Below are 57,671 nucleotides of genomic sequence, written 5' to 3' on the forward strand. Positions count from 1 at the left end.
ACAGCCTGATCGATCTCGGTGTCACTTCAGCCAACCGCGCGGCCGGCCTGACCCACCGTTTGCTGGCGTTTTCCCGCCGGCAATCGCTGGACTCCAAAGCCGTGCAGATGAACACACTGGTACTGTCGATGGGCGAGCTGCTGCAGCGCAGCCTCAACGAAAGTATCCAGCTGGAGATGCGCCTCAACGACCAGTTGTGGATCGCCGAAGCGGATCCCAATCAACTGGAAAGCGCCCTGCTCAACCTGGTACTCAACGCCCGCGATGCAATGCCCGAGGGCGGCAAACTGGTGGTCGAAACCAGCAATCAGGTGCTTAAGCCGGAATTCACCGAGGCCTACCCGAACCTGGAACCCGGCGACTATGTGATGCTCAGCGTCACCGATAACGGCAGTGGCATGGCGCAGAGCGTGGTCAGCCGCGCGTTCGATCCGTTCTTCACCACCAAGCCGATCGGCCAGGGCACCGGGCTGGGTCTGTCGATGATTTACGGCTTCAGCAAGCAGTCCCGTGGTCACGTCTCGATCGACAGCGAAATCGATCAGGGCACCACGGTCAAACTGTACCTGCCGCGTTTTCGCGGTGAAGAGCTGGAGCATCCGGTGTCCGATATTCAGCAGGCCCCGGAAGCAATGGATGGTGAAACCGTGTTGATCGTCGAGGACGACCCCGCCGTGCGCGTACTGGTCAGCGCGGTGCTCAGTGAGCTGGGTTATGCGTTCGTCGAAGCCGGCGATGCCGACGGCGCCGTGCCGATCCTCAACTCGACGCAGCGCATCGACCTGCTGATCAGTGACGTCGGCCTGCCAGGCATGAACGGCCGGCAACTGGCGGAAATCGGCCGGCAGTATCGGCCGGGGCTGAAGGTGTTATTCATCACTGGGTATGCCGAGCACGCGGCAGTGCGCGGTGGTTTCCTCGACCCGGGCATGCAGATGATCACCAAGCCGTTCACCTTCGATCTGCTGACCGCCAAGGTCCGCGAGATGATCCAGAACTGATCCCCCAAAACGACTGTAGGAGCTGCCGCAGGCTGCGATCTTTTGATCTTGTTTTTCAAGATCAAAAGATCGCAGCCTGCGGCAGCTCCTACATGGGAAATATCAGCCGCTATGGATCAGGCCAGCAATTCCTGAATCTTTTCCTGCAATACGTCCAGATCGAACGGTTTTTCCAGGATCGGCGCCTTGCGCGTGATCGGGCTGCCGGTCTCGCGGATTTCCTGCGGGTATCCGCTGATGAAGATCACCTTCAGATCCGGGCGCAGTTTTACTGCAGGCTCCGCGATCTGCACGCCGGAGATCCCGCCCGGCAGGCGGAAGTCAGTGATCAGCATGTCCAGATGCGGCTTGCTCGCGAGGATCTCGAACGCCTGCTCGCCGTTTTCGGCCTGCAACACGCGGTACCCCTGCCCCGACAGGTAATCTGTCAGCACCATCAAGATAACCGGTTCGTCCTCGACGACGAGTACTACATCTTGTGCATCTACGCTCATGGGAAGCCTTTGTTCGGTCAATAGCTGCTGATACGACCGTGCGGTCACTCAGAGGTTGCGTCGGATATGCCGTTTTCCTGGATTGGCAGACAAACGCGAAACAGGGCGCCTTCGTTGATTTGACTCTCGACGACGATGGAACCGCCATGGGCGGCGACGATCTGCTCGGAAATGAACAGACCCAGCCCGAGACCAGCCACTACCGTCTTGGCGGAAACCCGTTCGAACTGTTGGAAAATGCGCTTCTGGTTCTCTTCGCTGATGCCGATGCCACGGTCCTGAACCTCAACCCGCGCCTCGTCGCCTTCACGGTACACGCGCACCTGAATCGGGCTGCGGCCACCGTAGCGCAAGGCATTGGTCAGCAGGTTGGAGACCACCTGCTCGATGCGGAATTCGTCCCAGTAACCTTCCACCGGCTGCGGCGCGGTGAACGACACTTCGGTCTCCGCCGCCTCTATCTGCTGGGCGAAATTCTGCAGCAGGTTGCTCACCAGTTGCGTCAGGTCGAAACGATTCGGCCGGATCGACAGCTTGCCGGTGCGGATGCGCGAAACGTCGAGCATGTCTTCGATCAGCCGGATCAGACTTTTGATCTGGCGCTCGTCGCGATCGACCATCGCGTGCATCTTGTCGAGGGTGAACGCCGCGGCGTTGTCCCGCGCCAGGTGCATCTTGCGCAACTGGGTTTCGAGTATCAGGCCATTGAGCGGCGTGCGCACTTCGTGAGCGACGATTGACATGAAGTCATCGCGCATACGCACCGCCTGCTCCAGCTCCAGTTGCGTGCTTTGCAGTTGTTGCAGCAGCGCTTCCTGCTCGCGACGCGCCTGCTCCAGGGCTTCGACCTGTTGTTTCATGGCCTTGCTCTGGCGGTACAGGTCGACGAATACGTTGACCTTGCTCTTCACCGCGTGGATATCCAGCGGCTTGTGCAGGAAGTCCACCGCCCCGCTCTCGTAGCCCTTGAACGCGTAGTTCAGTTCACGGCCGGCGGCGCTGACGAAAATGATCGGAATGTTCTTGGTTTTCTCGGTGCCGCGCATCAACTCGGCGAGCTCGAAGCCGTTCATCCCCGGCATCTGCACGTCGAGGATGGCCATGGCGAACTCGTGTTGCAGCAGCAGCGAAAGTGCCTCGTCCGCCGACAGCGCCTTGTACACCGTGCGATCCTCGCGCTTGATCAGCGCTTCGAGGGCCAGCAGGTTCTCCGGCAGATCGTCAACGATCAGCAATTTGGCCTGGATATTACTCAGCATGCGATTCGTTCCAGCTCGACAAGCAGACGGCCGATGCCGTGAATGGGTAGGACATGGTCAGGCTGCTGAATTTTCAGCGCAGCCAGAGGCATGGTGGCGACCTGTGCGTCCTGCGGGTCTTGAACGATGGTCAGTCCGCCGCGCTGCTTGACTTGTGCCAGGCCGCGAGCGCCATCGTGATTGGCGCCGGTCAGCAACACGGCAGCCAGGGTTTCGCCGTAAACATCAGCGGCGGACTCAAACAAGTAGTCGATGGCAGGTCGGGAATGGTGTACGCGGTCCTCAAGACTCAGCGACAGACTGCGATCCTGCTCCACCGACAGGTGATACCCGGGCGTGGCGAAATAAACCGTGCCGGGGGCGATGTCCCGCTTGTCGGTCGCCTCTTCCACCGGCAGCATCAGCCGCCGGGCGAACACTTCGGCCAACTGACTGCGCCGCTCCTCCGGCAGGTGCAACACCACAATGATCGGCAACACGTAACCCTGGCGCAACGGCGCGAGCAAAGTCAGCAGGGCCTCAACCCCACCGGCTGAAGCACCGACCACGATGGCCTCGACACGAGGCAAATCCACGGCATCGTTCATAATTTGCGGTAGATCCGTTCTTGTTTGACCAGCGGCTCGAACTGGTTCGAGTAGCCGGAGAAATCCAGCGTTTCCTTGCTGCCCAGCACCAGAAAGCCGCGGTGGCACAGCGATTCGTGAAACAGACCGAAGGCACGGTCCTGAAGTTTCTTGTTGAAGTAAATCAGTACGTTGCGACAGGAAATCAACTGCGTTTCGGAGAACACGCTGTCCGTCGCCAGGCTGTGATCAGCGAAGGTCACGTTCTCACACAGGCTCTTGTCGAAGATCGCGTAGCCATAGGCTGCGGTGTAGTAATCGGCAAAGGAACGCTGACCGCCGGCCTGCTGGTAATTGGCAGTGTAGGCCCGGACATTCTCCATCGAGAAAATGCCCTGTTTGGCCTTGTCCAGCGAGCGCGGATTGATATCGGTAGCGTAGATGATCGTACGGTCGAGCAGGCCTTCTTCGCGCAGCAGAATCGCCATCGAGTAAACCTCCTCGCCAGTGCTGCACCCGGCGATCCAGATCTTCAGCGACGGATAGGTGCGCAGCAGCGGCACCACTTCCTTGCGGATTGCCAGGAAGTGCGACGGGTCGCGGAACATCTCGCTGACCGGGATCGTCAGCAACTGCAGCAACTGCATGAACGCCGTGGGATCGTGCAGGACTTTCTCCTGCAACGCCGAGATCGTTGCGCATTCGAACTGACTCAAGGCGTGCTGCACCCGGCGCTTGATCGAAGCGCCCGAGTAATCGCGAAAATCGTAGCTGTACTTGAGGTAGATCGCCTCGATCAGCAAGCGTAATTCGATTTCGCTGTTGCGCTCCGCGGAGTGACTGCTATCCACTAAATGCGTTCCATCTTCGGTAACCACACGCGAATCAACGAGAACAGGCGATCCAGATCGATCGGCTTGGCCAGATAATCGTTGGCGCCCGCCTGCAGGCAGCGCTCCTGATCGTCTTTCATGGCCTTGGCCGTCACTGCGATGATCGGCAGTTTGCGCCAGCGCGGATCCTTGCGGATTTCAATGGTGGCTTCAAAACCATCCATCTCCGGCATCATCACGTCCATCAGCACCAGGTCGATGTCCTCGATTTCATTCAACTTATCAATCGCTTCGCGACCGTTACGGCCGATCACCACGACTGCGCCTTTGTGCTCCAACGCACTGGTCAGGGCGAAGATGTTGCGCACATCGTCGTCCACCAGCAGCACCTTGCGGCCTTCGAAGACCTTGTCGCGGCTGCGGGCGGTCTTGAGCATCTTCTGCCGTTCATGGGACAACTGCGATTCGACTTTGTGCAGAAAGAGTGTCACCTCATCCAACAGGCGCTCCGGCGAGCGCGCGCCCTTGATGATGATCGAGCGCGAATACTTGCGCAGCTCGGCCTCTTCATCGCGGGTCAGGTTGCGTCCGGTGTAGACGATCACCGGCGGGAACGAGCAGATGTCCTCGGTCGACATGCGCTTGAGCAGATCGTTGCCGAGCATGTCCGGCAATTTCAGGTCGATCACCATGCAGTCGTAAATCGTCGTGCGCAGTTTCTCCAGCGCGTCTTGCGCCAGACCGACCGCGGTGATCTCGATGTCCTCGTCACCGATCAGGCGGGCAATGCTTTCGCGTTGCAGATCGTCATCTTCGACCAGCAACACGCGCTTGACCTTCTGGGTCAGCTTGGCTTCGAGACGGGCGAACACGTCCTTGAGCTCTTCGCGGGTGGTCGGTTTGACTGCGTAACCGATCGCCCCCATGTGCATCGCCGCTTCAACGCGGTCTTCGACCGAGATCACGTGCACCGGGATGTGCCGGGTTTCGGCGTGTTCTTTCAGGCGTTGCAGCACGGTCAGACCGGAGTGATCCGGCAGACGCATGTCGAGCAGAATCGCGTCCGGCACGAACTCGCGGGCCAGGTCATAACCTTCATCCGCTCCGTGCGCCACCAGACACTGATAACCCAGTTCGTGGGCCAGGTCGTAAAGGATGTGGGCGAAATTCGGCTCGTCTTCCACCACCAGAATGCAGCGCGTGGCGAACGGCGCCTTGCCACGGTCGTCGGCAAAGCGCGGGATGTGCACCGGCGCCAGCGGCGACACCGCGATCGATGGCGGCTGCACCACCGGGGCCGGGGCCGATACCGGCGGCGTGAAGGTCAGCGGGATCGCAGGGCTGTCACCCGGCTCGCTGTATTGCTGCGGCAGCACCAGGGTAAACACACTGCCCTGCCCCGGCGCGCTGCTGACACTGATCGAGCCGCCGAGCAAGGCTGCCAGATCACGCGAGATCGACAAGCCCAGACCGGTGCCACCGTACTTGCGGTTGGTGGTGCCATCGGCCTGGCGGAACGCTTCGAAGATGCTTTCCTGCTGATCTGCGGCGATACCGATCCCCGAATCGCGCACGATGAACGCAATGCGCTCGTTCGGCTGGCCGGCGATGGTCAGGCTGACCGCGCCGTGTTCGGTGAACTTCACGGCGTTGGACAGCAGGTTCTTGATCACCTGCTCCAGACGCTGGCGATCGGTGTACAGCATGATCGGCGCATCCGGCTGCAACTCGACGCTGAACGTCAGTTGCTTGTCCGCCGCCAGCGGTTCGAACACGCTGCGCAGGCCGTCGGCCAGCCGCGCGACACTGGTGTTTTCCGGGATCACTTCCAGCTTGCCGGCCTCGACCTTGGAAATGTCGAGAATGTCGTTGATCAGGTTCAGCAGATCGTTGCCCGCCGAATAGATCGACTCGGCGAACTTGACCTGTTCGGCCGTCAGATTGTCCTGCGGGTTCTCGGCCAGCAACTTGGCGAGGATCAGCGAACTGTTCAGCGGCGTGCGCAGTTCGTGGGACATGTTGGCGAGGAATTCGGACTTGTACTTGCTCGAACGCTGCAGTTCTTCGGCGCGTTCTTCGAGCTGCACCTGAGCCTGATTGAGTTCGGTGTTCTTCTGGTCCATGGCGTCGCGCTGCTCGGCCAGGGTTTGCGCCTGTTCGGCCAACTGCTCGTTGGTCTGCTCCAGCTCGACTTGCTGGGTTTCCAGATGCGCCTGGGATTCCTTGAGAATCCGCGACTGTTCTTCCAACTCCTCGTTGGCGGTTTTCAGCTCTTCCTGCTGCACCTGCAACTCTTCGTTGAGCTGCTGGGTTTCGGCCAGCACTTCCTGCAGACGCTGGCGATAACGCGCCGCTTCGATCGAGGTGCCGATGTTGCCGGCAATCAGTTCCAGCAAATCGATATCGCGGTCGGTGAGCGGGCGCAGGAAGCCCAGTTCGATCACCCCGTTGACCCGGTCATCATCACTGGTCGGCACCACCAGCACACTGTGCGGCAGACCTGCGCCCAGGCCGGAGCTGACTTTGAAGTAGTCGGCCGGAACCGAATCCAGGCGAATCAGTTGCCCCTGCTGGGCAACCTGGCCGACGATGCCTTCGCCGCTGTAGATCTGCTGATCTTTTTCTTCCTGTTCGCGGGAGAACCCATAGGACGCCACGCGCTTGAGGCGGCCGTGTTCTTCGCGTACGTACAGCGCCGCCACCGCAGTGCCCAGATATTGTGCGCAGAACTGCAGGATGTTGCGCCCCAGCAGGTTAAGCGTCAGTTGCCCCAGCACCTGTTCCGCCAGTTCGGTCTGGCCGCTGCGCATCCACGCCTGACGCTCCAGACGCTCGGCGCTGGCTTGCTGCGCCGCAAGGTTGGCGCTGTAGCTGTCCGACAGACTGACCAGATCGCGGCGACCGACATACGCGAGCAAACCGCTGATCCCGGCGATGAACAGCAGATAAAGAGTGATGCTCCAGATCGTCGTGCGGCGCACCTCTTCGTTGCGCGTGGTGCGCAACTGCTGCTCCATGTCGATCACGTCTTCGAATTGCTTGCGAATTTCGTCGGTCAGGCGCTTGCCACGCCCGGCCTTGACCGCGCCCCGGTAGTCGCCGCTGGAGCGCTGCAGGTCGATCATGGATTGCGCGTAATTGCTCCACTCAGTCTGCAAGGCCTGCAGACGCCGCAACCGGTCGGTCTGGATTGGGTTGTCGGCAGTGAGTTCGAGCAAGGTATTGAGAGCCACGTTGATCCGCGGCTTGGCGGTCTCGTACGGGTCGAGGAAGTGCTCGTCGCCACTGAGCAGGAAGCCGCGCATGCCGGTTTCCAGATCAACGGTGAGTTTCACCGCTTCGTTGGCGTTATTGATCACCCGGTCGGTGTGTTCCACCCACTGGATCACCGAGAGCAAATAGGTGATCAGCGAAATGAAAAACACTGCACTGATCGCGCCGACGCCCAAAGGCAGACTGATGTTGCGCGTCAGGAGTTTACGGAACCGTGTTTCGTCAACTGTAGACCGAGTGGACATGGGGCAGCCTTGTCGAACTGTCGAAACCCGGGAGTTTGCCCCAAAACGGTACTATGGATCCATTTTTCTCACCGCCATGATGGCAATTTCCTACATTTGCTGCACTTCCCGATCAGGCAACGGGTATCCTTGCCGCCCCGATTTGCAGCTAATCTTTTTCGTATCCGCTCGGGAACTTGTGGCCATGCGCCACTTACTCATGCAAGAGCCCGGCATTTTCGACCGGTCGCCGTTCCGATTTCATTTCTTGAGAGCACCAATATGTCCACCCCAGCGTCCACCATCCTTGTAGTAGAAGACGACAACATCGTGCGCATGCTCATCGTCGATGTGCTGGAGGAGCTGGATTTCAAGGTGTTGGAGGCGGCAGACGGCGAATCTGCGCTGAACACTCTCGGGGATCAGAGCAAGCATATCGACTTGATGATGACCGACCACGGTCTGCCGGACATGACAGGTAGTGAACTGGCCGAAAAGGCACGTCAACAGCGCCCCACCCTGCCTGTGCTGTTCGCCAGCGGATACGCCGAAAACATCGACGTGCCTGCTGATATGCACGTTATCGGCAAACCATTCTCGATCGATCAACTGCGTGACAAGGTCAAGGGCATTCTGAACCAGTGATTCACCTTGATCCGGCAGCGGCTGCAGATGTGCTCTAATTGCGCGCCATTTTCAGCCGCCTGCCTGCAAGGAACACCCGTCAATGACTGCATCACCCGCCACCAAAGTTCTGGTCATCGGTTACGTCTGGCCCGAACCGCGCTCTTCGGCAGCCAGCGGGCATGTGATGCAGATCCTCGATACGTTCCTGCAGCAAGGCTGGGACATCACCTTCAGCAGCCCGGCCGGCCCGGGCGAGCACAAGGCTGACCTGACGGCACTGGGCATCCGCGAAGTGCCGATCGAACTCAACAACAGCAGCTTCGATAGTTTCATCCGTGAACTGGCTCCGGATATCGTCCTGTTCGATCAGTTCATGATGGAAGAGCAGTTCGGCTGGCGCGTCGAAAAGCAATGCCCGGACGCCTTGCGCGTACTGGAGACATCCGACCTGCAGAGCCTGCGCCACGCCCGTCACCAACGGCTCAAGGAACGCTTGAAGGACGACCCGGACAATCAGGACTTCAGTGCCCTGTTCGCGCCGGCGCTGCGTGAAGAGTTCGAGTTGATGGCCGACACTGACCTGGCCAAACGGGAAATCGCCGCGTTGTATCGCTGCGATCTGAATCTGATGATTTCCGAAGTGGAAATCCAGTTGCTGGTCGAACAGTTTCAAGTCCCGGGCGACCTGCTGCACTGGTGCCCGCTGATGCTCGAACCACCGCGCGATTCGTTCGTCCCCTTTGAAGAGCGCGCGCACTTTCTCAGTATTGGCAACTTCCGTCACGCGCCCAACTGGGACGCCGTCCTGTGGATGAAGACCGCCGTCTGGCCGCTGATCCGCCAGCAATTGCCCGGCGCCCAACTGCATGTCTACGGTGCCTATACGCCGCCCAAGGCCACAGCCCTGCACAACGCGGCGCAGGGGTTTCATGTGATGAACTGGGCAGAAGATGCGCTGCAAGTGATGTCACAAGCCCGGGTTTGCCTGGCGCCTTTGCGTTTCGGCGCTGGGATCAAGGGCAAGATCGTCGATGCGATGCTCTGCGGCACGCCCAATGTCACGACGCCCATCGGCGCCGAAGGCATGGGCGGCGCATTGCCCTGGCCCGGTGCGGTGGCTCAGTCGGCCCAGGCCCTGGCCAACGCCGCTGTGGCACTGCACGAAGACAGACTGAGCTGGACTGATGCACAACAGGCCGGCACTGCGTTGTTGAACGCGCGTTATCGGCAGGCTGATCACGGCCCGGCGCTGATCAATCGCCTGCAACATTGCCGCGACAACTTGTCGGCGATACGTCGCGCCAACTTTACTGGCAGCATGTTGCGCCACCACTTGCATAAAAGCACCCAATACATGGCGCAGTGGATCGAAGCAAAGAACCAGAAAAGTTGATAAATAAAGTGCAAAATCACATTGCCAATACTTTGCAAAGAGTGCTGGCTTGTACTTTTTCCGTTTGCACCAAAGAATAACTTCCGAACTGACCAAATAAGTTGACTGGTCGGAAATTAAACTTTATCTGCAACGGAATGCACCATGAGTAATTACCCTTTCAAAAACTGGATGGCAGCTACACCGGATATGGACCGACTGACCCTTGGTGAAGTGGCCTGGCCCGGCGCGCATAATTCCGGGCTGGATTTCGATTTTCCGTACCCGGCTTATCTCCAACCCGCCCAGAACTGGTTTGTCTGTCAGGACGGCCCGTTCATTCAGCAACTTAATGAAGGCGTGCGTGCCTTCGACTTGCGTCTGCACGCCGATGAACACTGGCTGGGCATCAGGAAGTTTCATACCTTTCATGGCGTGAAACTGCTCCAGGGACGCTCCTTGAGCGAGCTGGTAAAAAGTCTAAACTTTTTCCTCAATGAAAATCCGAACGAGTTCATCGTATTGGACTTACATGAACTCAAGGGCACCAACGATCAGCCATTCGATTACAAGGGTTTCCATGAAGTCATCACAACGGAACTGGCTTCGCGGCTTATTCCCCGAAACAACAGTCATCTGACCCTTGAACAACTTAAAAGGGCCAGTTCGCTACAACGCGTGGTGTTGGCAAGCGACTCGCACCCGGATTTCAATTCGCCCCTGTACTGGCCGAAAATCCGCCATGAATGGAGCGGGTCGGACATCACCTCGCCAGAGCAACTCAAGCAACACATCACCCGAACCCTCGCCAACCCGCCGGTACCCGGCAGCCTCTGGTCATTGTCGGCCACCAGCTACGGCGAACTGGCCGGCGTCAAGCGGATCACCGACGAACTCGATCAATGGTTTGGCCCAGACTCGGGATGGGCGCCGAAGTGCAGCATTATCAATGCCGACTTCATCGGTGGCACTCCACTGATCAGCCATTGCCAGCAGGTCAACCAGTCCAAAGGTCTACGCAAGGCCCGGGGCTGAGGCGCTGGAACTGTCCGTGACGCGCGTGCATGATGGGCGCCTGAACACCACAACAAGACGCATCGGACATGACTCGGGCAACCAGAATCACTGATCCCTCCTACGAACTGATGGACGACCATAACGGGTTGTCCATCATCTACCGTCAGCATGGTTTTCCGTGCCCGTTAGTGCGCTGGCATTTTCACAAGGAATACGAACTGCACCTGATCGTCGCCAGTTCCGGCAAGGTCTTCATCGGCGACTACATCGGCAACTTTTATCCGCAAACATTGTTCCTCACCGGGCCCAATCTGCCGCACAACTGGATCAGCCAGGTGGCCGACGACGAGGTGGTGGAAAAGCGCGACATGCTGGTGAACTTCACCGATGAGTTGTTCGACAGCGGGCACCAGGTGTTCGCCGAACTCAAGACTTTGGCGCCGCTACTGGAGCGTGCGCAATATGGCATCGAATTTCGCGACAAGGATACGATCCGTCAGGCCATGACGTTGATGCAGCGAATTGCCGACACGCGCGGCGTTACCCGTCTCGGACACTTTTTCATTTTGATGGAGCTGCTGGCGGCGACTGACGATTATCAATTGCTGTCCGGCGCCACTAACACGCAACTGGCCGACGAGCACAACATCGACCGCACCAACCGAGCGGTCGACTTCATCTTCGACCATTACGCCCGCGAATTGACTCTGGAAGAAGTCGCCGATCATCTGGGGATGAAGCCGACCTATTTCAGCCGCGTGTTCAAACAGGCCACCGGGCGCAACTTCATCGAGTTCGTCAATCGCCTGCGCATCAGTAAATCCTGCGAACTGCTCGCTGACGGCGACAAACCGGTGACCGAGGTGTGTTTCGAGTCGGGGTTCAACAACATTTCCAACTTCAACCGGCGCTTCCAGCAACTCAAGGGCATGACGCCGTCGCACTATCGACGCCTCGCTGTACAGCGTCTGACCGAACAAAACCTCGGCTGATATTACCGCCCCTTGTAGGAGTGAGCCTGCTCGCGAAAGCGGGGTATCAGTCAACTGATCTGCAAATTGACACAGCGCTTTCGCGAGCAAGCCCGCTCCCACAAAGAGCATCTGATGCGATGAAACCTGTACTGATTCGATAGCCCCTTCCCACTGAAAAGCCCTTCCCTGCGTCTACCGCAACAAACACCAGTGCAAAAAAGTATTGATTTGAGTGCGACGGATGATTTGTCAGCCCGTCGATTGAGGGCTGTAATCAGCGCACATTCTTCCTGCATTCGGAAGACACAAAAACAATAACTGTCCTTCTGCCGCCCGCCGGGTGCAGAAAAGGAGTGCACGATGCAACCCACTGCAAAAGCTCTGCTAGCCCTCACCTGCATGACCCTCAGCAGCGTCAGCCTTGGCGCCCAGACCCTGACCATCGCCACCGTCAACAACAGCGACATGATCCGCATGCAAAAGCTCTCGAAAACCTTCGAGTCCGAGCATCCGGAGATCAAACTCAACTGGGTGGTGCTGGAAGAAAACGTCCTGCGCCAGCGCCTGACTACCGACATCGCCACCCAGGGCGGGCAGTTCGATGTGTTGACCATCGGCATGTACGAAGCGGCACTCTGGGGCGCCAAGGGCTGGCTCGAACCGATGAAGGATCTGCCGGCTTCTTACGCCCTCGACGACGTATTCCCGTCGGTGCGCGAAGGCCTGTCGGTCAAGGGTTCGCTGTACGCCCTGCCGTTTTACGCCGAAAGCTCGATCACCTATTACCGCACAGACCTGTTCAAGGATGCCGGGCTGAGCATGCCTGAGCGCCCGACCTGGGAACAGATCGCCGGCTTCGCCGAAAAACTCACCAACAAGGACAAAGAGCAGTACGGCATCTGTCTGCGCGGCAAGGCCGGTTGGGGCGAGAACATGGCGCTGATCACCACCGTCGCCAACGCCTATGGCGCGCGCTGGTTCAATGAAAAATGGCAGCCGGAATTCACCGGGCCGGAATGGAAAAACGCGCTGAATTTCTACGTCGACACCATGAAGAAATCCGGCCCGCCGGGCGCCTCCAGCAACGGCTTCAACGAGAACCTCGCGCTGTTCAACAGTGGCAAGTGCGCGATCTGGGTGGACGCTTCCGTCGCCGGCTCGTTCGTCACCGACAAGACCCAAAGCAAGGTCGCCGATCACGTCGGCTTCACCTTCGCCCCGCATCAGGTTACCGATAAAGGCTCGGCATGGCTGTATTCATGGGCACTGGCGATTCCGACCAGTTCCAAGGCCAAGGACGCCGCCAAAGCGTTCAGCGCCTGGGCCACCTCCAAGGAATACGGCGAGCTGGTGGCCAAGACCGACGGCATCGCCAACGTGCCGCCGGGCACCCGCGCATCGACCTACAGCGATGCTTACATGAGCGCCGCGCCGTTCGCCAAGGTCACGCTGGAATCGCTCAAGGCCGCAGACCCGAGCAAACCGACGCTGAAACCGGTGCCTTACATCGGCATTCAGCTGGTGACCATTCCTGAATTCCAGGGCGTGGGCACCCAGGTCGGCAAGCTGTTCTCGGCAGCGCTGATCGGCCAGACCACGGTGGATCAGGCCCTGACCGCCGCGCAGCAGACCACCGAACGCGAGATGAAGCGCGCCGGTTATCCCAAGTAACCACACTGCTCGCTCCTGCCTTTTGTAGGAGTGAGCCTGCTCGCGATGGCGGTTTTCCATCAAACCCCATTGGTGGCTGACACACCGCTATCGCGAGCAGGCTCACTCCTACATTAGATCTCCATAGGTCTGTATGACTCGGTTGTGATCACCATGAATACTTCAACTGCCAAAGCCCACCTCGACTTGTCGCAACCCCAGCGCAAAGTCCGCGTACGCAATCCCGGCTGGTTTCTGGTCAGCCCTTCGGTGGCCCTGTTGCTGCTGTGGATGATCGTGCCGTTGGGCATGACCATCTACTTCTCGATGATTCGCTACAACCTGCTCGATCCGGGGGTGAACGAATTCGTCGGGCTGGAGAACTTCAGCTATTTCCTTACCGATTCCGGGTTCCTGCCCGGTGCCACCAACACCCTGTTGCTGGTGGGTAGCGTGCTGCTGATCAGCGTGGTGTTCGGGGTGTTGATCAGCGCGTTGCTTGAGGCCAGCGAATTTCTCGGCCGCGGCATCGTGCGGGTGATGCTGATCTCGCCGTTCTTCATCATGCCCACCGTCGGCGCGCTGATCTGGAAGAACCTGATTTTCCATCCGGTGTCGGGGATTCTCGCCTACGTATGGCGGCTGTTCGGTGCCGAGCCGGTGGACTGGCTGGCGCATTACCCGCTGCTGTCGATCATCATCATTGTCTCGTGGCAATGGCTGCCCTTCGCGATCCTGATCCTGATGACCGCCATGCAGTCCCTCGACCAGGAACAGAAAGAAGCAGCGCGTCTCGATGGTGCCGGCCCCGTCGCGATCTTCTGGCATCTGACCCTGCCGCACCTCGCACGCCCGATTGCCGTGGTGGTGATGATCGAAACGATCTTTCTGCTGTCGGTGTTCGCCGAGATTTTCACCACCACCAACGGCGGCCCCGGCTACGCCTCGACCAACCTCGCCTACCTGATCTACAACCAGGCGCTGGTGCAGTTCGACGTCGGCATGGCCTCGGCGGGCGGCTTGATTGCCGTGGTCATCGCCAACATCGCCGCGATCATTCTGGTGCGGATGATCGGCAAAAACCTGACTGACAAAGCCTGAGGCCCGCCATGACTCTTCAACAATCCCGCCGGCTGCAAAGCCTGCTGCTCGGCACCCTGGCCTGGGCCATCGCGATCGTGATTTTCTTCCCGATCTTCTGGATGGTGATGACCAGTTTCAAGACTGAAATCGACGCCTTCGCCACGCCGCCGCAGTTCATCTTCACGCCAACGCTGGAGAACTACCTGCACATCAACGAGCGCAGCGACTACTTCAGTTTTGCCTGGAACTCGGTGGTGATTTCCTTCAGTGCCACGGCGCTGTGCCTGCTGATCGCGGTGCCCGCCGCCTACTCGATGGCGTTCTACGAAACCCAGCGCACCAAGGGCACGCTGCTGTGGATGCTCTCGACCAAGATGCTGCCGCCGGTGGGCGTGCTGATGCCGATCTACCTGCTGGCCAAGAGTTTCGGTCTGCTCGACACGCGCATCGCGTTGATCGTGATCTACACGCTGATCAACCTGCCGATCGTGGTGTGGATGATTTACACCTACTTCAAGGACATCCCCAAAGACATCCTCGAAGCCGCCCGCCTGGATGGCGCCACCTTGTGGCAGGAAATGGTCCGCGTGCTGCTGCCGATCGCCAAGGGCGGTCTCGCTTCGACCGTGCTGCTGTCGCTGATTCTGTGCTGGAACGAAGCGTTCTGGTCGCTGAACCTGACCTCGTCGAAAGCCGCACCACTGACGGCTCTGATCGCCTCCTACTCAAGCCCCGAAGGCTTGTTCTGGGCCAAGTTGTCAGCGGTCTCGACCTTGGCCTGCGCGCCGATCCTGATCTTCGGCTGGATCAGCCAGAAGCAACTGGTGCGCGGCCTGTCGTTCGGTGCCGTGAAATGAATATTCCAGAACCAACACCTTCCCCTGTGGGAGCGGGCTTGCTCGCGAAAGCGGTGGGTCATCCAACAATGATCGTGACTGACACGGCCCCTTCGCGAGCAAGCCCGCTCCCACCAAAAGCATGCCCGGCGCCATTGAATTAACTTAAGTGGAGGCCCATCAAAATGGCCAACCTGAAAATCAAGAATCTGCAAAAAGGCTTCGAAGGTTTCTCCATCATCAAGGGCATCGACCTTGAGGTGAACGACAAGGAGTTCGTGGTCTTCGTCGGCCCGTCCGGCTGCGGCAAATCCACCCTGCTGCGGCTGATCGCCGGGCTGGAAGAAGTCAGCGGCGGTACCATCGAACTCGATGGCCGCGACATCACCGAAGTCAGCCCGGCCAAGCGCGATCTGGCGATGGTATTTCAGACCTACGCGCTGTACCCGCACATGACCGTGAAGAAAAACATGTCGTTCGCCCTCGACCTGGCCGGTGTACCGAAAGCCGAAGTCGAGAAAAAGGTCGGCGAAGCGGCGCGCATTCTCGAACTCGGGCCGATGCTCGAGCGCAAGCCGAAACAGCTGTCCGGCGGCCAACGGCAACGGGTCGCCATCGGCCGCGCCATCGTGCGCAATCCGAAAATTTTCCTGTTCGACGAACCGCTGTCCAACCTCGACGCCGCGCTGCGCGTGCAGATGCGTCTGGAGCTGCTGCGTCTGCACAAGGACCTGCAAGCCACGATGATCTACGTGACCCACGATCAGGTCGAAGCCATGACCATGGCCGACAAAGTGGTGGTGCTCAACGGCGGCAAAATCGAGCAGGTCGGCTCGCCGCTGGACCTCTATCACAACCCGGCCAACCTGTTCGTCGCCGGTTTTCTCGGCACGCCGAAAATGGGTTTCCTCAAAGGCAAGATCGCCCGCATCGACGGCCAGAGCTGCGAAGTCTCGCTGGACGCCGGCACGCGCATCACCCTGCCGTTCAACGCCGCCAACCTGAGCGTCGGAAGCGCGGTGACCCTGGGCATTCGCCCGGAACATCTGGAGCTGGCACAACCGGGCGACTGCACCCTGCAAGTCACCGCCGACGTCAGCGAACGCCTGGGCAGCGACACCTTCTGCCACGTCACCACCAACGCCGGCGAAGCCCTGACCATGCGCGTGCGCGGTGACCTGGCGAGCCGCTACGGCGAGCAACTGAACCTGCACCTGGACGCCAGCCATTGCCACCTGTTCGACGCCGATGGCGTGGCGCTGACCCGCCCGCTTCGCGCCGCGGCCTGAATTTCGAGACCTGCCCGATGAAACTGAATGAACAAAACCTGCATCGCCTCGCCCCCGAGGTGCAACTGCCGGCCTACAACCTCAGCGACACCCGTCAGGGCATCGCGCACATTGGCGTCGGCGGCTTCCACCGCGCGCATCAGGCGTATTACACCGATGCGCTGATGAACACCGGCGAAGCCCTCGACTGGGCGATTTGCGGCGTCGGCCTGCGCGCGGAAGACCGCCGCGCCCGTGACGACCTCAAGGAGCAGGATTACCTGTTTACCCTGTTTGAACTCGGTGATAGCAATGACACCGAAGTCCGGGTGATCGGTGCGATCCGCGACATGCTCCTGGCCGAGGATGGCGCGCAGGCGCTGATCGACAAACTTGCCGATCCGCAGATCCGCATTGTCTCGCTGACCATCACCGAAGGCGGCTACTGCATCGACGACAGCAACGGCGAATTCATGGCGCACCTGCCGCAGATTCAACACGACCTGGCACATCCGCAGGCGCCGAAAACCGTGTTCGGTTTCCTCTGCGCGGCGCTGGAAAAACGCCGTGGCGCGGGCATACCGGCGTTCACGATCATTTCCTGCGATAACCTGCCGCATAACGGCGCGGTGACCCGCAAGGCGCTGCTCGCCTTCGCCACCCTGCGTGACCCGGGGCTGCGCGACTGGATCGAGCAGAACGTCAGTTTTCCCAACGCCATGGTCGATCGCATCACACCGATGACCAGCACCGCGCATCGTCTGCAACTGGCCGACAAACACGCGGTCGACGATGCCTGGCCGGTGGTCTGTGAGCCTTTTGTGCAGTGGGTACTGGAAGACAAGTTCGTCAATGGGCGCCCGGCCTGGGAACAGGTTGGCGTGCAGTTCACCGATGACGTTTCGCCCTACGAAGAGATGAAGATCAAACTGCTCAACGGCAGCCATCTGGCGCTGACGTATCTGGGCTTTTTGAAGGGCTATCGCTTCGTTCACGAAACCATGAACGACCCGCTGTTCGTGCGTTACATGCGCGCCTACATGGACCTCGACGTCACCCCGCAACTGGCGCCGGTGCCGGGCATCGACCTGACCGACTACAAGAACACGCTGGTGGCGCGCTTTTCCAATCAGGCGATTGCCGATCAGCTGGAACGGGTGTGCTCGGATGGCTCGTCGAAGTTTCCCAAGTTCACCATTCCGACGATCAATCGCTTGATTGCCGATGGTCAGGAAACCAGGCGTGCGGCGTTGGTGGTGGCGGCCTGGGCGTTGTATTTGAAGGGCGTGGATGAGAATGGCGACACTTATACGATTCCCGATCCACGGGCAGAGTTTTGTCAGGGACTGGTGGCCGATGATGCGTTGATTACTCAGCGGTTGTTGGCGGTTGAGGAGATCTTCGGCACGGCGATACCGCGTTCGGCGGCGTTTGTGGCGGCGTTCGAGTGGTGCTGCAACAGCTTGCGCGAGGTGGGCGTGACGCGCACTTTGGAGCGGGTGCTGGCTGAGTGATGCGGTGAAACCACCGATGCCATCGCTGGCAAGCCAGCTCCCACAGGGTTTTCAATCGTTCATGGATTTTGCGTACAACCGAGAACCTGTGGGAGCTGGCTTGCCAGCGATTGGCTTCACCTTGACTCACCTGACACCCTGAGGACCTCACTGTGACCACCCGACAACTCTTCCTCGGCATCGACTGCGGCACCCAAGGCACCAAGGCGATCATCCTCGATGCCGCCAGCGGTCAGGTGCTCGGCGAAGGCGCGGCCACGCACACGATGATCAGCGGCGCCAATGGCCGGCGCGAGCAGGACACCCAACAGTGGCTGGACGCCTTCGCCCTCGCCACCCGCCGCGCTTTGCTCGCGGCCAATGTCGACGGTCAGGCGATCCTCGGCGTCGGCGTCTCCGGCCAGCAACACGGCCTGGTGCTGCTCGACGATCAGGGCCAGGTGCTGCGCCCGGCCAAGCTGTGGTGCGACACCGAAACCACTGACGAAAACGACCGTCTGCTCCAACACCTCGGCGGTGAAAAAGGCTCGCTGGAACGCCTCGGCGTGGTCATCGCGCCGGGCTACACCGTGTCGAAACTGCTGTGGACCAAAGAACAGCACCCGGAGGTTTTCTCGCGCATCGCACGCATCCTGTTGCCCCACGACTACCTGAACTTCTGGCTCACCGGCCGCGCCTGCAGCGAGTATGGCGACGCTTCCGGCACCGGTTATTTCAATGTGCGCAGCCGTCAGTGGGACTTGCAACTGCTGCGCGATATCGACGCCACCGGTCGCCTGCAAGCTGCATTGCCGGAGCTGATCGACGCGCATCAGGCGGTCGGCACGCTGCTGCCGGCGATTGCCGAACAGCTCGGCCTCAACCCGAATGCGCTGGTTTCCAGCGGTGGTGGCGACAACATGATGGGCGCCATCGGCACCGGCAACATTCAGCCGGGAGCGATCACCATGAGCCTCGGTTCCTCCGGCACGGTGTACGCCTATGCCGAAGCGCCGAAAGTCAGCGCGGACGCTTCGGTCGCGACCTTCTGCTCGTCCAGCGGCGGCTGGCTGCCGCTGATCTGCACCATGAACCTGACCAACGCCACCGGTGCGATCCGCGAACTGTTCAACCTGGATCTCGAACAATTCAACGACCTCGTGGCCCAGGCGCCGATCGGCGCCGAAGGCGTGAGCATGTTGCCATTCCTCAACGGAGAGCGCGTCCCCGCCCTGCCCCATGCCACCGGCAGCCTGCACGGCCTGACCCTGAGCAACCTGACCCAGGCCAACCTGTGTCGCGCCGTGGTCGAAGGCACCACCTTCGGTTTGCGTTATGGACTGGATCTGTTGCGCCACAATGGTTTACAAAGCCGCAGCATTTGCCTGATCGGCGGCGGTTCGAAAAGTGCGGTGTGGCGGCAGATCGTCGCCGACATCATGAACACCCCGGTGATCTGCACCGAACACAGCGAAGCCGCAGCCCTTGGCGCGGCGATTCAGGCAGCGTGGTGCAAGTCATGGTCGAACGGCCACGAGGACACTTTGGCCGATCTGTGCCAGCGCTGCGTGAAGCTCGATCTGCACAGTGAAACCCTGCCGGTCGCCGCCCATGTCGCGGCGTTCCAGCAGGCCTATGAACGCTATCAACAGCATGTCGCAACCCTATAAAGAGCAAACAATTATGTATTTGGTGTGTGGCGAAGCCCTGTTCGATTTCTTCAGCGAAGATGATGCCAGCGGTCTGGCCTCGAAAGTCAATTTCAAGGCGATTGCCGGTGGCTCGCCGTTCAACGTCGCGGTCGGCTTGCGCCGTTTGGGTGTGGATTCGGCGCTGTTTGCCGGGTTGTCCACCGACTATCTGGGCCGACGTCTGCAGCAGGTGCTGCAGGATGAAGGTGTGCGTGCGGACTACCTGATCGACTTCGCCGCGCCAACCACGCTGGCGATGGTCGCGGTCGGCGCCAACGGTTCGCCGCATTACAGTTTTCGCGGCGAGGGCTGTGCTGATCGCCAATTAAGCCTCGCCCATCTGCCGCAACTGGGCGCTGAAGTCCGTGGTCTGCACATCGGCTCGTTCTCGCTGGTGGTGCAACCGATCGCCGACACCCTGCTGACCCTGGTGCAGCGCGAAAGCGGCAAGCGCCTGATCACCCTCGACCCCAACGTGCGCCTCAACCCGGAACCGAACATCGACCTGTGGCGCGAGCGCGTGGCGACCCTGGTGCAACTGGCCGACATGATCAAGGTCAGCGACGAAGACCTCAGCCTGTTGTATCCCGAGCAGGACCCAAAACGCGTGATCGAAGGCTGGCTGCAGCATCGCTGCCAGTTGGTGTTCCTCACCCGTGGCGGCGAAGGCGCCACCGTATTCAGCCGCGCCCACGGTTCGTGGTCGGTGCCAGCGTGCTCGGTGAAGATCGCGGATACCGTCGGCGCCGGCGATACCTTTCAAGCGGCGCTGATTACCTGGTTGACCGAGCAGGAACTGGATTCGGTCGAAGGGGTTCAACAACTCAGCCGCGAGCAGATCGACGCGATGCTCAGGTTTGCCGTACAGGCGGCCGCCCTTACGTGCAGCAAGACCGGTCCGGATTTGCCCTATCGTCACCAGTTGAGCTGAGCGCGTAGACTGTCGGCCTTTTTGCGCGCATGGGGATGACGGTTTGATGTCGGGGCGGACGGCGGGACTTTTGATACTGGCGGGACTACTCAGCGGCTGCGGCACCTCGCCGCCGCGTTCGCCGGAAGACATCTGCGAGATCTTCCGCGAGAAGAGCGACTGGTACGACGCGGCGCAAGTCACGCAAAAGCGCTGGGGCGTACCGATCCAGGTGCCCTTCGCGATCATGTATCAGGAGTCCGGCTACCGCTACGACGCCAAGACGCCGCGTAAATACCTGTTGTGGGTGATTCCGTGGGGCCGGGTATCGACAGCCGCCGGCTATGCCCAGGCCAAAGATGAAGTCTGGGCCGACTACCAGAAGAGTACCGGGCGCAACTGGGCCGACCGCGAAGACTTCGATGACGCCATCGATTTCGTCGGCTGGTACATGGACAAGACCACTTCGATCAACGGCGTGTACAAGTACGACGCCTACAACCAGTACCTGAACTACCACGAAGGCTGGGGCGGTTTCCGCAACAAGACCTACGCCAGCAAGGCCTGGCTGATGCCGACTGCGCGCAAGGTGCAGGCGCGCTCCGACGTGTATGCGCGGCAGTATGCCGGGTGCAAAGAGGATCTGAATCGCGGCTTCTGGAGCCGGTTCTGGCATTGGTTGTAGGGATGACTATCAGGCCCAATCGCGAGCAGGCTCACTCCTACAAGGGATCGATGGCGAACACGCTATCCGCGGCGACCAAAATTCCTTTGTAGGAGTGAGCCTGCTCGCGATAGCGGTCATCCAGGCGCCATAGTTCTCAGGGTTACAACACCGAAAAGTTGTAACTCACAATCAACCGGGTCTCATCCACATCCCGCGCAAACTTTTCATAGTTGGTGCGGTAAGTCGCATTGCGCAGGCGCAGGCTGACATCCTTGAACGTGCCCGTCTGGATCACGTATTTCAACTCGCTGTCGCGTTCCCACTCTTTGCCCTCCTGATCACTGCCCGGGACCTTGATGTGATCACCGTTGACATAGCGGGTCAGGAAGCTCAAACCGTTGATGCCGATGGCCTTGAAGTCATAGTCGTAACGCAACTGCCAGGAACGCTCCTGCGCCGCGGCGAAGTCGTTGACCTGCACGTAGTTGACCAGATACGGATTGCTGCCATCGAGGTACGGCATCGAGTTGTCGCCGTTCATGCGCTGCCAGCCGGCGCTGAAGGTGTGGCCGCTGATGCCGTACGAGAGCATGCCGCTCAAGGCGCGGTTGTCGATGGAGCCGGCTTTGGCATCTCCGCTGTCGGCGCTTTTCAGCAAACGCAGATCGGCCTTCAGCACACCGTCACCCAGCGGTTGGTTGCCGAGCAAACCAATGAAGTGCTGGCGATAGATGTCTTCCAGCTCGGCGTAGTGATACTGCGCGGTCAGGCGATCGTTGATCTTGTAGTCGAAGCCGTACATGTCGAAATGATCGGCGGTGGTGTTGCAGGCGTAGCGCTTGTTCTTGCAGTGCACGCGGATGTCTTGCGAATCGGTGGAGTCGCGCGCGGTGTACTTGTCCAGACGCGCAGCCATGAAGGTCAGATCCTTCACTTCTTTAGAGGTCAGCATCGCACCGTTGAACATGGTCGGCAGCAAGCGGCCGTCGTTGTACTTGAGCAGCGGCAGATCCGGCAGCAGTGCGCCGTACTTCAACACCGTGTCCGAGACCTTGACCTTGGCGGTCAGGCCCATTTTTGCGTACTGACCCTTCGAGCCGCGCGGGTTCTCGCCGCTGGACGGCAACAAGCCGCTGTTGCTGCGATCGGGGCTGGAATCGAGCTGAAACCCGAGCATGCCCAGCGCATCGATACCGAAGCCGACCGTACCCTCGGTGTAACCCGATTGCAGATTGAGAATAAAGCCTTGCGCCGACTCTTCACGCTTGGAAGCGCCCTGGTCACTGGAGGTATGCCCATCACGGAAATCGCGGTTGAAATACACCGTGCGCGATTCGATTTTCGCCGTGGTGTCTTCGAGAAAACCGCTGGCCTGAACCTGCGCGGCAAAACCGGCGCACAGCACAACGGCTCCGAAGCCAAACGACTGGCGCGGGGTGATGAGAGGGAATGGGGGACGCATGAAAAACTCCAACAGTACAGCGTTTGCGCCGGGGCGCAGTCAGCCAGAAAAATAGCTCCCGTCCCGGGTCAAAAACAGCCGGGAAGAAGTGGACACGCAGGGGTGAGTTACAATGATGGCAGATGGCTTTGACGGGCTGAAGGCGACTTTAGTCTGAAACTGACTGGCGATTCTTCGGCCTGCGATTGGCTCAAATCATGCGCTGACCAAGGGCTCACGACTGCGAAGCCCCCGGTTTCATTGGGTTTAAACGCCGTCATAGGGGTTTTCCCTATACAGCGCGGGACCCCTCTCTACGGCATTTGCGCCTTGAACGAGGCGGTTTAATCCTCCATCATCCGTCACCTGCTTATTCAATGGACGGAATTCAAGGCATGCTGGACGCCAACGCTACCCACATTACCCTTACCCTCGAAGGCGCCTCCGCCGACCTGCAAGTGCTCAGCTTCACCGGTCGCGAAGCCCTCAACGAGCCTTTCCGTTTCGACCTCGAACTGGTCAGCGCCCGCCCCGACCTGAAACTCGAAGAGCTGCTGCACAAGCCCGGCGTCCTGACCTTCGGCGCCACCGGCGAAGGCCAGATCCACGGTCTGGTGTACCGCATCGAGCAAGGCGATTCCGGCAAGACCATGACCCGCTACAGCATCAGCCTGGTGCCGCAACTGGCCTATCTGCGGCACAACCATGACCAGCAGATTTTCCAGAACCTCACGGTGCCGAAGATCATCGCCCAGGTGCTGGAAGATCGCGGCATTCTGGCCGACGCCTACAGCTTCCAGCTCAACGCCGAGTATCCGCAGCGCGATTACTGCGTGCAGTACGACGAGTCCGACCTGCATTTCATCCAGCGCCTGTGCGAAGAGGAAGGCATTCACTTCCACTTCCAGCACAGCAGCAGCGGGCACAAACTGGTGTTCGGCGACGATCAGACGGTGTTCCGCAAACTCAAGGCCGTGAGCTACCAGCAAGACTCCGGCATGAGCGCCGACAAACCGGTGATCAAGCGCTTCAACCTGCGCCTGGAAACCCGCACCACCCGCGTCAGCCGCCGCGATTACGACTTCGAAAAACCGAAGATCCTGCCCGAAGGTGCAGTCAAATCCGAGTTCGCCCCGGACCTTGAGGACTACGATTACCCCGGTCGTTTCACCACTCGCGAGCGCGGCAAATTCCTCTCGACCCGCGCCCTCGAACGTCATCGCAGCGACTACAAACTCGCCGAAGGCAAAGGTGACGAACCGACCCTGACCAGCGGCCACTTCCTGACCCTGGCCGAACACCCGCGCGCTGAATGGAACGACTTGTGGCTGCTGCTGGAAGTCTTCCACGAAGGCAAACAACCGCAAGTGCTCGGTGAAAACGTCACCAGCGACGTCACCGACAACAAAAGCGATTTCCACCAGGGCTACCGCAACAGCTTCCTCGCCACCCCGTGGGATGCGCACTACCGCCCTGCCCTCGAACACCCGAAACCCAAAGTCCTCGGCAGCCAGACCGCCATCGTCACCGGCCCGGCCGGCGAAGAGATCCACTGCGACCAGTACGGCCGCATCAAAGTCCAGTTCCACTGGGACCGCGACGGCCAGTCCGACGACAAAACCACCTGCTGGCTGCGCGTCGCCAGCGGCTGGGCCGGCGCCGCCTACGGCGGCATCGCCATCCCGCGCATCGGCATGGAAGTCCTCGTCACCTTCCTCGAAGGCGACCCCGACCAGCCACTCGTCACCGGCTGCCTGTACCACAAGGAAAACGTCGTCCCCTACGACCTGCCGGCAAACAAGACCCGCAGCACCTTCAAAACCCTCAGCTCCCCGGGCGGCAAGGGCTACAACGAGTTTCGGATTGAAGACAAAAAGGGTGTGGAGCAGATCTACATCCATGCGCAGCGGGATTGGGACGAGAACATCGAGCACGACCAGAAGATCCGCGTGGGCAATGAGCGGCATGACACGGTTGAGGCCAACACCTACAGCGAATTCAAAGTCGAAGAGCACCGCATCACCCATTTGAATCGTGTCAGTGAAATGCGCGCAGATGATCACCTGACCGTCGCAGTCACCCAGCACCTCAAAGTAGGCACAGCGCAATTCGTCGAAGCCGGCAGCGAAATCCATTACTACGCCGGCCAGAAAGTCGTCGTCGAAGGCGTAATGGAACTGACCGCCAAAGCGGGCGGCAGCTTCGTCAAGGTCGACGCCGGTGGCGTGACCATCAGCGGCGCCGAGGTGAAGGTCAATACCGGCGGTGCACCGGGTGTAGGTACGCCGGCCGCGCCGTTGCTGCCAGGGCCGATGAAGGTGGCGGATGCGGATAAGGCGGGCAAAGTCCTCATCCCGCTGCCCAAACGCCTCAACGAGTCCGGTATCACGCCGTTGTGCGGCAAACAAAGCAACGGCGCTTGCAGCCGTAAGGATTGCACATGCATGTAAAAGCACTGAGCGCCCTCCTCGAAGCGCCGCGCTACGCCTTCGAGGGTTTGCCGAAAGAAAGCTCCGACCTGAGCCTGTGTTTCATCATTGATCGCGTCCGTCAGCCAGAAGCCATGAGCCGCCTCTACCGGGTCGGCGAACCCGTCGACACTCAAGGCCTGTTCCTCAACACCGACTTCGCCGAAATCGCCGCTGACGGCCCTCTCTGGCTAGTCGCACCGTGGGGCAGTCGCCTCGCTGCAGAAGCGGCAGGTCTCTGCGAAGAGAACTTTGCCGGCATCGCCCTCACCACAGCAGATCCAGTCAAAGCACTTGCACACGCCCGCTGGCTCCTGCGTGCCAACGATGGCTCCGGCGGTCAAAGCCTGTTGAGTTATCACAAGCCAAGCCTGTGGGCCGCACTGGCCTACACCACCGCTGAACATTCACATCAGCTCTTCGGCCCTTGGCAACACGTATACAGCCCCGCACCGCTCCACTTCGGGCGCAATCGCGGTCGCTGGCTCAGTTGGCGTGCCCTTTCGGAACTTGAATGGCTGGGCGACGTTTCAGCGTTCAACCTGCCACCCTCAGCGCCAAAGGTTCAGGAGCATTTGGGATGGGTTTATTGGGCAGACGAGCAATACGCTGCCTACGGTGAACCTACCGACGAACAACTGCCCAACCTCGTGGAAAACCTCAGCGTGCTGGTTGCCCACAACATTTACGAAGGTCGTCATTTACTGAAACTGGGCCACGTCACTAACGGCCCGCTGCTCGAAACGCAGCCACAGGCAATGGCCATCCTGCAATCCAAGGAAGAGTCGTTCATCAAAGTGCAACAGTTGCAGCAACTCACTAACAGCGTTGCTTGATGACCCCGTCCGTAAAGAATGAATGGAAGCGAAATGGAAACTGAAATTTCAGAAGCACCCGAGGTAGATCTCAACGGACCACGTGCGAACGCGTCGACTTCAGCGGTACCGGTCGAAAGCAAGCCTGCTTTGGAACTTGATCCCCAGCCTGAGGCGCCTGACAGTTGCTCTAACGCGTTCGACGAAGTGAAGGCGGCCTGCTCGACGGAATATGGCGAAGTGATTTACGCCACCAAGGAAAAAATGTTCTACCTGTTGCCTAAGCGAGCGGCCAGCTCGATCAAAGAGGCGATGAATGAACTCGAGCAACACATCAGCGCCAGCAAGTCTCCGGAAGAACGACTCAAGGGAATGAACACCGCAGGGCTTCTAGAGTACTTTCTGGAGCCCAAACTGAGTAATTTCCTGCAAGGCGAGCAAAAAAGCCGAATGCTCGAAATCGAGGCTCAGGAACCCGATATCGCGCAGCCCACCATGGCTATGCGATTGAAGGCTGTCAGCCGAGAGGCCCGGAACTCCGCTGCTTTGGACAAACTGCCAGACCAAAGCGAATACGCTCGCAATCGGGAGCTTGCCAATCAACAGCAAGCGAGCCTGCTTGAAGCCAACTCTGACGGCCAGAAACTGCAGCGCCTCTACAACGAATGGAAGAAGCTGAAAGCGATTGCAGTTGCACAGGCAAAAATTGCTGGCTACACCTACGAGAGCGGCAACCTGTTTTCCCCGGGGGCGATCGAAGCAAGAAATCGCGTGCAGACTTACTTGAAAGCCCGCGCTGCGCTCACGAAGAGTGGCAAGTTGACGACTCTGAAGGAGGCAGACTTTCAGAAAGACAAAAAGGCTTATCTGGACGCCACAAACTGCGTAATCGATGGCAAAGCCCGGATGTGTGGTTATTTAAAGGAAGTCGCTAACGAGCGCAAAAAAGTCGAAAAAGACTTCTCTGCTTATATCGATGCGATTTTGAAAGTTGCCGACTACGGATTGGCCCTACCGGAGTTTGCGCTCATTCCTGAGACGGGTGACATCAGCGCAGGTGTCGAGAAGTTCAAAGCATATCTCGAGATGGAGCAGCAACAGATCAAGCTCACCGAGCAGATCCGCACGAAATATAAAGCCTGGATTGACGCCAGCGGCCAAAACGTCGCGCCCCCCACAGGAATCGTGGAAGCGGAGCAAGCAGAGTGGCAGCGCATCCAACAAGATCGCCTTAAACTCCGCGAAGACGCTGAAGCGGCGGTTGCTGCAGCCCTGCCATTACGACATCTCCTGTGGGAACCAGAGCAGTTTCAACCAAAACCGGAAGAGCGCTTGGTCAAAGCAGAATTTCCTTTGCGCGAAGTTGCACTTTTCAATAGTCCCAACAGTCCCGTTAAACACCTGAGTCTGCTCAATCTGGAGGGCATCACAAAGGTACTGAAAAAGGACGCGAGTGAAATCGGCGCCAAAGCAAGCAAGGACTTGAAGAAACTTCCGGGAAACAGCAACGGAAAAGCAACATCGGACACTGACGACAATCCTTTCCATGAGTGGCTGCGAGCGGAAGGTGCACTAGCCATCAAAGATCAGCAGAGTGACTGGTTTGATGAGAAAGGCTGGTTTGATGTAGAGCTGTTCCATTCTTACCTGAAGTCGAAAAACTACAAGGTCGAAACCTTTGAGGATGCAGGAGCCCGCAAGGACTGGGGACTTCGTCTTCGTCAGTTGCTCTTCAAAGAAGAAGTCAGAAGCTCGTTGCGCCTGTTCGACAATAGCCCCCAAGCGCAACTCGTGCGTTGCCTCACACCGCCGCAGTCATCAATCCACACTGGCGCTAAAATAAACGGCCCGACATTCAGTGTCGCGGATAACTTCAAAGCTTCCGCCAAGGCTGAAGCAAGCCTGGCCATTGACCTCGCACGTGGCGAAGTCGAACTGATGAAAATGGATCTTCCGGGCAGAGATCAGGCCAAAGACATCCTGATTCCTTACCTCGACTACGACAAAAATCGCAAAAACCTGAATCTCGGTCGGTTCTCCATCCACCTGGGCGCCAGAGCGTGGGGATACACGGGTGCCACTCTCCTTCTTTCCTCCAGCGTTCAGTTGGGACGTGCAAACGTACAAGGCGGCCTTAACCTTCCGGAAATCACCGACGCAGAACGTCCAGAAGCGACAAATTCAACCGCTGGAACTGCGAGAAGCGAACCGGTGCTGGAAGGCAATGCCGCCAAAATTCGAGTAGAGGACGGCGCCAAAGCTAAATTTAACCTCTTCGCGGGAGTGCAAGCAGGGATCCTGCTGACCGGCGCTTTGAACTGGGCACCACCGAAAGAAATAGCAGCCCTGCGCACCGCGCCAACACCCGGAATGGGTAACAGTGTCAACAGCACAAAGGCCAGCCAATGGTCCAGTCTTGCCAAACTTACTGCTGGTTTTACCGCCGCATACGGGCTAGGCACGAATGCAGACATCGGCATTTCTTTGCACGAAGGCCGCTTCATTATGCGGTTCAAGGCATCACTAATTGTCGGTGCGGGAGCGGGAGGCGAATTCCAGTTCGAAGTCGGTTATGACGGGGTTACTGACCTGATTAATCTCGTGCGTCGAGAAATCCACAAAAACCAGGATAAAACGCTAATTTTTGTAACCGATGATGCAGCTGATTACATAGACAAGCTTAACTTCCTTGGCGCTGCAGGCATGGAAGTTGCGATGTTTTATATGCAAGGCGTGGACATGGTGATGTCCTTATACGAGGCGTTAACTGGCGGTGGCAGAGGGGCGACGATTGCACATACGATCATGAACTATCGCAATCAAACTGAGCTTGAACAATGGATATTAGCAGCAACCCCTGGTGCGCTTGGCCCAATGCTCATGACACTAACCTCTGAGGCCAGCTCATTTAAGATTAGAGAGTATGGGATGCAGGAGACTGATATTAAACCTGCGGAAAAGGAATACTCAAAAGCCCAATGCCACTTAATCCAACAGCAAGCTATTGAGCGCATACTTGGACTGATTGTTCGCCAAGCTGAAACACAGGGAACAATCCCCCTTGCACAAGCACAATTTGAAGAGGCGTGCATGAGCATGAATCGCTTTGGGACAAAAGACGCCAGCGACCCTGAGCAAACTTATTGTGAAAATAGACTAGGAATTGATAACTTCATGTCTGAAGCCGTCCTAAGACTAGTTAGAGTAGATAATGACAGAATGCGCAGTCGATACAAAAAGCACGTTGAGGTGCTTGGCGCACGCCTGGATGGATATTGCAAGCGAATAAAATATTATGGCAATACATTCCTGCCGAGCGGTCAAGCTACTTATGTTGGCCCAAAGAATTAAAGAGAAGATTACTTATGTCAATCAAATCCATATTGTGCGCAGGATTATTTACCCTGACATTATGCAGCCAAGTGCATGCCGATCTTTCTTCATCACAAAAAGAGGCAAAAGAGAGAGGATTGGTACTTTATAACCAATACAAACCCGCAGCCGCAGAATTAAAAATTGCTGCAGAAGCAGGAGACGCCGAGGCGCAATATTATTTAGCGGAAGAACTTCGACAGCAAAAACAATACATTACTTCCGAGGCTCAAAAATGGTATGAATCTGCTGCTTTGCAAGGCGATTTGTACGCAATGTTAAGACTTGCGACATCAAACAATGACTTATGCGAGGTCATGAATAATTGTCCTCAAGGCTCGAAAAAACGCGCCGACTGGTTAGAATTATTAAATAAAGAGACCGTACGAAAGTCAGACGATGGTGACGGTGAGGCGATGTATATTAAATATCTGTCTTCTGGGAAATTAGAGTGGCTGGAAAAATCCGCAACAGCTAACTTCGCCAGAGGGCAGTGGCTTTTGGCAAATCGCTACAAAGAAGGTGAAAAATTTTTTCTGCCTTGGAAACGAACGGAAGAAGTCGGACGTTGGTTAAAAGCATCAGCTGAAAATGGTTTTCCCGCAGGAATGCTTGAATACTCCGCATTTCTTTATGAAAACGGCGGCGATATCGGGGTAGCCCGACATTGGATAGAAGAGGCGGCAAAAACGGGGTATGAGTCTGGCGTTAGTAGCTACGGAGCTTATCTTGCTCATGCCCCTTCTTTATATGACTTCCCGCTTGACCTAGTAAAAGGCTACGCACTGACATCGTTACTGAAGGAACTCGATGGCGGTGGAAACATACAGCCTTACGTAGATGAAGTTCTGCCGGAAATTGCTGAAAAAATGAGTGCTGAGCAGCTAATAGAAGCCAAGGTATTCGCTCAGCAGTGGAAAAGCACACATCCACCTCTATCCTTTTATCCCGGAAAATATGGATTTTGACAAAAAAGTCTTTATTGCGCCAAAGGAACGCATTTTAGAAAAATACTGTGTAAGCACGAAAACAGCTACATACCAAAATCGTCAGCAAGATACTCAGCTCCAGCGAGCAAACCAAATTGAAATTTATAAAATTATTCAACACCTCTCTTTGTATTTTCTTCATATTGCTCTGCAACACTGCGAATGCCGCTCTCACCCAGCAGCAAGAAGAAGCCAAAAAAAAAGGTATTGAACTTTACAATCAATACAAGGCTATTTCTGCAATCGAACCACTCAAAATAGCGGCCGAAGGCGGTGATGATGAAGCACTTTATTATCTGGGTGAGGCATTAAGAAAAAACAACCGCTTCATGACTCCGGAAGCTAAAAAAGCATATGAAAGTTCCGCAAGAAAGGGGAATATCTACTCTATGATTCGCCTCGGGAGAATTGGAGACGACTTGTGTTCAACCATGAAAAACTGTCCACCGGGTGAAGAATCTCCTAGCAGTTGGGTAATCAAAGCTAAAAGCCTTGCAACTCAACGATCAACGCAGGGAGATAGCGAATCAATGTACCTGTTATATGAAATGACAGGGAACGATGACTGGTTGGAGAAATCAGCAGAGAACGGATTCGCATTTGCACAGTTCCGTCTGGCGACTAAATACCAGGAAGGAAGTGGTTCATTTTTACTACCCTCTAGGCGCAACCAAGCTATCGAACGATGGATGAAGGCCTCTGCGGAAAATGGTTACCCACCTGCGATGATGGGGTTAGCCGCGATCATGATCGAAAAAAAAGATTTAGCCTCGTTCAGAAGCTGGAACGAAAAAGCAGCTGAGTCGAGCTTCGTAGAAGGTGTATTTGGATATGCATCCTACATAGGCGAAGAGAACTCAAAATACGGCTTCGTATTCGACCCGATAAAATCACATGCTTTACTGTCAAACCTGCTGGAACTTAATGGCGGAGGCAATGTAATACGAGACGTCAATGACACCTTCCCCGATATAGAAAAAAACATGTCAAAAGCACAAATAGAAATAGCGAAAGACCTCGCAAAAACGTGGAAGGCCAACCACCCGCCTCTCTCGTTCTACCCTGACAAGCTAGGATATTAATTTTAGTGAGCGTATATTTTCGGATCTTAGCGATAGTTATTTCTGCGCTCACCGAAACGTGCGCAGTCGCAGCACAAGAAAACGGATTTAGCAAGGGAATAACTTTATACAACCAGCTAAAAATAGACTCTGCTATAGCTGAACTAAAAAAAGAAGCACAGTCGGGAATCTCGGAATCACAATACTATTTAGGAGAGGCTCTTCGAAAGCGCAATCGCTACATGACTTCAGAAGCTAAAGAATGGTATGAGGCCGCTGCTGCGCAAGAAAATTTATATGCCATGATTCAGTTGGGGCGGAGTGGCAACGATCTTTGCAAAGTAATGAGTAATTGCCCTGATTCCGGTAAACCTCCTGTCGACTGGCTGAAAAATGCTCGTGCGCTTGCGGAACCTTTGGCAGAAAAAGGTGACGCGGAGGCCATGTACGTAATGTATGAAATTACATTGAATCGTGATTGGTTAGAAAAGTCTGCAAATGCCGGCAATCCAGATGCACAATTCTGGATGGCAATTGGTGACAAGCAAGGTGAGGGCTTCTTACTTCCCTGGAAACGTAAGGAGGCAGTGGGAAATTGGTTTAAAGCATCCGCAGAAGGAGGAAATCCTCGAGCCATGATGGAGTATGCCGCTTACCTTTATGAGAATGAAGGTGATCTTAAAGTTGCTCGGCATTGGATAAAAGTAGCGGCTGAGAAAGGATACAAAAGCGGCGTGAGCAGTTACGGTGCTTATTTAGCGCATGCTCCCGAACGATTTGGCTTCGAACTAGACTTGGTTAAAGGTTACGCTATCACTTCGCTTTTAAAAGATCTTGATGGCGGGGGCAACGTGCAGGTCTACGTCGAGGAAGTTCTTCCGGAAATCGCAGAAAAAATGACCTCTCAGCAAATAAAAGAAGCGGAAGACTTTGCCATTCAATGGAAGAAATCCCATCCGCCACTTTCGTTTTTTCCAGACAAACTAAGTCGCTGATTTTGATGAAAGCGTTAACATTTCTATTAGCTGCTTCACTTTTCACCATCTGTAAAGCCACCCCATTAAAACAGCAAGAACAAGTAGTCTCGCCGGGCGTAGTTCTATATAACCAACTAAAAATCGACGCAGCTTTTCCCGCATTAGAAAAAGAAGCAAAATCTGGAAATACAACCTCGCAATATTACTTGGGTGAGGCTATTCGAAAACGTAATGGCTACATGACTCCAGAGGCACTTCACTGGTATGAGTCCGCAGCAGAAAATAACAATGTATATGCAATAATCCAACTGGGACGATTCAAAAGTGAACCCTGCCAAGAAATACGCGACTGCTCACCATCAAAAAAAACACAAGCAGAATGGTTTGAACTAGCTAATGAGCTAGTTTTGCCAAAAGCACAAAAAGGTGATCCTGAATCCCTGTATCTGATGTATGAGATCACTCTTAATCGTGAGTGGCTAGAGAAATCCGCAAATGCGGGATATCCGACTGCACAATATTGGATGGCTGTAAGCGAACGCCAAGGTGAAGGTTTTTTCTTGATTCCTGGAAAACGCGAGGCCTCTATCAAAAAATGGCTACTACTTTCTTCTGAGGGCGGACACCCAAAAGCAATGATGGATTATCTACAAATTTTATTCGAAGAAGGAGATGTCGTAGGCATGCGCCACTGGCTTGAAACTGCAGCAGCGACTGGCGATCAAGCCGCCATAAGCAATTACGGCGCCTACATAGCGCATACACCAGACAAAATAGGCTACCCACTAGACTTGGTCAAAGGTTATGCGCTATTCACGCTTCTTAAGGAGCTTGAGGACAGTGGCGGAATCGGAAGATATGTTGAGAGAAAAAGTGAGGAAATACGCGAAAAAATGACATCAGAACAAACTGAAAAGTCACTAGAAGTGGCAAAAGACTGGAAAGCCACTCATCCACCACTTTCTTTTTTTCCAGACAAGCTTGGCAATTAACTTAGATTATTTATAGACTTGTCGAAATATTTATGGATTGTAGGCTACCCGCATTTTCTGCCAACTTACAATCCTTTTTTATTACCTCCTTTTAGCAACCCATACAGTTCCGACCCGGGAATCTGAAGGAGCAAAATAAAATGTCACGCAAAATACTCATGACAACCAGAATAATTTTCACTTTATTATTACTGCTGCCACTTGGCTGTCACGCAAACACCCAGATAACGCCAAACCAAAACTCCGCAAAACAACAAGGCATAAATCTATACAATCAATACAAAGCTACCTCAGCAATCCCATTCTTAACAACCGCTGCAGAAGCGGGCGACCACGAAGCTCAATATTATTTAGGCGAGGCTCTTCGTAAGAAAAATCATTACATGAATAAGGAAGCAAAGAAATGGTATGAAGCGTCAGCAGGTCAGAACGACCTTTATGCCATGATCCAATTGGGCCGTATTGAGCATGACATGTGCGAAATCTCTAACGACTGCTCTCCTTCGCAGAAGCCGGCAATAGAATGGTTAAACCAAGCAAAACAATTAGCCCAACAAAAAGCAAATTCTGGCGACGCAGAAGCGATGTACATAATGTATGAAATCACTCTAGATGATATTTGGCTAGAACAATCTGCAACTTCAGGAAATGCTCTTGCACAATACTGGCTTGCCACTTCACTTAAGCAAGGTGAGGGATTTTTGCTACCATGGAAGCGAAGTGAGGCAGTTGAAAAATGGTACAAACTTTCAGCTGAAGGCGGCAACCCTAGATCAATGATGGAGTTGGCTGCTCTTCTTTTTGAGAAAGGAGATATTGAAGGCTTCCGACATTGGAATGAGCAAGCCGCAGTATCAGGCTACGCAGAGTCCGTATATGGATACGGTTCATACTTGGCTCACGAGCCCGACACCTATGGATTTCCGTATGATCCTGTAAAGGGATACTCGCTTATTTTTTCTCTAAGTAGCTTGGATGGCGGGGGCGGAATGCAGGAAAATGTTAAATACAAGCTTCCCCTCATTGCTTCCAAGTTGACCCCTTCGCAAATATTAGAAGCTAAAGAGCAATCAAAAAAATGGATATCCATCCACCCTCCCCTGTCCTTCTTCCCTGACAAGCTAAGCCGTTAGCTTGTTTTATACGAATACAAGGGCACGAGAATCATACAAACGGGAGGAGTAGATAGCGTGAGATTCGTCCAACGCGATCCTACTCCCGTTCTCATTCAAGGCATCAAACCGGCGCCTTCCAATCCAGCATCTGCTGCTGTGCCACCTGCAGCAAATCATTGCCGTCCTGCGCCAGCAGGTACAGCGCATGGGTAATGTGTGGAATGTCCTGAACATCGCCATGGCGGAAGCACATGCAGTGCAGGGTTTCGAGCAGGTCGCTGCAGGCGCGGATGCGCTGGACGGCGGACTCGAGGATGTCTTGGGGGTTGGCCTGGGTGTCGATGACCATTGGCGCGCTGTCGGTGACGCCGCTGTTTAGAGGGTGATAACGATTGGGTAACGGATTTAATATCGGCATCAGAGTTATCTCTTGCTGGGTAAGGTAACCCGCCGACACCGTGACCAAACGATGGGAGGCGGACTGTATGCAAGTTTGGTCAACTGAATACCCAATCAGCTCGCCCGAAGGCGTCCTGCACACAGCCGCCACAGCAATGCACTACGAAGACATAGATGTCCGCGGTGCGAATGATGGCACACATGTGTGAGTATTTTCAGGTGACCAAACCCGAGCCGCTGATTTTGCAGCGACGCCAAACCATAACCGCCCCGCTCCAAGCGCCGAAAGCAGACAAGGCATCACCCCTTGTAGGAATCGGCACCGCATCCCCGAGAAATCATCCCTCTGCCAGACAGCCGGCGTTCAGCCAGGTTAACCATCGCTTAACGCCGCAGTCCAAGACTGTACTGAACCGCACACCTCAGCTCCTGGCTGACGCCGAGTGCGGCAGGTTCGGCCGTATGGCGCCGAACGCTCATTCCGTCGTACGGGAGTCCGATTCATGAACATTCGCACGCTATTGCTCACCTCCGCCCTCGCCTGCAGCGCATTCGCCGGGCTGGCTCAGGCCAATGATACCAACGCTGCTACCCAGCCCGTTCCTTACCAGTACGGCATGCCGTTGCATGTGAACAAAGTGATCTCGCTGACAGAGCCACAGACGCAGCAGTGCAAGGTCATCACCGCTGACATGAAGTACATCGACAATGCAGGCAAGCCGGCGGAAATCACCTATCGGAAAATGTCTGACGCCTGTAACTTCCAGAACTGACAGAAGGCTCTGATTTGCGGCTTTGCGGTAGGCGGTGAAAGGCTCGCGGGTTATGCTCGGGGTCACTTCTCACTGCCGCAAGGACTCGCCATGCAGTTGTCGTTTCGCACGTTGTCGATCATCACATCTTTGTTGTGTTTAGTGCTGGCGCTGGCCTGGGGCTTTTTCCCGCAGCTGTTGCTGGCGATCTGGAGCATTGAGTATTCGAGCGCTGCCGGTTTTGTTGCACGGCGCAGTGCGGTGCTGTTTGCGGCGTTGGGGGTGATGTTTTATCTGGTGCGCAGCGCGCCGCCGTCGCTGGGGCGCAATGCCCTGAGTAACGGGTTTATCGTCGGTTGTTTTGGTCTGGCGGTACTGGGTTTTGGCGAATGGCTGAACGGCCACGCCGGCCCCGGGATTCTGCTCGCGGTGCTGGTCGAGTTCGCGCTGGGCCTAGGCTTTGTGCAGGCCCGGCGCGTGACGGTCGAACTGGGTGAAACGGTGAGTTAAAGCGCTCTGGAGCGAGGACTGTAATGCTGTGGTGTGGTTTGTTGCGCCAGATCCGAGCGCAGGCCGGCAATCAGATCGTTGATCTCGCGACAGCCATTGAGATGGCTGGCATCGATACCGCTGACGTGCAAATCAACCTGGTCAGTCTGGTGATCGCCGAATACCTTGACGGTCATCGACAGGTCTGGCGACAGCGTGCACTGGCAGCGTTTAGGCAGAAAACTGCTTTCAATGATATTGCGTAGTTCCAAGGCAGACAGAAACATGATGAACCTCTCCTTATTGATGAAACTGCCAATCAACTCTTCACGTTGACCACTTTTGCTGCCCCTGCACGGGTGTGTCCCCGCTGATTCCCTGGTGCGGCAAACGGTTGTACTGCGAAATGCCCATTGGAGTGTAGGCGCCCGAAGCCGGTGCACTGCACCAAAGCGACGCATAAAACGTGCCTTTCATCGGGTCATTTCGACCCTCATGAAATCAAGCACTTGGCGCGGTGGCCAGCAGTTGGCCAGTTGCAAAATGCAAGATCGACCCTCCTGAGCACTGCAATTTGCAAGTCGACGCCGGTTTGCATTCATCGCTGATGACAGTGAGAATGCCCGACATCCACCCTACACCCGCCAGGAGGCTTTCATGGGTTCTTTACGCGCTCGCGCGACAATCGGTCTGCTCGTTGCCGGCCTGTCTACCCTCGCCCACGCGGCCAAACTCGAAGACGTCGCGCCGTATCCCAAGGCGGAAAACGGCTTCACCCGCCAAGTCATCTACCTGCCCAAACAGGATCAGGAGGAGAACTTCCAGGTTGAAGTGCTCGCCGGCAAAACCCTGGAAGTCGACTGCAATCGCCAGCGCCTGGGCGGCGCTCTGGACGAGAAAAACCTCGAAGGCTGGGGCTACCCGTTCTACCGACTGGAAAAAGTCATCGGCCCGATGAGCACCCTGATGGCCTGCCCACCCGGCACCGCGAAGAAACGCGCCTTTGTCCCGGTTGTCGGTGACGGCTTCATGCTGCGCTACAACAGCAAGCTGCCACTGGTGATCTACGCCCCGAAAGATGTAGAGGTGCGCTATCGCATCTGGTCGGCTTCGGACAAGGTCGGCACTGCTATTGCGGAATGACCTGAACAGGGAGCGCCAAACGTGATTACCTGCCATGTGCGATACGTGATCGATCCGTACCAACTGACCGAATTCGAGGCCTACGCCAAGGCCTGGCTGGGCATCGTCGAGCGCTTGGGCGGCACGCATCACGGCTATTTCCTGCCCTCCGAGGGCGCGAGCAACATCGCTTATTGCCTGTTCAGCTTTCCCTCGCTGGCCGATTACGAAAGCTACCGGCACATCGCGCTGACCGACCCGGAAAGCACGGCGCTGGTGGAATCACTGGTGCAGAAGAAATTCATCGTCAGCTACGAGCGCAGTTTCCTGCGCCCATTGCTGCCCTGAGCGGTATCACGCCGGGACGCCGCACATCGCGGCGCGCTCGGCGACATGGCGCAGGCTGTCGAAGTTGATATTCGCGCCGGAGTCGATCGCGACGAAGGTTTGCCCGCGAACACCGCTGCGCGCCACGTATTGCTTGATGCCGGCCACCGCCAATGCCCCGGAAGGCTCGGTGATCGAGCGGGTATCGTCGTAGATATTCTTGATCGCCGCGCACAGCTCGTCATTGCTGGCGGTGATCACTTCGTCCACACAAAACCGGCACACCTCAAAACCATAAGCGCCGATCTGCGCCACCGCCACGCCATCGGCGAACGTTCCGACACTGGGCAACACAACGCGCGCATCCGCTTGCAGCGCCGCCTTCAGGCAGGCCGAATGCTCCGATTCGACACCGATGATCCGTACCTCCGGTCGCAGGTATTTGACGTACGCCGCGATGCCGGCGATCAGCCCGCCCCCACCGACCGGAACGAAGATCGCATCCAGCGGCCCCTGATGCTGACGGAGGATTTCCATGGCCACCGTGCCTTGGCCGGCGATCACGTCCGGGTCGTCGAATGGAGAGACAAAGGTGCGCCCGGTCTGCTCGGCGAGTTGCAGCGCATGGGCCAGGGCAAACGGAAAACTCTCGCCGTGCAGCAGCGCCTCGGCGCCCCGACTTCGCACCCCAAACACCTTGAGTTCGGGCGTGGTTGAGGGCATGACGATGGTCGCCGCGATCCCCAGCTCCCGCGCTGCCAGCGCCACGCCTTGGGCATGATTGCCCGCCGAAGCGGTGATCACCCCGCGTGCTTTCTGCGCATCGCTCAATTGCACCAGCTTGTTGTAGGCGCCACGGATCTTGAAGGAGAACGTCGGTTGCAGGTCTTCGCGCTTGAGCAGGACCCGGTTGCCCAGCGCCTCGGACAGCGCCGGCGCAGCTTGCAACGGCGTGCGCACAGCAATGTCGTAGACCGGCGCGGCGAGGATCCTTTTCACGTACTGCTCAAGCAGGGTTTGTTGGTCGGGGCTGTGCGGCATGGTCGTCTCCTGACGTTTTGATCAGAACCCCGGAGACAGAAAATAAAAACCCGCCTCTAGGGCGGGTTGGGTGCTGCAGTCGTGAGCTAGCCCGCCAAATGAGGAATGGCGGTAATAATGCTTGGCTGGCAGCGCAATACGGTGGAAGTCATAGGCCTGAAATTAGCCCGGCGGCGGCCAGCGAGTCAATGGCTTATTTGCGGATGCGAAGGTAGGCTGGCGATTCTGCTCATCACCCAAGGAAGGAATGCATGATGTCTGTCGCCCTGCCCCTCACTGCGTTGATTGCGTTTACTGGCTACACCGTATCGGTGATGCTCCAGGCCGAACAGTCGTTGATCGACTTCGGTATCAGCCTGATGTCGCGTCCGGACACGGCGCAGGTGGTGATTGATCTGTATCTGCTGGCGACGCTGGCCGGGGTATGGATGGTCAAGGACGCCCGCTCGCGAGGGATGTCGGTCTGGTCGGTGGTGCCGTATCTGTTGCTGACGGCGGTGTTTGTGTCGATTGGGCCGTTGTTGTATCTGGTGGTGTGTGGGGTTCGGGAGCGCAGGAAAGTGACGGTGGCAGATCCGGCGAGCTGATCTTGAGCCTACGGTGCTGCTGAAATAGCTTTCGCGAGCAAGCCCGCTCCCACAAGGGATTTGTGTCAGGCACAGATCCCGTGCCAGCCCGCGATTCACTGTGGGAGCGGGCTTGCTCGCGAATGCGTCAGCTCAAGCCCCATCAATCACTTGGCCAACCGCCGCAACCCAAACAACATCCCCCCCGCCCCCAGCAACATCACCAGCAGAAACACCGGATACGAAATCCACCACGGCGTACCCGCCGTCATCATGCTGAACTCGGACATCCCGCCAATGCTGGCGATCAGGTTCAACGGCAGAAACACTACGTTGATCAACGTCAGCTTGCGCAGCAGGTTGTTCATGCTGTTATTCATCAAGTTGCCGCGCGCATCGATCAGCCCCGAGAACACCGTGGAGTAGATCTCCGCCTGCTTGTAGCACTGGTTGTTTTCGATGATCAAGTCGTCGATCAGCCCGATCGCCTCACTGCCGAAATGCTGCTTTTCCGCGTGATTGCGCAGCCGCGTCAGCACCGCGCCGTTGCTGTGCAGGGCATTGATGTAATAGATCAGGCTTTCGCTGAGATTAAACATCTGCACTAGATGCTGGTTCTGCATTGAGGCGTTGAACTTCTGTTGCAGCTCGCGCGCAACCAGTTTGATCACCTTGAGGTGGCCAAGGTAATGGTGGATGTTGTTGAACAGCAGATCGAGCAACACATCCAGCGGTGCATTGAGCGGTTGGCGTGTGCCGATGCCGTGCAGCGGCGTGTCGTCGGTGGCGATCACCAACAATTGGCCGGGCGCAAACAGCAGGCCACAGGACGACACTTCAAACGCCAGGCTGCCACCGCCGGAATAGTTTTCCGGGCGTTTCCAGATCAGGAACAAATGATCAGGGTGAAACTCGATTCGCGAGACTTCGTCCGGATCCAGCGCCGAGGCCAGCGCGTGTTCGTCGACCTTGTAGTGGCTGTGCAGCAAATCGCGCTCGGCAGCATCGGGATTGCTGAACAGCATCACCTCGGCGTCCAGCCGCTCGACCCGCTGAAGCGCGCCATGACTCAATGCGAAACTGCTGATCATCGGCGCGTCACCAGGCCTGGCCGCGACGTTTGAGCTCCAGCCGTCGCACGAACTCTTCCAGCACCAGTGAATACAGATCGTCCTGCAAGTAGGCGTCTTCGATACCGGCATCGAGGTTGGGGTTGTCGTTGACCTCGATTACTACCACTTTGTCGCCGGCCTGTTTCAGGTCCACGCCGTAGAGGCCATCGCCGATCAGGTTGGCGGTCTTGACCGCCAGTTCTACCACCGCTCGCGGCGCCTCGTGCACGGCCAGGGTGCGACACTCGCCGTTGATGTCCTGTCCCTTGGCTTTGTGGTTGTAGATTTGCCAATGGCCCTTGGACATGAAGTATTGGCAGGCGAAGATCGGTTTACGGTTGAGCACGCCGATGCGCCAGTCGTACTCGGTATAGAAAAACTCCTGAGCCAGCAGCAACACCGAGTGCTCGAACAGTTCGGCGGTGGCTTCGAGCAATGCCTGCTGGCTTTCGACCTTGATCACTCCGCGAGAAAAACAGCCGTCGGGGATCTTCAGCACCAGCGGAAAACCGAGGCGTTCGCCGACCCGCTCGAAGTCTTCCGGTCGTTCCTTGTAGAGAATTTCGGTGGCGGGCATGCCCAGTTGGTGGCTGTTGAGCAGGTCGGTCAGATACACCTTGTTGGTGCAGCGCAGGATCGACGTCGGATCATCCATGACCACCAGTCCTTCGCTTTCGGCTTTTTTTGCAAAGCGATAGGTGTGGTTGTCGACGCTGGTGGTCTCGCGGATCAGCAAGCCGTCGTACTCGGCGATCCGCGCATAATCCCTGCGCTCGATCAGTTCGACGTCGATGCCCATGCGTTTGCCGACTCGCACGAAGTTTTCCAGCGCCTTGGCGTTGGATGGCGGCAAGGCTTCCTGCGGATCGTGCAGGATCGCCAGGTCGTAACGCGCCACTTGTGGCGAGCGTGGCGCCCGCCAGACTTTACGGCTGAAGCCGTCCAGCGCATTGGCGAACTGATCTTCCTGGTCATCACGCAACTTGTGCAGCGCGCCGGACTTTATGCCTTCGATGTGCCAACCGTTAGTTCGACGAAACTCAACTAACAGGATCGGACAAGGAAACACTTCGAATAACTGTCGAGCCAGATCCTGCAGCGGCTCGATATGCGTCTTGCCGAAGTAAAGTGTCAGAGTAAAACCTTCGGTATCGCTGTACAGATGATGACTGAGGGCCTTTTCCAGGGTTTTATCGAGATCGTCCAGTGCCAGACCGTAAAGCGATTTTTTCGTCAGCTCGCTGATGGTGCGCACCGATGGAATCACCTTGTGACCACGGGCTTCAGCCAACAGCGAGCAGTAGTAACCGTGGCCCAGGTACTTGTAGCTGCGGCACAGATTGATCACCTGCACCCGCTTGCCCGGCTCGCTGTCACGGGTTTGCTCAAGATATTCCTGAGCCGTGACGATGTCCTCGCTGGGAAAGTACGAGGCCCAGTCTTCCTTGCGTTCGACGATAATCAACACTTGACTGGAAGTTCTGATGGCTGGATTTAAAAAAGTTGCCGCCGGCAAACTTTGCTCGGATACTTCGCGCCAATGACCCTGTACCGCTGACATAGAGATTGATCCGTTGGAGAACAAGACCATTTCTATTAAGCACGAAGTTTTTCGAAAGTCCCGTTTCGTTACGCAACTTTTACGGTGGTCATATGAATGCTGTTTTTCGTTTGGCGGTAGTTGAAGATCTGCCAGCGCTGCTGGCCCTGGAAATGCAATGTTTCACCACCGACCGGCTCACCAGCCGCAGCTTTCAATGGATGATCACCCGCGCCCATGCGCAGCTAATGGTCGCCGAGATCGACGGTCGATTGCTCGGCTACGCCCTGGTGCTGTTTCATCGCGGCACCTCGCTGGCGCGCCTGTATTCGATCGCCATTGCCGGCGAAGCTCGCGGCAGCGGTTTGGGCAAGCAGTTGCTGCAACGTATCGAGGCCTGCGCCGTGGAGCATGACTGCGCGTACCTGCGCCTTGAAGTGCGTATCGACAACCCCACCGCCATCGCGCTTTACGAGCGCAACGGCTACCGACGCTTTGCGTTGATTCACGATTACTACGAAGACCACGCCGATGCGTTGCGTCTGGAAAAGCGCATTGTTCAGCATCGTGATTCGCGCAACATCAAGGTGCCCTATTACCCGCAAACCACTGAATTTACCTGTGGCCCGGCTTGCCTGCTGATGGCCATGGGCGCGCTGCAACCTGAGCGCTTGCTGGAGCGGCGTGAGGAATTGCAGATCTGGCGTGAAGCGACCACGGTGTTCATGACCTCCGGCCATGGTGGCTGCAGCCCCCAGGGCTTGGCACTGGCGGCCTGGCGACGGGGTTTTAAGGTGCGTTTGCAGCTGAGTATGGCCGGACCATTGTTCCTCGATGGCGTGCGCGATGAGCATAAAAAAGACGTCATGCGCCTGGTGCACGAGGAGTTCACTGCGCAAATGCACGAAACCGACATCGATCGGCAGATTGGCACCCACCTGGATTTGCCGAAGTTGTTACAGGCTGGCGGACAGCCTCTGGTGCTGATCAGCAGCTATCGCCTGACCCGTTCCAAGTCACCGCACTGGGTGGTGGTCACCGATTGCGATGAAGACTTTGTGTATCTGCACGATCCGGATGTCGATCACAGCCAGCATCGTCAGCCGATGGACTGCCAGCATGTGCCGGTCAGCCATGGCGAGTTTGAGAAGATGAGCCGGTTTGGGCGTGGCAAATTGCGCGCGGCGGTGGTTTTGTATGCCTGCAATACGCCAACTATCGTTACGCTCTAGAGACTTTTTTGTGGCGAGGGAGCTTGCTCCCGCATGAGTGCGTAGCGCTCACAAGAGCTTGGGGCCGCTGCGCAACCCAGCGGGAGCAAGCTCCCTCGCCACAGGACGTCAGTGAAAATTGGAAGTGAAGTTATTTCAGGCCGACCTTGTACAGCGCACCGTCCTGCTCATCTGTCAGCACATACAGATAGCCATCCGGCCCCTGCCGTACATCACGAATCCGCTGTTTCAGCTCACCCAGCAGCCGTTCCTCGTGCACCACCTTGTCCCCGTCAAACTGCAAGCGAATGAGCTCCTGACTGACCAGAGCGCCGATGAACAGGTTCTGCTGCCAAGGCTTGAAGCGGTCAGCGTCATAGAACGCCATCCCGCTGACACCGGGGGACTTCTCCCAGACATGGTGCGGATCAACCGCACCCTCGACACTCTTGCCCTTGGCTTCCGGGATCGGTTGCAGCGAATAGTTGATGCCGTGAGTCGCCAGCGGCCAACCGTAGTTCTTGCCGCGCTCAATGATGTTCACCTCATCGCCGCCACGGGGGCCGTGTTCGTTTTCCCAGATAGTGCCATTCCACGGATTGAGCGCCGCGCCCTGCGGGTTGCGCTGGCCGTACGACCAGATTTCCGGACGCACACCGGATTGGCCCACGAACGGGTTGTCATCCGGCACCTTGCCGTCGGGGAAGATCCGCACGACCTTGCCCTGCAGCTTGTCGAGATCCTGCGCGGTCGGTCGGTCGTTGTTTTCGCCCAGGGTGATGAACAGATAACCGTCGCGGTCGAACACCAGTCGTGAGCCGAAGTGGTTGCCGGTCGAGAGTTTCGGCTCCTGACGGAAGATCACCTTGAAATCGCTGATCGTCTTCAGGTCATCCGACAGCCGCCCACGCCCCACCGCCGTACCGGCCTTGTCCCCGGCACCACCGCCCTCGGCGTAGGACAGATAGACCAGACGATCCTGTTTGAAGTCCGGCGACAGCACCACGTCGAGCAAACCGCCCTGGCCCTTGGCCCAGACCTTCGGCACGGCACTGATGGGCTCGGAACGCTTGCCGTCGGGTGTAATCACCCGCAGGTTGCCCGGACGCTCGGTCACCAGCATCCCCTGACGATCCGGCAGAAACGCCAGCGCCCAAGGGTGCTGAAGGCCTTGAGTAATCGTGGTGACTTCAAGGGTGCCCTGCTCGCTTTGCAACTCTTGTGGAGCAGCGGCGAAAGCTGGAGCGCTGATCAGCGCGCCGGCGCACAGCGTGGCTAGAAGGGTTTTACGCAACATGCACGATTCCTTTTGTTCATTTCAAAGGCTGACAGGAACGCAGTCCCGCCGTTCAACGGTTGCTGTCTCCATCGCGTGGCGGTGGGTTGGGGATGAATCTGGGCGGCGTACTCGGTACCGAACGCTGCTGCTGACCATTGCCAATCCCACCGTTGCCAACGGTAGGCGTACTGGGTACCGGCACTGTATTCGGCCCGCGAATCGCCGGCGCGCTGGGCTGCGTGCCCTGCATGCTGTTGGGATTGGCCCGGCGGATCGGGCTGTTGTAGGGATTGTTGTTGGTGCCGGTGGGACTTTGCGCCAGCAACAGCGGCGCGGACGGTGCCGCGACGTCGGCATGCGCCAGACCGGCCCCAAGGAGCAGAACGATAATGCCTGGCAGTATTCGGTTCATGGAGTGGCCTCGCGGTGCACAGGTGATAGAGCCTTCGAGTCCACGCTACGCCCCGGGTTCGGATTTGTTAACCCGTCGCCCTTAAACAAGATGTAACACGGCTTGACCGGCAACGCCGCGCGCCACGCAAATGCCGGAAACTTTCGCACTGCGCCACAGGTCACCTGATCATCACTTGGAGAACTCACCATGGCTCGGGCAATCTGGAAAGGCGCGATCAGTTTCGGACTGGTACACATCCCTGTCGCGCTGGTGTCGGCAACCTCTTCGCACGGCGTGGACTTTGACTGGCTCGACAGCCGCAGCATGGATCCGGTGGGCTACAAACGGGTGAACAAGGTCACCGGCAAGGAAGTCACCAAGGAGCACATCGTCAAAGGTGTGGCCTATGAAAAAGGTCGCTACGTGGTGCTCAGCGAGGAAGAGATCCGCTCGGCGCACCCGGTGTCGACGCAGACCATCGACATTTTCTCCTTCGTCGATGCCGAGCAGATCCCGCTGCAGAACATCGACACACCCTACTATCTCGCACCTGACAAGCGCGGCGGCAAGGTCTACGCCCTGCTGCGTGAAACATTGAGCAAAACCAACAAGGTCGCCCTCGCCCGCGTCGTCCTGCACACTCGGCAATATCTGGCAGCACTGATGCCGCTGGAATCGGCGCTGGTGCTGGTCAAACTGCGCTGGCCGCAAGAGGTGCGCGGCCTCGACGAACTGGAACTGGGCAGCGAGGTGACCAAGCCGCAACTGGCCAAGGGCGAGCTGGACATGGCTAAACGTCTTGTGCAGGACATGAGCGGCGACTGGAGCCCGGAGGACTACAAGGACGAGTTTGAAGACAAGATCATGGCCCTGGTTGAGAAAAAGGCCCACGAAGGCAAGATCGAGGATGTCGAGACCGTGGGTGGCGAGGAGGAGCGCAAGTCTGCGGATGTTATCGACTTGACCGAGTTGCTTAAACGCAGCCTGGGCGGTAAAGCGCCGGCCAAAGCGAAGGCAAAAGAAAAGCCTGCCAGTAAGGCAGCCCCGGCGAGAAAGACCAAAAAGGCCTCGGGGGAGTAATCAGATGCGGTTCCTGTCAGGAAGCTGACAGGTTGGCTTTGAGAGACTCATCGCTCCCACAGTTGAAGTGCGTTCTTTCCTGAACTCACATTCCACTGTAGGAGCCAACCTGCTGGCGATGGCATAAACAGGCGCGATACACCGGTCAGATCAAAATGAAGATCGCCAGCAAACCGCCGAAAATCGCCCACTTCTCCATGTAGTAACGCGCACGATTACGCTTTTTCAGCTCTTTACCGCGCAGGCGAACCTTGTAGATTTTGGTAAACAGGCGGTTGATCCCGCCAGTGCGGTCACCAGCGTCATTCGGCGCACCGGCCGCCGACATCACGGTACGGCTGAACCAACTGTTGAACGCCGCCGCCCAGCGATATTTCATCGGGCGCTCAATGTCGCAGAACAGGATGATGCGGTTTTTGTCGGTGGTGTTTTCGGCGTAGTGGATGTAAGTCTCATCAAACATCACCGCTTCACCGTCGCGCCAGTGGTAGCTCTCGCCGTCGACATTGATGTAGCAACCGGCGTCATTCGGCGTGTCGAGACCCAGGTGGTAGCGGTACGAACCGGCATACGGGTCACGGTGGCGAACCAGTTTCGACCCCGGTGGCAGCTCGGCGAACATCGCCGCCTTGATCGAACCGATGCTCTGCACCAGCTCGGTAGTGCGTGGGCACAGTTTCATCGCCGACGGATGGCTCTCGCCGTACCATTTCAAGTAGAAACGCTTCCATCCACTTTTGAAGAACGAATTGAAACCGACGTCATCGTACTGATTCGAGCGCTTGATCTCGCCGGCACGCAGCAGATCCTGCCCTTCCTGGCGAATTTCTTCCCAATGCGCCTGCAACGGGCTCAGGTCCGGAAACTCGGACGGATCGAGATACGGTTTGTTCGGCTTCTTCGAAAACAGGTAAAGGAAGCAGTTGATCGGGGCCAGAAACGTCGAGTGATCGCTCAGTTGACGGCCCAGTTTGTGACGCACACGTCCACGAAGGTGAACGTATGCAATCGAAATGAAATAAATAGCGGCAATGATGAGTTTCACGGAAATCGTCACACGTCAAAAGTGAACAAACTGCGCGCCTGCCGGCCGGAGGCCCAGGGTCTGATGCAGTGGCATGAATACAAATACTATCCCGGTGGCACTTCCTTGAGCCCATGCCGTCAGCGGCTATTGGGTAATCGGATGGCATTTTAGCCATACTTTGTAACCAATAGTGAACCTGATCTGTGAAAAACTGTCCGCTGAATCTGCCAAACAGCAGGCGCGACGTCATCGCCCTATCGTTTAAAGAGCCAGACCAGTACAATCGCCGCCAAACTTTACGCGCCCCCCTTGGTTGATGACGGGACTGTCCCGCTTCAGCGCACTTTGACTCGGGCCAAGCGCTCCAGCCGCACCCTCGCTACTCAGAATGCTTCGCAGGAAAAACCTTTGATTTCTACAGCTAACATCACGATGCAGTTCGGCGCCAAGCCGCTCTTCGAAAACGTTTCGGTCAAATTCGGTGCGGGCAACCGCTACGGCCTGATCGGCGCCAACGGTTGCGGCAAGTCGACCTTCATGAAAATCCTCGGCGGCGACCTCGATCCGTCCGGCGGTCAGGTCATGCTCGAGCCGAACGTGCGTCTGGGTAAATTGCGCCAGGACCAGTTCGCCTACGAAGAATTCACCGTGATCGATACCGTGATCATGGGTCACGAAGAGCTGTGGAAGGTCAAGGCCGAGCGCGATCGCATCTACTCGCTGGCGGAAATGAGCGAAGAAGACGGCATGGCCGTGGCCGAGCTGGAAACCGAGTTCGCCGAGATGGACGGCTACACCGCCGAATCCCGCGCCGGTGAACTGCTGCTGGGTCTGGGTATTCCGCTGGAACAGCATTTCGGCCCGATGAGCGAAGTCTCGCCAGGCTGGAAACTGCGCGTATTGCTGGCGCAGGCGCTGTTCTCGGATCCGGAAGTGCTGTTGCTCGACGAACCGACCAACCACCTGGACATCAACACCATTCGCTGGCTGGAAAACGTTCTGACCCAGCGTAACAGCCTGATGATCATCATCTCTCACGACCGTCACTTCCTGAACAGCGTGTGCACGCACATGGCTGACCTGGATTACGGCGAGCTGCGCCTGTTCCCGGGCAACTACGACGAGTACATGACCGTGGCGACCCAGTCCCGCGAGCAACTGCTGTCGGAAAACGCCAAGAAGAAAGCGCAGATTTCCGAGCTGCAATCGTTCGTCAGCCGCTTCTCGGCCAACGCCTCGAAAGCCAAACAGGCCACTTCCCGCGCCAAGGCGATCGACAAGATCCAGCTGGCCGAGGTCAAGCCGTCCAGCCGCGTCAGCCCGTTCATCCGCTTCGAGCAGAACAAAAAGCTGCACCGTCAGGCGGTCATGGTCGAAAAAATGGCCAAAGGCTTCGACGGCAAGCCACTGTTCAAAGACTTCAGCTTCCAGGTTGAAGCCGGCGAGCGCGTAGCGATCATCGGCCCGAACGGTATCGGCAAAACCACCCTGCTGCGTACCCTGGTCAACGAACTGACCCCGGATGCCGGTAGCGTCAAGTGGACCGACGCCGCGGAACTGGGCTACTACGCTCAGGACCATGCGCACGATTTCGAAGACGACGTCACGCTGTTCGACTGGATGGGTCAGTGGACTCAGGGCGAGCAGATGATTCGCGGCACTCTGGGCCGCATGCTGTTCTCCAACGACGAGATCCTCAAGTCGGTCAAAGTGATTTCCGGTGGTGAGCAAGGTCGCATGCTGTTCGGCAAGCTGATCCTGCAAAAGCCGAACGTGCTGATCATGGACGAACCGACCAACCACTTGGACATGGAATCGATCGAGGCGCTGAACCTGGCGCTGGAAAACTACCCGGGCACGCTGATCTTCGTCAGCCACGACCGTGAGTTCGTATCGTCCCTGGCGACGCGCATCATCGAGCTGAGCGCCAACGGCGTGACTGACTTCAGCGGCACTTACGATGACTACCTGCGTAGTCAGGGTGTGGTGTTCTAAGAGCAGCTTCGAGTATTGAGCTGCTAGCTGCAAGATAAAAGCCCCGTCCTTGTGACGGGGCTTTTTGCATTTCAAGGGATAGTGATTTTGTGCTGCAAAGCCCTTCGCGAGCAGGCTCGCTCCCACAGGAAACGCATTCGAAATGTGGGAGCGAGCCTGCTCGCGAAGAGGCCCTCGAAAACACCACCGCCTCCAGGAAAAATAGTTAGCCTGCTTCCTTTTATTCCAGCGCCCAGCCATGATGCCCACTCTCCCACCGCCGCCCGCGAACGAGTCCACATGTCTGCGCAGCAACCGCCTCCGCAAAGCTCCCTGGCGATCACCCTGCAGATCGTCTCCATCGTGTTCTACACCTTTGTCGCCTTCCTGTGCATCGGCCTGCCGATTGCGGTGTTGCCCGGCTATGTTCACGAGCAATTGGGATTCAGTGCGATCGTTGCCGGGCTGGTCATTGGCTCGCAGTATCTGGCCACCCTGCTCAGTCGGCCGATGGCGGGCCGCATGTCGGATACGCTGGGTACCAAACGGGCGATTGTTTTTGGTTTGTCGGGGATTGTGCTCAGCGGGCTGCTGACGCTGATCTCCACGCTGTTGCAGGACTTCCCGATGCCGAGCCTGATCATTCTGATCATCGGTCGGCTGCTTCTCGGCGTGGCACAGGGCTTGATCGGCGTCGGTACCATCAGTTGGTGCATGGGCCAGGTCGGCGTCGAACACACAGCGAGGTCGATCGGCTGGAACGGCATTGCCTCCTATGGCGCAATAGCGATTGGCGCGCCACTGGGCGTGGTGATGGTCGCCGACTACGGCTTTGCCAGCCTGGGCATCGCTCTGTCGATATTGGCCGCCGGGGCCTTGGTGTTGATCCGCAATAAGCCTTCGGTGCCGGTGGTACGCGGCGAACGGCTGCCTTTTTGGGCGGTGTTCGGGCGGATTGCACCGTATGGGGCCAGTTTGACTCTGGCGTCGATCGGTTACGGCACGCTGACCACCTTCATCACCCTTTATTACCTCAACCGTGGCTGGAGCGGCGCGGCGTATTGCCTGACGGTGTTCGGTGTATGTTTCATCCTGTCGCGGCTGCTGTTCATTTCGGCGATCAGCCGCTTTGGCGGTTTCAATTCGGCGATCGCCTGCATGAGCATCGAAACCATCGGACTGGTGTTGCTGTGGCTCGCGCCCTCTACCGCATTCGCCCTGATTGGCGCGGGACTGGCCGGGTTTGGCTTGTCGCTGGTGTATCCGGCGCTGGGGGTCGAGGCGATCAAGCAGGTGCCCAGTTCCAGCCGTGGCTCGGGGTTGGGGGCTTATGCGGTGTTCTTTGATCTGGCGCTGGCGATTGCCGGGCCGTTGATGGGCGCGGTGGCGTTGAATCTGGGGTATGCGTGGATTTTCTTCAGTGCGGCGCTGTTGTCAGTGATCGGGCTGGGGTTGACCTTGGTACTCAAGCGCCACTCGACATCCTGAAATTTCGTACAAATCACTGTGGGAGCGGGCTTGCTCGCGAAGGCGGTGGGTCAGTCAAAATATAGAGTGACTGATCTATCGCATTCGCGAGCAAGCCCGCTCCCACAGGGGGATTGAGTCGTTTATTGATCCGCGGTCTGCATCCCCGCCCGGCTCGGCTTGCCCAGCGTGCGCGAGAAGAACTGCCCGGCCTCGGAAATCAGGTTGCGGTGAATGTCTTCGCGATCCACGCCATCAGCGTCGGTGCACAACGCCGGCATGGCGCGGATCTGCTCTTCGTTGCACGGCGCCATGAATACGAAGTGCCCTGCCCCGGCCAATAACTTGAAGTCCGGCGCGGTCGGCAGTTTGCGCGCCAGAGCCGCGGCGTTTTTGTCGAAGGCCACCAGTTTGTCGCCATCGCCGCTGTACAGCAGCACCGGCACATGCACATCCGCCAGGGTGCTACGGCCGAATTTCAGGCTCAGCGGCGCCATCAGCAGCAAGGCATGCACGCGCGAATCGGCCACTGGCTGCAAATCGTCGCGGTCGACGATCAGTTCACCCTGGGTGTTGCAGGCATCATGGTCGTCAGGGCGTTCCTGGCAGTAGCGGCGCAGACGATCCAGATCCGGCTGCGCGCCGGAGAGAATCAACGCGGTTTCGCCACCGGCCGAATAACCAATGACCCCGACCTGATCAGCGTTGACGAACGGCGAGAGCATCGGGTCGCCGAGGGTCGCGGTGATCGCTTCGGAAATCTGGATCGGCCGCCCATACAGATTGCTCAGGGTGCCGAGGCGGCTGTGGTCTTTGGAGTTGTCGCCGGGATGAATCACCGCGACCACCACAAAGCCCTTGCGTGCCAGCGAGGTGGCGAGGTCATGCAGCGCCAGCGGCGTTCCGGTGTTGCCGTGAGACAGCATCAGCATCGGAAAGCGACCGATGGCCACCTTGGTGTCAGCGCCGGCCTCGACGGTGTAACCCTCAAGCAGGCTGCTATGTTCGCGGTCGCTGGAAGGATAGAAGGCGATGGCGCGCATCGGTTGCAGATCCAGCGGATCGAGGAATGTCATTTCGTGGTAACCGACACTCCAGACAGGGTGTCGCCCGGGCGCGGCATGCACTGAACCGAGGCTGCCGAGCAGGCAAATCAGTAACGTTGCACAAAGACGCATCATGTGATGGCCCACCCTGTGTTACTCAATCGAAAGATCCTTTGTGTTCCGACACGCCCCAAACCCTGAGGTTCGGAGATCCGGCGCAACGGTGCACTCAGACGTTGATCGTTTGACTGCATAACCCGGGCCAGATTATGCAACAGTCAGAAACAAAAAACTCCGCATCTGGCCCTTGCAGAACCAGAATACAGAGTTTTTTGAGGGGCTACCTGAACGGCAGCTGGTCTTTACGCAATGCTTACGCGGCGGCAAACAATTGCTCGCTGATCTTCGCCTGAGCAGCACTCATCGCGTTGTTGCGCACTTCATCACCGTAGGCCAGACCTTCGGCACGGACGATTTCGATGTCGGAGATGCCGAGGAAGCCCAGTACCAGCTTCAGATATTCCTCGTGAGCGATGCCGCTCGCCTGACCGGCATGGATGCCGCCGGAGGTGGAGACGATCACCACTTTCTTGCCACCGCACAGGCCTTCAGGGCCGGCTTCGGTGTAACGGAAAGTCTGGCCGGCAACGGCGACGCGGTCGATCCAGGCCTTGAGCTGGGTCGGCACGGTGAAGTTGTACATCGGCGCGGCAATGACGATGGCGTCGGCAGCGATGAATTCAGCCAGGGTCGAGGCGCTCAGTTCGGCTTCGTGCTGTTGTGCGGCGTCGCGCAGCTCAGCAGTGGTACCGGCAGCCACCAGGGTGGTCGACGAGAAGTGACTGATGGCGTCGGCGGCCAGGTCACGGTAGGTGACCACGGCGGTTGGCTCGGCGGCTTGCCAGGCTTTGACGACTTGGCTGCTCAACTGACGGGAAGCGGAGTTGTCGCCCAGAATGCTCGAATCGATGTGCAGCAGTTTCATGTGGAATCTCCTGTAAAGAATCGCCGGCGGCGACGGAATGGAGACAATCCTACGGAAGAAACCAATAGCTGATTAGCCGCCGACAATGCGATAGTTCGTCCCACTGATAGAACGGTGGACTTTTCATGCAGGATCTCAATGATCTCTACTATTTCGCCAAGGTGGTCGAGGCCGGTGGCTTCGCGGCGGCCGGGCGTTTGCTGGGCATTCCCAAGTCCCGCCTGTCACGACGCATCGCCGAACTCGAAGAGCGCCTCGGCGCCCGTCTGCTGCAACGCACCACGCGCCAGTTGAACCTGACCGCGGTTGGCGAGCGCTACTTGCGTCACTGTCAGGCGATGTTGCTGGAAGCGGAGATGGCCGACGAAGCGGTCGCCAGCATGTCCAGCGAGCCACGTGGCCGCCTGCGCGTATCCTGTCCTACCGGTCTGGCGCGGGAAATGTTGCCGTGGGTGATCAGCGAATTCCTCGGCAAATTCCCTCAGGTGCAACTGGAGGTGGTGCTGCTCAATCGCCGGGTGGATCTGGTGGCCGAAGGCTTCGACGTGGCCCTGCGTGTACGCGAGTTGGGCGATGAAGATCCCTTGCTGGTCACCCGGCGTCTGCGCCAGGCACAAATGGTCGTGGTGGCCAGCCCGGCTTTTGTCGAGGGCAAAACCATCACTCATCCGCAGGACTTGAAGAACCTGCCGGTGCTCGGCGCGCTGGAGGCCGATCGCATGGTGCATGTGCGCTTGCTGGATGAGCAAGGCAACAGCGTCGAACTGAACATGGAGGCGCGGTTGGGCATCGATGACTTCATCGTGCGCAAGGCCTGTGTGCTCGCCGGCCAGGGTTTTACCCTGCTGCCGATGATGTATTGCGAAGCCGACCTTGAGAGCGGCGCGCTGGTGCAACTGTTGCCCGAGTGGTCGTTGCCCGGCGGCTGGTTGCAGGCGGTGTATCCGCATCGACGCGGGGTGATGCCGGCGGTGCGGGCGTGGATCGATCACTTGGTCGAATCGTTCAATGCGTGTGGGGAGCGGTTGTTATGAATAAGGGAAAAATGAACGAAGCGGACGTCGCCGCCTTCTGCCTGGCCTTGCCGGGCGCGCGGGAGGATTACAAATGGGGCGGCGTGCGGGTGTTCTCGATTGCCGGCAACAAGATGTTTGCCCTGCAAGGGCTGCGCGGGGACTCACTGGCGTTCAAGGTCGACAAGGACCTGTTTCTCGGCCATTGCGACCGCCCGGGTATTCACCCTGCGCCTTATCTGGCGCGGGCGCAGTGGATCATCATGCACCCGCCCTACCCGCTGGGCGCGGAGGAATTACGCGGGTTGCTGACACGGTCGCATCAGTTGGTGGTGAGCAAGTTGCCGAAGAAAACCCAAATCGGATTACTGCTCTAGCTTTTTGATTTTGGTGGGAGCGGGCTTGCTCGCCAAAGCGGTGTGTCAGACAACATATTCGTCCATTGGCACACCGCTTTCGCGAGCAAGCCCGCTCCCACATGGGTCATGTGTGAAGCTTAAATATGTGAAAGCAGGTTCGAACCGAGAAACAACTGGTCGATCCAGAACACCTGATGCAGCGCCACAATCACCCAGAACAGAATCTGAAACGACACCTTGCGCGTCTTGTGCCGGAATACCTGTTGGGCGATCAGCGCGCCGGGCCAGCCGCCAGCCAGTTCCAGCGCGTGCAGGATGTTCTCCGGTGTGCGCCACGCATCGGCGCGGGCCTTGCGCTTGTCTGCCCAGTACATGAAAAACGCCAGCACGCTGACCGCGCCATAAGCGGTCAACGGCACCAGCGAGATGCCGCGCAGCCACATCGACAGCGAGCCGAACAGCGGCAGCGCGCAGACGATCAGCAGCACCGCCAGTTTCAGTTTCAGATGCTGAATGCCGCCACCGGACGGTCGTCCATCCGGGCGGCGCGCGCGGGAATCACTCATGGTTTCGCCGCCGACCAATCCACCCAGCCGAACTGCCAGGTCGCCAGAATCACCAAACCGAAAACAATCCGGTACCAGGCGAATGCCGCGTAACTGTGGCTGGCGATGAACTTGAGCAGACCGCGCACGGCAATCATGGCGAAGATGAACGCGGTGATGAAGCCGATGGCGAACACCGGGAAGTCCGCCGGCACAAACAGATGGCGATACTTGTAACCGGAGTACACCGCCGCACCGACCATGGTCGGCATCGCCAGGAAGAACGAGAACTCGGTCGCGGTCTTGCGCGACAGGCCAAACAGCAGGCCGCCGATGATCGTCGAGCCGGAACGCGAGGTACCGGGGATCATCGCCAGACACTGCGCGAAACCGACTTTCAGCGCGTCCTTCCAGGTGATCTCGTCCACGGTTTCGGCGTGCACTTCATGTTGCCGACGCTCGGCCCACAGCATGATCACACCGCCCACCACCAGCGCGGTCGCGACGGTGATCGGATTGAACAGGTATTGGTGAATCAGGTCGGCGAAAATCACCCCCAGCACCACCGCCGGCAGAAACGCGATCAGCAGGTTGGCGGTAAAACGCCGCGCACTCGGCTGGGTCGGCAAGCCGATCACCACGTCGAGAATCTTGCGACGAAACTCCCAGACCACCGCGAGGATCGCGCCGAGCTGAATAATGATGTTGAACGCCATGGCCCGTTCGCCGCCGAAGTCGAGCAAGTCGGCAACAATGATCTGGTGTCCGGTACTGGAAATGGGCAAAAACTCCGTCAGCCCCTCTACAACTCCAAGAATCAGTGCCTGCAAGGCGGTCCAAAGATCCATCAGTCCCCCAAAGAGCGATGCACAAAGGCATGCCCCGATAGTATTTTTTTACGTTCACTGCGATCAGCGTAGCTGTTTGTAGCTGTACCGATTCCGCGCACACAGCATCCACACGAAACGGTCAAAATTCCGTGAAATATCAATTTGGATTCAGGTTTTCACGCGCGGGGCCGAAATCCTAACAGACAAGCCTTAATAGTGCTGCGGCGTTATTCGACTTGGGTCGCGTATGCCTGACCACCCAAACGTGGTTGGATGCTGGCGTTGATTTATTACAAGAAAAAGAAATCGGAGTGACAGCGTTATGAACAGCTTGCGCAGTGTGTCGATCAGCCGACGCTTGTGGCTCATTTTGATTGTGGCGGTGGTCATGTTGTTGACCTTGGGCGTGTTGATGCTCAAGCAGATCCACGATGACCTGTACCACGCCAAGGCGCAGAAAACCCAGCATGTGGTGCAGACCGCCAGCGGCCTGCTGACCTATTACCACGACCTCGAAACCGCCGGCACCCTGACCCGCGACGCCGCGCAGAAACAGGCGTTGACCGCGATTCGTGGCCTACGCTACGACCAGAGCGATTACTTTTGGATCAACGACCTCACCCCCGTGATGGTCATGCACCCGACCAACCCCAAACTCGAAGGCCAGAACCTTTCAGCGATCCGCGACCCAGACGGTTTCGCGGTGTTCAACGAGATGGTCGCGATCGCCAAAAGCAAAGGCGCGGGCATGGTCGATTACCGCTGGCCCAAGCCCGGTGCCAGCGAACCGGTGGCGAAAACCTCCTATGTAAAATTGTTCGAGCCGTGGGGCTGGGTGCTCGGTTCGGGCGTTTACGTCGATGATGTGCAGAGCGAGTTCCGGGGGCAGTTGATCAAGGCTTCGGTGATTGGTTTGGTGATCGCCGTGATCATGGCCCTGCTGGTGATTTTGATTGCCCGCAGCATCGTCCGTCCGTTGCAGGAAACCGTGAACGCCATGGCCAACATCGCCAGCGGCGAGAGCGACCTGACCCGCAGCCTCGACACCCACGGTCAGGACGAAGTCACGCAACTGGCGCATCACTTCAACGCCTTCACCGCCAAGTTGCGCCGGGTCATCGGTGACCTGCAGGTTTCGGCCAGTGCGCTCGGCCAGTCGTCCAGTGAACTGGGTAACGACGCGACCCAGGCCCAGCAGCGCAGCCAGCAGCAATCGCAGCAGATGGAACTGGTCGCGACCGCGATCAACGAAGTCACCTACGGCGTGCAGGATGTGGCGAAGAACGCCGAACATGCTGCCGCTGAAATGCGCGATGCCGAAGCTCAGGCACAGCAGGGCCAGATCAACATCGACGGCAGTCTGCAACAGATCGACAAGTTGTCCGGAACCATTGACCAAGCGGTCGAAGTGATTCGCACCCTGGCGGCCGAAAGCACGCAGATCGGCAGTGTGCTTGAGGTGATCCGCTCGATTGCCGAGCAAACCAATCTGCTGGCACTCAACGCGGCCATCGAAGCGGCCCGCGCCGGGGAACAGGGCCGGGGCTTTGCGGTGGTGGCCGATGAAGTGCGGTTGCTGGCGCAGCGCACGCAAAAGTCGACAGCGGAAATCCAGAGCATGATCGAACGCCTGCAAAATCATTCCGAAGCCGCGGTGAAGGTCATCGGCGACAGCAGCAAGGCCTCGCAACTGACCATCGAACAGGCGGGATTGGCCGGCGCGAGCCTGAATGCCATCGGCCAGGCCCTGCGCAATCTCAATGGCCTGAACGCCTCGATTGCCAGCGCCACACTGCAACAGGCGCATGTGGTCGAGGACATCAACCAGAACGTCACGCAGGCGGCCGGCCTGTCTCACAGCACGGCGCTGGCGGCGGAGCAGTCGAGTGTGGCGAGCGTCAAGCTTGGGCAGTTGAGTGAACAGCTGAACCAGTTGCTGCGCCAGTTCCGCGTCTGACCCCTCACCCTTGTGGGAGCGAGCCTGCTCGCGAAGGCTTAATGTAAGTCAACATCTGCGTTGCTGACATGCCGCTTTCGCGAGCAGGCTCGCTCCCACAGGGTTATTCGTCATTCAAGGTTTTTGGGTACAATTGCGCCCCTTCTTGCACTCCCCCAAGGAACCCCCATGTCCGGGCTTGAACTGTTTGCCGCCGCCCTCGGTGTGATCGCCGTCTGGCTGACGGTCAAACAGAATCCGTGGTGCTGGCCGATCGGCCTGGTCATGGTGTTGCTGTACAGCTGGATTTTCTATGACGTGAAGCTGTACTCGGACATGTTGCTGCAAGTGATTTACGCCGCGCTGCAAGTCTACGGCTGGTGGCAATGGACCCGCGCCGGGACGATGCAAGACGGCCGTGAAGTCACGCGTCTGGATCGGCGCTCGATCCTGCTCGGTCTGAGTATCGGGGCACTGGGCAGCCTGCTGCTCGGCGCGGCCATGGCGCACTGGACCGACGCGGCGCAGCCGTGGCTCGATGCCGCGCTGACGGCGTTCAGCCTGGTTGCGCAATTGTGGATGGCGCAGAAACGTCTGCAATGCTGGGCGCTGTGGTTCGTGCTGGATGTGATTTTCGTCGGTCTGTTCCTGTACAAGGGTCTGTACCTCACCGCCGCGCTGTATGCCCTGTTCACCCTGATTGCGGTGC

At 57.7% G+C, this 57,671-nt stretch carries 51 protein-coding genes and 1 pseudogene (2 of these 52 cut by a window edge); 34 read left to right on the top strand and 18 right to left on the bottom strand.

What is annotated here, in order from left to right:
- Positions 1-1,001, top strand: the 3' portion of a protein-coding gene (locus tag HDC30_RS00725; protein ID WP_183779953.1) for an ATP-binding protein. Its footprint begins 670 nt before the window's first position; the window shows 1,001 of its 1,671 coding nt (coding positions 671-1,671); the start codon falls outside the window, past its left edge; the stop codon is at positions 999-1,001.
- 116 nt (positions 1,002-1,117) lie between these two features.
- On the opposite strand, the gene HDC30_RS00730 is transcribed toward HDC30_RS00725, so the two are convergent.
- Genes HDC30_RS00730 through HDC30_RS00750 form a run of 5 tightly spaced genes read right to left on the bottom strand, consistent with a single transcriptional unit; the run spans position 1,118 to position 7,671 of the window.
- A complete protein-coding gene (locus tag HDC30_RS00730; protein WP_003225116.1) occupies positions 1,118-1,495 on the bottom strand; it encodes a response regulator in 378 nt (125 codons plus the stop codon).
- A gap of 44 nt (positions 1,496-1,539) precedes the next feature.
- Positions 1,540-2,754, bottom strand: coding sequence for a hybrid sensor histidine kinase/response regulator (locus tag HDC30_RS00735; protein ID WP_027612747.1), 1,215 nt, complete (start codon positions 2,752-2,754; stop codon positions 1,540-1,542).
- The gene (locus HDC30_RS00740) at positions 2,748-3,341 is read right to left on the bottom strand and encodes a chemotaxis protein CheB (protein WP_183779956.1); all 594 of its coding nucleotides are present in this window, start codon (positions 3,339-3,341) and stop codon (positions 2,748-2,750) included. Before HDC30_RS00740 ends, HDC30_RS00735 begins: the two co-directional genes overlap by 7 nt.
- Positions 3,338-4,171 carry a protein-glutamate O-methyltransferase CheR gene (locus tag HDC30_RS00745; RefSeq protein WP_027612745.1) on the bottom strand — a complete coding sequence of 278 codons (834 nt, stop codon included), beginning with the start codon at positions 4,169-4,171 and terminating at the stop codon, positions 3,338-3,340. The genes HDC30_RS00740 and HDC30_RS00745 overlap by 4 nt, the downstream gene beginning before the upstream one ends.
- Positions 4,171-7,671, bottom strand: coding sequence for a response regulator (locus HDC30_RS00750; protein WP_183779959.1), 3,501 nt, complete (start codon positions 7,669-7,671; stop codon positions 4,171-4,173). The genes HDC30_RS00745 and HDC30_RS00750 overlap by 1 nt, the downstream gene beginning before the upstream one ends.
- Before the next feature lie 261 nt (positions 7,672-7,932).
- Here HDC30_RS00750 and HDC30_RS00755 point away from each other — a divergent pair, with 261 nt between their 5' ends.
- The 12 genes from HDC30_RS00755 (at position 7,933) to HDC30_RS00810 (ending at position 21,256) form a co-directional block, all read left to right on the top strand.
- Positions 7,933-8,295, top strand: a complete 363-nt coding sequence (locus tag HDC30_RS00755; protein WP_183779963.1) for a response regulator — start codon at positions 7,933-7,935, stop codon at positions 8,293-8,295.
- Positions 8,296-8,377: 82 nt separating this feature from the next.
- A complete protein-coding gene (locus HDC30_RS00760; RefSeq protein WP_183779966.1) occupies positions 8,378-9,670 on the top strand; it encodes a glycosyltransferase in 1,293 nt (430 codons plus the stop codon).
- A gap of 144 nt (positions 9,671-9,814) precedes the next feature.
- Positions 9,815-10,684 carry a phosphatidylinositol-specific phospholipase C domain-containing protein gene (locus HDC30_RS00765; protein WP_183779970.1) on the top strand — a complete coding sequence of 290 codons (870 nt, stop codon included), beginning with the start codon at positions 9,815-9,817 and terminating at the stop codon, positions 10,682-10,684.
- A 68-nt stretch (positions 10,685-10,752) separates the two neighbouring features.
- Complete coding sequence (locus HDC30_RS00770) at positions 10,753-11,658, top strand: AraC family transcriptional regulator (protein ID WP_096796578.1); 906 nt, start codon at positions 10,753-10,755, stop codon at positions 11,656-11,658.
- A 342-nt stretch (positions 11,659-12,000) separates the two neighbouring features.
- A complete protein-coding gene (locus tag HDC30_RS00775; RefSeq protein WP_183779973.1) occupies positions 12,001-13,311 on the top strand; it encodes a sugar ABC transporter substrate-binding protein in 1,311 nt (436 codons plus the stop codon).
- A 153-nt stretch (positions 13,312-13,464) separates the two neighbouring features.
- Positions 13,465-14,391, top strand: a complete 927-nt coding sequence (locus tag HDC30_RS00780) for a carbohydrate ABC transporter permease (RefSeq protein ID WP_096796586.1) — start codon at positions 13,465-13,467, stop codon at positions 14,389-14,391.
- An 8-nt stretch (positions 14,392-14,399) separates the two neighbouring features.
- Positions 14,400-15,230 carry a carbohydrate ABC transporter permease gene (locus HDC30_RS00785; protein WP_003225143.1) on the top strand — a complete coding sequence of 277 codons (831 nt, stop codon included), beginning with the start codon at positions 14,400-14,402 and terminating at the stop codon, positions 15,228-15,230.
- Between the two features lie 164 nt (positions 15,231-15,394).
- Positions 15,395-16,498, top strand: a complete 1,104-nt coding sequence (locus tag HDC30_RS00790; protein WP_096796576.1) for an ABC transporter ATP-binding protein — start codon at positions 15,395-15,397, stop codon at positions 16,496-16,498.
- Positions 16,499-16,515: 17 nt separating this feature from the next.
- The gene (locus HDC30_RS00795) at positions 16,516-17,991 is read left to right on the top strand and encodes a mannitol dehydrogenase family protein (RefSeq protein ID WP_183779976.1); all 1,476 of its coding nucleotides are present in this window, start codon (positions 16,516-16,518) and stop codon (positions 17,989-17,991) included.
- A gap of 152 nt (positions 17,992-18,143) precedes the next feature.
- Entirely contained in the window at positions 18,144-19,640 is a 1,497-nt protein-coding gene (xylB, locus tag HDC30_RS00800; protein ID WP_183779979.1) for a xylulokinase, read from the top strand.
- 13 nt (positions 19,641-19,653) lie between these two features.
- Positions 19,654-20,592: a carbohydrate kinase gene (locus HDC30_RS00805; protein ID WP_183779982.1), complete on the top strand. Its 939-nt coding sequence runs from the start codon at positions 19,654-19,656 to the stop codon at positions 20,590-20,592.
- Positions 20,593-20,638: 46 nt separating this feature from the next.
- Positions 20,639-21,256: a hypothetical protein gene (locus HDC30_RS00810; RefSeq protein ID WP_371260334.1), complete on the top strand. Its 618-nt coding sequence runs from the start codon at positions 20,639-20,641 to the stop codon at positions 21,254-21,256.
- A gap of 142 nt (positions 21,257-21,398) precedes the next feature.
- On the opposite strand, the gene HDC30_RS00815 is transcribed toward HDC30_RS00810, so the two are convergent.
- Positions 21,399-22,700 (bottom strand): OprD family porin, encoded by a 1,302-nt coding sequence (locus tag HDC30_RS00815; RefSeq protein WP_096796571.1) that lies wholly within the window; start codon positions 22,698-22,700, stop codon positions 21,399-21,401.
- A gap of 374 nt (positions 22,701-23,074) precedes the next feature.
- On the opposite strand from HDC30_RS00815, the gene HDC30_RS00820 reads away from it, so the two are divergent.
- The 8 genes from HDC30_RS00820 (at position 23,075) to HDC30_RS00855 (ending at position 34,486) form a co-directional block, all read left to right on the top strand.
- Positions 23,075-25,129, top strand: a complete 2,055-nt coding sequence (locus tag HDC30_RS00820; RefSeq protein ID WP_183779985.1) for a type VI secretion system tip protein VgrG — start codon at positions 23,075-23,077, stop codon at positions 25,127-25,129.
- A complete protein-coding gene (locus tag HDC30_RS00825) occupies positions 25,120-25,983 on the top strand; it encodes a DUF4123 domain-containing protein (RefSeq protein WP_183779988.1) in 864 nt (287 codons plus the stop codon). Before HDC30_RS00820 ends, HDC30_RS00825 begins: the two co-directional genes overlap by 10 nt.
- 33 nt (positions 25,984-26,016) lie before the next feature.
- On the top strand, positions 26,017-29,313 hold the full coding sequence (locus tag HDC30_RS00830) for a hypothetical protein (RefSeq protein WP_260319854.1): 3,297 nt from the start codon (positions 26,017-26,019) through the stop codon (positions 29,311-29,313).
- 14 nt (positions 29,314-29,327) lie between these two features.
- On the top strand, positions 29,328-30,302 hold the full coding sequence (locus tag HDC30_RS00835; RefSeq protein ID WP_183779994.1) for a tetratricopeptide repeat protein: 975 nt from the start codon (positions 29,328-29,330) through the stop codon (positions 30,300-30,302).
- 116 nt (positions 30,303-30,418) lie between these two features.
- Positions 30,419-31,405: a tetratricopeptide repeat protein gene (locus tag HDC30_RS00840; RefSeq protein WP_247267404.1), complete on the top strand. Its 987-nt coding sequence runs from the start codon at positions 30,419-30,421 to the stop codon at positions 31,403-31,405.
- Between the two features lie 5 nt (positions 31,406-31,410).
- Positions 31,411-32,379, top strand: a complete 969-nt coding sequence (locus HDC30_RS00845) for a tetratricopeptide repeat protein (protein WP_183779996.1) — start codon at positions 31,411-31,413, stop codon at positions 32,377-32,379.
- Positions 32,325-33,353 (top strand): tetratricopeptide repeat protein, encoded by a 1,029-nt coding sequence (locus HDC30_RS00850; protein WP_260319855.1) that lies wholly within the window; start codon positions 32,325-32,327, stop codon positions 33,351-33,353. The genes HDC30_RS00845 and HDC30_RS00850 overlap by 55 nt, the downstream gene beginning before the upstream one ends.
- A 140-nt stretch (positions 33,354-33,493) precedes the next feature.
- Positions 33,494-34,486: a tetratricopeptide repeat protein gene (locus tag HDC30_RS00855; protein ID WP_260319856.1), complete on the top strand. Its 993-nt coding sequence runs from the start codon at positions 33,494-33,496 to the stop codon at positions 34,484-34,486.
- Positions 34,487-34,589: 103 nt separating this feature from the next.
- Here HDC30_RS00855 and HDC30_RS00860 read toward each other — a convergent pair whose 3' ends face one another.
- Positions 34,590-34,886: a hypothetical protein gene (locus tag HDC30_RS00860; protein WP_047597132.1), complete on the bottom strand. Its 297-nt coding sequence runs from the start codon at positions 34,884-34,886 to the stop codon at positions 34,590-34,592.
- Between the two features lie 484 nt (positions 34,887-35,370).
- On the opposite strand from HDC30_RS00860, the gene HDC30_RS00865 reads away from it, so the two are divergent.
- Positions 35,371-35,640, top strand: coding sequence for a DUF2790 domain-containing protein (locus HDC30_RS00865; protein WP_047294637.1), 270 nt, complete (start codon positions 35,371-35,373; stop codon positions 35,638-35,640).
- Positions 35,641-35,730: 90 nt separating this feature from the next.
- Positions 35,731-36,129: a hypothetical protein gene (locus tag HDC30_RS00870; RefSeq protein WP_183779998.1), complete on the top strand. Its 399-nt coding sequence runs from the start codon at positions 35,731-35,733 to the stop codon at positions 36,127-36,129.
- Here the strand turns inward: HDC30_RS00870 and HDC30_RS00875 are convergent.
- A complete protein-coding gene (locus tag HDC30_RS00875) occupies positions 36,126-36,395 on the bottom strand; it encodes a DUF1652 domain-containing protein (RefSeq protein WP_047597127.1) in 270 nt (89 codons plus the stop codon). The two genes, HDC30_RS00870 and HDC30_RS00875, sit on opposite strands and share 4 nt — an antisense overlap.
- A 370-nt stretch (positions 36,396-36,765) precedes the next feature.
- Here HDC30_RS00875 and eco point away from each other — a divergent pair, with 370 nt between their 5' ends.
- The gene (gene eco / locus HDC30_RS00880; RefSeq protein WP_096796565.1) at positions 36,766-37,251 is read left to right on the top strand and encodes a serine protease inhibitor ecotin; all 486 of its coding nucleotides are present in this window, start codon (positions 36,766-36,768) and stop codon (positions 37,249-37,251) included.
- Between the two features lie 21 nt (positions 37,252-37,272).
- Entirely contained in the window at positions 37,273-37,578 is a 306-nt protein-coding gene (locus HDC30_RS00885; protein ID WP_003225174.1) for an NIPSNAP family protein, read from the top strand.
- 24 nt (positions 37,579-37,602) lie between these two features.
- Here HDC30_RS00885 and ilvA read toward each other — a convergent pair.
- A pseudogene (gene ilvA, locus HDC30_RS00890) lies at positions 37,603-38,598 on the bottom strand (threonine ammonia-lyase, biosynthetic); the annotation flags it as partial.
- Positions 38,599-38,849: 251 nt separating this feature from the next.
- Between ilvA and HDC30_RS00895 the strand changes: the two are divergent.
- A complete protein-coding gene (locus tag HDC30_RS00895; protein WP_183780002.1) occupies positions 38,850-39,185 on the top strand; it encodes a DUF2834 domain-containing protein in 336 nt (111 codons plus the stop codon).
- Positions 39,186-39,331: 146 nt separating this feature from the next.
- On the opposite strand, the gene HDC30_RS00900 is transcribed toward HDC30_RS00895, so the two are convergent.
- Positions 39,332-40,255 (bottom strand): magnesium transporter CorA family protein, encoded by a 924-nt coding sequence (locus HDC30_RS00900; protein WP_047597123.1) that lies wholly within the window; start codon positions 40,253-40,255, stop codon positions 39,332-39,334.
- A gap of 7 nt (positions 40,256-40,262) precedes the next feature.
- Positions 40,263-41,837 (bottom strand): RimK family protein, encoded by a 1,575-nt coding sequence (locus HDC30_RS00905; RefSeq protein WP_096796561.1) that lies wholly within the window; start codon positions 41,835-41,837, stop codon positions 40,263-40,265.
- A 92-nt stretch (positions 41,838-41,929) separates the two neighbouring features.
- Between HDC30_RS00905 and rimI the strand changes: the two genes are divergently transcribed.
- On the top strand, positions 41,930-43,048 hold the full coding sequence (rimI, locus tag HDC30_RS00910) for a ribosomal protein S18-alanine N-acetyltransferase (protein ID WP_183780004.1): 1,119 nt from the start codon (positions 41,930-41,932) through the stop codon (positions 43,046-43,048).
- Between the two features lie 130 nt (positions 43,049-43,178).
- Here rimI and HDC30_RS00915 read toward each other — a convergent pair whose 3' ends face one another.
- Both HDC30_RS00915 and HDC30_RS00920 read right to left on the bottom strand, forming a co-directional pair.
- Positions 43,179-44,324, bottom strand: a complete 1,146-nt coding sequence (locus tag HDC30_RS00915) for a PQQ-dependent sugar dehydrogenase (protein WP_183780006.1) — start codon at positions 44,322-44,324, stop codon at positions 43,179-43,181.
- Positions 44,325-44,376: 52 nt separating this feature from the next.
- Complete coding sequence (locus HDC30_RS00920; RefSeq protein ID WP_027612717.1) at positions 44,377-44,718, bottom strand: hypothetical protein; 342 nt, start codon at positions 44,716-44,718, stop codon at positions 44,377-44,379.
- 189 nt (positions 44,719-44,907) lie between these two features.
- Between HDC30_RS00920 and HDC30_RS00925 the strand changes: the two genes are divergently transcribed.
- Positions 44,908-45,780, top strand: a complete 873-nt coding sequence (locus HDC30_RS00925; RefSeq protein WP_027612716.1) for a Ku protein — start codon at positions 44,908-44,910, stop codon at positions 45,778-45,780.
- Between the two features lie 145 nt (positions 45,781-45,925).
- Here the strand turns inward: HDC30_RS00925 and lpxO are convergent, their stop codons facing one another.
- Positions 45,926-46,825: a lipid A hydroxylase LpxO gene (gene lpxO, locus HDC30_RS00930; RefSeq protein WP_183780021.1), complete on the bottom strand. Its 900-nt coding sequence runs from the start codon at positions 46,823-46,825 to the stop codon at positions 45,926-45,928.
- 390 nt (positions 46,826-47,215) lie between these two features.
- Between lpxO and HDC30_RS00935 the strand changes: the two genes are divergently transcribed.
- The gene (locus tag HDC30_RS00935) at positions 47,216-48,802 is read left to right on the top strand and encodes an ABC-F family ATPase (protein WP_183780025.1); all 1,587 of its coding nucleotides are present in this window, start codon (positions 47,216-47,218) and stop codon (positions 48,800-48,802) included.
- Between the two features lie 279 nt (positions 48,803-49,081).
- Positions 49,082-50,269 carry an MFS transporter gene (locus tag HDC30_RS00940; RefSeq protein WP_183780027.1) on the top strand — a complete coding sequence of 396 codons (1,188 nt, stop codon included), beginning with the start codon at positions 49,082-49,084 and terminating at the stop codon, positions 50,267-50,269.
- A 122-nt stretch (positions 50,270-50,391) separates the two neighbouring features.
- On the opposite strand, the gene HDC30_RS00945 is transcribed toward HDC30_RS00940, so the two are convergent.
- Together HDC30_RS00945 and HDC30_RS00950 are read right to left on the bottom strand one after the other, a co-directional pair.
- Positions 50,392-51,429, bottom strand: coding sequence for a dienelactone hydrolase (locus HDC30_RS00945; protein WP_027612711.1), 1,038 nt, complete (start codon positions 51,427-51,429; stop codon positions 50,392-50,394).
- Positions 51,430-51,667: 238 nt separating this feature from the next.
- Positions 51,668-52,279 carry an FMN-dependent NADH-azoreductase gene (locus tag HDC30_RS00950; RefSeq protein ID WP_183780030.1) on the bottom strand — a complete coding sequence of 204 codons (612 nt, stop codon included), beginning with the start codon at positions 52,277-52,279 and terminating at the stop codon, positions 51,668-51,670.
- Positions 52,280-52,404: 125 nt separating this feature from the next.
- Here HDC30_RS00950 and HDC30_RS00955 point away from each other — a divergent pair, with 125 nt between their 5' ends.
- Positions 52,405-53,313: a LysR substrate-binding domain-containing protein gene (locus tag HDC30_RS00955; protein WP_007964611.1), complete on the top strand. Its 909-nt coding sequence runs from the start codon at positions 52,405-52,407 to the stop codon at positions 53,311-53,313.
- Entirely contained in the window at positions 53,310-53,669 is a 360-nt protein-coding gene (locus tag HDC30_RS00960) for an MmcQ/YjbR family DNA-binding protein (protein ID WP_183780033.1), read from the top strand. Before HDC30_RS00955 ends, HDC30_RS00960 begins: the two co-directional genes overlap by 4 nt.
- A gap of 119 nt (positions 53,670-53,788) precedes the next feature.
- On the opposite strand, the gene HDC30_RS00965 is transcribed toward HDC30_RS00960, so the two are convergent.
- A complete protein-coding gene (locus HDC30_RS00965) occupies positions 53,789-54,217 on the bottom strand; it encodes a DUF1294 domain-containing protein (protein ID WP_183780036.1) in 429 nt (142 codons plus the stop codon).
- Positions 54,214-55,044 carry an undecaprenyl-diphosphate phosphatase gene (locus HDC30_RS00970; protein ID WP_027612707.1) on the bottom strand — a complete coding sequence of 277 codons (831 nt, stop codon included), beginning with the start codon at positions 55,042-55,044 and terminating at the stop codon, positions 54,214-54,216. Before HDC30_RS00970 ends, HDC30_RS00965 begins: the two co-directional genes overlap by 4 nt.
- Positions 55,045-55,348: 304 nt before the next feature.
- Between HDC30_RS00970 and HDC30_RS00975 the strand changes: the two genes are divergently transcribed.
- Together HDC30_RS00975 and pnuC are read left to right on the top strand one after the other, a co-directional pair.
- Positions 55,349-56,983 (top strand): methyl-accepting chemotaxis protein, encoded by a 1,635-nt coding sequence (locus tag HDC30_RS00975; RefSeq protein ID WP_103366999.1) that lies wholly within the window; start codon positions 55,349-55,351, stop codon positions 56,981-56,983.
- A 168-nt stretch (positions 56,984-57,151) separates the two neighbouring features.
- On the top strand, positions 57,152-57,671 hold the 5' portion of the coding sequence (gene pnuC, locus HDC30_RS00980; protein WP_027612705.1) for a nicotinamide riboside transporter PnuC. It continues 44 nt past the right edge of the window; the window shows 520 of its 564 coding nt (coding positions 1-520); its start codon is at positions 57,152-57,154; its stop codon lies beyond the right edge, outside the window.

The organism is Pseudomonas sp. JAI115, assembly GCF_014200835.1.
Classification (GTDB): Bacteria; Pseudomonadota; Gammaproteobacteria; order Pseudomonadales; family Pseudomonadaceae; genus Aquipseudomonas; species Aquipseudomonas putida_A.

Coding starts and splice junctions, on each gene's coding strand:
- HDC30_RS00730 (WP_003225116.1), bottom strand. CDS start 1,495: ATGAGCGTAGATGCACAAGATGTAGTACTCGTCGTCGAGGACGAACCG.
- HDC30_RS00735 (WP_027612747.1), bottom strand. CDS start 2,754: ATGCTGAGTAATATCCAGGCCAAATTGCTGATCGTTGACGATCTGCCG.
- HDC30_RS00740 (WP_183779956.1), bottom strand. CDS start 3,341: ATGAACGATGCCGTGGATTTGCCTCGTGTCGAGGCCATCGTGGTCGGT.
- HDC30_RS00750 (WP_183779959.1), bottom strand. CDS start 7,671: ATGTCCACTCGGTCTACAGTTGACGAAACACGGTTCCGTAAACTCCTG.
- HDC30_RS00755 (WP_183779963.1), top strand. CDS start 7,933: ATGTCCACCCCAGCGTCCACCATCCTTGTAGTAGAAGACGACAACATC.
- HDC30_RS00760 (WP_183779966.1), top strand. CDS start 8,378: ATGACTGCATCACCCGCCACCAAAGTTCTGGTCATCGGTTACGTCTGG.
- HDC30_RS00765 (WP_183779970.1), top strand. CDS start 9,815: ATGAGTAATTACCCTTTCAAAAACTGGATGGCAGCTACACCGGATATG.
- HDC30_RS00770 (WP_096796578.1), top strand. CDS start 10,753: ATGACTCGGGCAACCAGAATCACTGATCCCTCCTACGAACTGATGGAC.
- HDC30_RS00775 (WP_183779973.1), top strand. CDS start 12,001: ATGCAACCCACTGCAAAAGCTCTGCTAGCCCTCACCTGCATGACCCTC.
- HDC30_RS00780 (WP_096796586.1), top strand. CDS start 13,465: ATGAATACTTCAACTGCCAAAGCCCACCTCGACTTGTCGCAACCCCAG.
- HDC30_RS00785 (WP_003225143.1), top strand. CDS start 14,400: ATGACTCTTCAACAATCCCGCCGGCTGCAAAGCCTGCTGCTCGGCACC.
- HDC30_RS00790 (WP_096796576.1), top strand. CDS start 15,395: ATGGCCAACCTGAAAATCAAGAATCTGCAAAAAGGCTTCGAAGGTTTC.
- HDC30_RS00795 (WP_183779976.1), top strand. CDS start 16,516: ATGAAACTGAATGAACAAAACCTGCATCGCCTCGCCCCCGAGGTGCAA.
- HDC30_RS00805 (WP_183779982.1), top strand. CDS start 19,654: ATGTATTTGGTGTGTGGCGAAGCCCTGTTCGATTTCTTCAGCGAAGAT.
- HDC30_RS00810 (WP_371260334.1), top strand. CDS start 20,639: ATGTCGGGGCGGACGGCGGGACTTTTGATACTGGCGGGACTACTCAGC.
- HDC30_RS00815 (WP_096796571.1), bottom strand. CDS start 22,700: ATGCGTCCCCCATTCCCTCTCATCACCCCGCGCCAGTCGTTTGGCTTC.
- HDC30_RS00820 (WP_183779985.1), top strand. CDS start 23,075: ATGCTGGACGCCAACGCTACCCACATTACCCTTACCCTCGAAGGCGCC.
- HDC30_RS00825 (WP_183779988.1), top strand. CDS start 25,120: ATGCATGTAAAAGCACTGAGCGCCCTCCTCGAAGCGCCGCGCTACGCC.
- HDC30_RS00830 (WP_260319854.1), top strand. CDS start 26,017: ATGGAAACTGAAATTTCAGAAGCACCCGAGGTAGATCTCAACGGACCA.
- HDC30_RS00835 (WP_183779994.1), top strand. CDS start 29,328: ATGTCAATCAAATCCATATTGTGCGCAGGATTATTTACCCTGACATTA.
- HDC30_RS00850 (WP_260319855.1), top strand. CDS start 32,325: ATGGAAGAAATCCCATCCGCCACTTTCGTTTTTTCCAGACAAACTAAG.
- HDC30_RS00855 (WP_260319856.1), top strand. CDS start 33,494: ATGTCACGCAAAATACTCATGACAACCAGAATAATTTTCACTTTATTA.
- HDC30_RS00860 (WP_047597132.1), bottom strand. CDS start 34,886: ATGCCGATATTAAATCCGTTACCCAATCGTTATCACCCTCTAAACAGC.
- HDC30_RS00865 (WP_047294637.1), top strand. CDS start 35,371: ATGAACATTCGCACGCTATTGCTCACCTCCGCCCTCGCCTGCAGCGCA.
- HDC30_RS00870 (WP_183779998.1), top strand. CDS start 35,731: ATGCAGTTGTCGTTTCGCACGTTGTCGATCATCACATCTTTGTTGTGT.
- HDC30_RS00875 (WP_047597127.1), bottom strand. CDS start 36,395: ATGTTTCTGTCTGCCTTGGAACTACGCAATATCATTGAAAGCAGTTTT.
- eco (WP_096796565.1), top strand. CDS start 36,766: ATGGGTTCTTTACGCGCTCGCGCGACAATCGGTCTGCTCGTTGCCGGC.
- HDC30_RS00895 (WP_183780002.1), top strand. CDS start 38,850: ATGATGTCTGTCGCCCTGCCCCTCACTGCGTTGATTGCGTTTACTGGC.
- HDC30_RS00900 (WP_047597123.1), bottom strand. CDS start 40,255: ATGATCAGCAGTTTCGCATTGAGTCATGGCGCGCTTCAGCGGGTCGAG.
- HDC30_RS00905 (WP_096796561.1), bottom strand. CDS start 41,837: ATGTCAGCGGTACAGGGTCATTGGCGCGAAGTATCCGAGCAAAGTTTG.
- rimI (WP_183780004.1), top strand. CDS start 41,930: ATGAATGCTGTTTTTCGTTTGGCGGTAGTTGAAGATCTGCCAGCGCTG.
- HDC30_RS00915 (WP_183780006.1), bottom strand. CDS start 44,324: ATGTTGCGTAAAACCCTTCTAGCCACGCTGTGCGCCGGCGCGCTGATC.
- HDC30_RS00920 (WP_027612717.1), bottom strand. CDS start 44,718: ATGAACCGAATACTGCCAGGCATTATCGTTCTGCTCCTTGGGGCCGGT.
- HDC30_RS00925 (WP_027612716.1), top strand. CDS start 44,908: ATGGCTCGGGCAATCTGGAAAGGCGCGATCAGTTTCGGACTGGTACAC.
- HDC30_RS00940 (WP_183780027.1), top strand. CDS start 49,082: ATGTCTGCGCAGCAACCGCCTCCGCAAAGCTCCCTGGCGATCACCCTG.
- HDC30_RS00945 (WP_027612711.1), bottom strand. CDS start 51,429: ATGATGCGTCTTTGTGCAACGTTACTGATTTGCCTGCTCGGCAGCCTC.
- HDC30_RS00950 (WP_183780030.1), bottom strand. CDS start 52,279: ATGAAACTGCTGCACATCGATTCGAGCATTCTGGGCGACAACTCCGCT.
- HDC30_RS00955 (WP_007964611.1), top strand. CDS start 52,405: ATGCAGGATCTCAATGATCTCTACTATTTCGCCAAGGTGGTCGAGGCC.
- HDC30_RS00960 (WP_183780033.1), top strand. CDS start 53,310: ATGAATAAGGGAAAAATGAACGAAGCGGACGTCGCCGCCTTCTGCCTG.
- HDC30_RS00965 (WP_183780036.1), bottom strand. CDS start 54,217: ATGAGTGATTCCCGCGCGCGCCGCCCGGATGGACGACCGTCCGGTGGC.
- HDC30_RS00970 (WP_027612707.1), bottom strand. CDS start 55,044: ATGGATCTTTGGACCGCCTTGCAGGCACTGATTCTTGGAGTTGTAGAG.
- HDC30_RS00975 (WP_103366999.1), top strand. CDS start 55,349: ATGAACAGCTTGCGCAGTGTGTCGATCAGCCGACGCTTGTGGCTCATT.